The sequence below is a fragment of the Azospirillum largimobile genome, assembly GCF_977007025.2.
Genome location: NZ_CDRMUA020000003.1, coordinates 231,057 through 288,727, shown reverse-complemented (window position 1 = coordinate 288,727; position 57,671 = coordinate 231,057). Strand labels below are relative to the sequence as shown.

Genomic DNA, 57,671 nt, shown 5'->3' with positions numbered 1-57,671 from the left:
GCGTGGCGGTCAGCCGTCCGCCATGCAGCTCCACGATCGACCGGCTGATCGACAGGCCCATGCCCAACCCGTCCGGCTTGGTGGTGTACAGGGCCCGGAAGATGGCGTCGACATCGGCGTCCGCGATGCCCGTTCCACTGTCCTCGACGCGGACACTGATCCAGCCGTCCTCGCTGGCGGTGACGATGCGCAGGCGCCGCTCCGGCAGGTCCGGGTTCGCCATCGCCTCGACCGCGTTCATCACCAGATTGAGGACGAGCTGCTGCAACTGCACCCGGTCGCCATGGACCCACGGCGATCCGGCCTGCAGGTCGGTCTCCACCGCAATGCGGGCGCGGCGCAGTTCTCCCCGCACCAGAGCCAGCGTGTCGGCGATCAGCGCGCTCATATCCACCCATCCGGGATCGGCCGGGGTCCGGCGCGCCAGGGCATGGATGCTGCGAACCACGTCGCCGGCCCGCTGGGCGTCGCGCACGATCCGTTCCACCACGACGCGGGTCTTGGCCAAGTCGGGATGCGGCTGCGACAGGTGCTGGAGGCAGGTGCCGGCGTTGGTGATGATCGCCATCAGCGGCTGGTTGACCTCATGCGCCACGGCGGCGGCCAGTTCCCCCATCATGGTCATCCGGCCGATATGGGCGAGGTCGGCCTGGGCCTTGCGCAGTGCCTCCGCGATCTGGCGGCGCTGAGTCAGGTCGCTGAACACCAGGATGGAGCCGACCATGTCCCCGCGGTCGTCGATGATGGCGGAACAGCGCTCCTCCACCACGATCCCGGTCGGCACCACCACGCCGGCCGGAGCGGTCTCGCCGCGCGGCAGCAGCCGCGACAGCCGTTCCGGCGGAGCGAAGGCGCCGCTGCGCAGGACGACGGCGGAGAAATCCTCCAGCGGTTCGTGCGTCTCCTCGTCCACCGCGACGAAGACGGAGGCGAGCGGCTGCCCGGCCGCCTCCGCCGCCGTCCAGCCGGTCATCGTCTCGGCCACCCGGTTCATGAAATCGACGCGGCCCTGGGGATCGCACAGGATGACGCCGTCGCGGATGCTGGCGAGCGTGGCAGCATAGCGCCGCTCGCTCATCCGCAGCCGGGCGTCGCTGGCATGCTTGTAGAGCGCCATCTGGATGACCGTGCGCATCTGCGGCTCTTCGAAGGGCTTCAACAGATAGCCGAAGGGCTCCGTCAGGCTGGCGCGCTGCACCACCTCGTCATTGGCGTAAGCCGTGAGAAAGACGACGGGGATGCGCTGGGCATCGCGGATCAGGCGCGCCGCCTCGATCCCGTCCATCTCCCCTTCCAGGCGGATGTCCATCAGGACCAGATCGGGCTGATGGCTGCAGGCCAGCCGGACCGCCTCCTCGCCGCTGGCCGACATGCCGACCACGACATGCCCCATTCGGGAAAGTTGATGCTGAATATCGCGCGCAACGATGCGGTCGTCTTCGACGATCAGGATCCGTGCCGCGATCATTCACTTCCCCGGTTACGCCCCTTCAAAGGAAAGGTGACGATGAACTCCGTCCCTGTGCTGGAACTATATTTCAACGAGCCGTGCAATTGGCTGGTCAGGTCAGCAATCAGCTGAAAACCGACCGTGTCCATCCTATCGGGATCGTACCCTTCGGGCAAGCCCACGCCGTCATCACGGACGGATAGCCGGCAGTCCCGCCCGTCCGATGCCAGCCCCACGCCGAGCACCCCGCCCCGCCCGCCCGGAAAGGCGTGCTTCAGCGCGTTGGAGACCAGTTCGTTGACGATCAGGCCGCAGGGCACCGCCCGGTCGAGGTCGAGCTTCAGGTCGTCCATGTCGATGTCCAGCCGCACCGCGCCGGCTTGCCGGGAATAGGCGCGCAACAGATGGGCGCACACCGATTCCAGATGCTCGCGCATCGGCACGCGGGCGAAATTGCCGAGCCGGTAGAGGTTCTCATGCACCAGCGCCATCGACCGCACCCGGTCGCGGCTGTCGGCGAACAGGGCGGCGACCGCCTCGTCCTCGATGCGGCGGGCCTGGAGGTTGAGGAGGCTGGTGACCAGCTGAAGGTTGTTCTTCACCCGGTGGTGGATCTCCTTCAGCAGCGCCTCCTTCTCCTCCAGCGTCGCGGTCTCCAGAGACGCCGCCGCCTGGGCGCCGAGCAGCGTCAGGATGTTGACCCGCTGCGGGGTGAAGGCATGGGTCGCCAGTGCGTTCTCCAGATGCAGCAGCCCGACGACGCGGCGGCGGCGGACCAGCGGCATGCACAGGATGGAACGCGCCTCCGTCTCGCGCAGATAGGGATCGGCGGAAAAGGGGCCGGGGGCGCGGGTGTCGTCGACGATCACCGCCTCCTGGTCGCGGATCGCGCCGTGGAGGATGGCATGGGGCAGCGGGATGCGGTCGGCATCCTCCTGCACCAGCCGGACCGACACGCCATACAGCCCGGTTGTCGCCTCCGCCTCCACCCGCAGCCGTTCGCCGCGGGCCAGGATCAGCATGCCGCGGCTGGCGCCGGCATGTTCCAGCACCAGGGTCAGCAGCGTGGTGGTGAGCTGTTCCACGCTCGCCTGGTCGGAAACCGTGCGCAACGTGCCGAGAAGTGCGGCCAGATCGATGCCGTCGAAGCCGCGCGGCGCCTCCGGCACCGCCGGTTCCTCCGCATCCAGGCCAAGGGAGGGATAGCGGCGGGCGAGCTGCCCGACCTTGGCGGTGGCGCCCCAGTGCGCATAGCAGGCAGCCGCGTCGCGGATGCAGGCGAGTTCCAGCGTCGGCACGCCCAGCCGGCGATAGAGGCCGGCGGCGCATTCATGGGCCAGCGCCTCCACATGCGGCAGGGCGGTGCGCCGCGCCGCCTGGACCGCGCGGTCATAGCCGCGCATGGCATCCTCCGTCCGCGCTTGCGTCCGTGCCGCCTCCGCCTCGGCTAGGGCGAAGCGGGCGTCGAAACTGTCGGGGCTGTGGCCCGCCCAGTCGCGCAGCTGGTCGAGATGGCGGGCGAGTGCGGCGGCGTGGTGGGCGCGGTGGTCCGGCCGGACGTCGTCCATCGCCCCGGCCCGTGCCAATGCCGCATGGAAATGGAATTCCGCCATCTCCCAATGGCCGGACGTGGTCCACAGCAACCCTTCCGCCCGCTCCGCCGCCTCGACCGCCGCCGCCATCTCGCCGGCGATGCAGCGGAGCTGGAGGGTGCGGATCCAGTGCCAGCAGGTGGCGATGTCCAGGCTGGGATTGGCCAGCAGCCGGGCCTCGAAGGCGGCATTGTCGAAGCCCTGCCCGTCGAAGCAGCCGATGGCGTCGGTCTGTCCGCGCAGGGCGCGCAGCAGTTGCAGCTGGGTCGTCAGGATATCGGCGCAAAGCCCGAACTTCACCTGCCGGACATAGGCCAGCCGCGCCTCCGCCGTGCGCTGGACCGTCGCCAGCGGATCGCCCGAGGCCAGCATGCTGGTGACCAGGGTGACGCTGGTGAACCCGCCATAGGTGACGTCGCCGGCCTCCCGCGCCTCCTCGAAGGCGCGCAGCAGCAGGGCGCGCTCGCTGCGGATGTCGCGGGTCCAGGGGACGACGTGATAGGCGAAGGTCATCAGCACCCGCGCCCGGTAGCGCGTCGGCCCCTGCCGCTCCGCCAGATCGTAGCCGAGCCGGCCGAACTCGTAGCCGGCGGCGTAATCGCCGAAATAGGGGCCGGCCATCATGCCGAGATAGGCGAAGCCCAGGGCGGACGCGTCGCTGCGCCCGTTCCGCAGGGTCAGGTTGGCCATCCGGCACAGGATCAGGCAGACGAGGTTGCGGTCGCTGAAGAAGGCCGGCGGCAATGCCGCGGCCAGTACGTCCAGCGTCGCCCGGCTGTCGGGGTCGGCGACGGCCGACATCGATGCCAGCGACGCGATGGGCCGGTCGCCGATCGCCTCCCTCAGCCGGGCGTATTCCTCCTGTGCCAGCGCTGCCGGCGGATGGGCCGCCCAGTCGATGCCGACGCCCTTCAGATAGGCCAGACAGGCATCGATGGCGCGGTCGCTGCGGTCGATGGCGGTATAGACGGTGACGAGCAGCGCCGTGATGGCGGCGCGGTCCGCCGGGCATTCGGCCCGTCCGGCAAGGCCGATCAGGCGCCGCTCCGCCTGCTGCAGGTCGCCGCAGAGGAACTCGCATTCGGCCTGCAGATGCTCCAGCGCGAAGGCCAGCCGGTGCCGCCGCTCGATCCCACCGCCCTCCAGCAGGCGCAGGCCGCCCAGCGCATAGGCCAACGCCGAGCCATGGGCGCTGGCGGCCTTGGCCTGATGACCGGCGGCGAGATGGAGCGTCGCCACCTCCGCCCGCTCCGGCCCGTCCTGGATCAGGGGAAGGCAGCGGTCATACTGGCCGACCAGTGTGAACAGCCGCTCCCCCGTCATGTCGGCGGCAAAGCCGCGGCGCAGCGCGCGGGCGATGTCGTGGTGGAGCGTGCCGCGCGATTCCGCCGGCACCAGGGCATAGGCTCCTTCCTGCACGCGGTCGTGGAGGAAGCGGAAACCGTCCTCGCTGCGCAGGATCAGCCCCTCTGCCAACACCGGTTCCAGATGGCGCTCCGTCTCCTCCTCCGTCAGGCCGGCGGCGAATGCCAGGGTGGACAGCCGGACGGCGGCGCCGAGCGCGGCATGGCGGGACAGCAGGTCGCGCGCCTGCGCCGGGAAGCGGCCCAGCCGTTCCGTCATCAGCGTGGCGATGCCGGCGCCCGACGGCGCCTGCTCCACCGCCGCCAGATCCCAGTCCCAGCGCCTTGCCTCACGGTCGAACCACAGGCGGCCGGAGCGTTCCAGCGCGGTCAGCAGCTGCACCGCGAAGAAGGCGTTGCCGCCGGTGCGCTCCTGCAGCAGGGCGGCGAGCGCCGCCACCTCGTCCGGCTTGCGGTCGAGGCTGTCGGCGATCATGCGGCGCAGGTCGTCCGGGGACAGCGGTCCCAGCGCGATTTCCTCGCAATCGATCGCTTCACCGGCGATGCCGTCGCGCGCCGCCTGGAATCGGCGCATCAGCGCCTCCAGCGGATGGCCGGCATCGACCTCGTCGCTGCGGTAGGCGCCGACCAGCAGCAAATGGCCGATTCCGCCATCGGCGACCAGCCGATCGAGCAGGTCGAGAGTCGCGCGATCCAGCCATTGCAGATCGTCCAGGAACAGCACCAGCGGGTGGTCGGGACGGGCGAAGGTCTGCAGAACGCGCCGGAACAGCAGGTCGAAGCGGTTCTGCGCCTCCCGCGGCGGCAGGGGCGGGACGGCGGGCTGTTCGCCGATCAGCAGGGCCAGATTGGGGATCAAGGCGGTCATCAGCGCGCCGCCGTCGCCCACCGCCTCCGCAAGAGCGCGGCGCCACTGGTCGCGATGAAGGGCCGGCAGCGCCAGGATGCGGGTGACCAGCGCACGGAAGGCCTCCGCCAGGCTGGCATAGGGCAGGTCTCGCTTGCCCTGGTCGAACTTGCCGGCGGCGAACAGGCCATACGGCGGCACCAGCTGGTCCTCCAGCGACCGGACCACCGCCGACTTGCCGACGCCGGACCGTCCGGCGATCAGGACGACGCCCATCCGCCCGCGGGCGGCGACCCGCTCGAAGGCGGCCTGAAGGGCAGCGACCGGCTCGTCCCGCCCATAGAGGTCCGGCGGCGCGACCAGCCCCTCCGGCATGTCGCGCCGACCGACCGGAAAGGCGGAGATGCGGCCTTCGACGTCCCAGGACCGAAGGGCATGGGTGAGGTCGCGGAGGAGACCGTCGGCGGTCTGGTAGCGGTCCTCCGCCGTCTTGGCCAGCAGCCGCAGCAGGATGTCGGCGACGGCCGCCGGCAAATCGGGCGCATGGTGGACCGGCGGGATCGGCGCGCGCGCGATATGGCTGTGCACCCACTCCATCGCGTCGCGCGCGGCGAAGGGCAGCTCGCCGGTGAACAGCTCGTAGAGCGTGACGCCCAGGGCATAAAGGTCGCTGCGGCGGTCGACCGGACGGTTCATCCGCCCCGACTGCTCCGGCGCCATGTAGGGCAGCAGCGCGTCCGGCCGCTCGACGCCTGCATCTGGTGTGGGGACCGGCAAGGGGCTGGCCCGGCCGAAGCCGGTCAGGCGCACCGATCCGTCATCGCCGACCAGCAGGTTGAAGGGCCTCAGGTCGCCGTGCATCAGGCCGCGGCGATGCAGATGCGCCACCGCCCCGGCGATGCGGACCGCCAGCAAAAGCCGCTGGCGGAAGGGCATCGCCGGCACCGGCAGGACCGACAGCGGCTGTCCGCCGGGATCGGCGAGGGTCAGCACCGGGACCATGCCATGGTGCAGCAGGTCGAGCGGCTTGACCGCCCAGGCCGGGTCCAGCCGGCGGGACAGCTCATGCTCCCGACGCAGCCGGTCAAGCGCCGCATCGGACCGCCCGCCCGGATCATTCGCAAGCGTCAGCGCCATGCGGACCAGGATCGGGAAAGGCTGGCCCGGCCGCATCACCCGCAGCAGCCGGCTTTCCCCGTCGCTGCCCAGGACATGGCCGCCGGAACCGGTCGCCGTCAGATGGTCGAAACTGAGATCCATGTACCGGCCTCTCCCGCGCTTGCGCACCCATGGTAGCGGCATTTTGCCGCCGATGGGGACTCCACCTGCAGGCGCCGGGGAGCCGATCGGCTGACGGTCGCGGCTCGCCCGCTCTTACCCCGCCGCAATGGCGCTGTTGAGGGAGGCGATCAGGACGTGACCGTCGACCGGCTTGCCCAGCACGTCGCGGGCGCCGCCGCCCAGCGCCCTGACCCGCGTGCTGTCGTCGGCATAGGAGGTCATGAAGAGGATCGGCGGGTGCCCGCCGCCATCGGCGTTCAGCCGCTCCTGCAGATCCAGGCCGGACAGGCCGGGCATGCGCACGTCCAGGATGATGCAGGCGATGTCCGCCCGGTCCGCATGGGCCAGGAAATCCTCGGCGGAGACGAAGGGCCGGCAGCGGAAGCCGACGGACCGCAGCAGGTCGTCCAACGCCTCGCGGATCGCCTCGTCGTCGTCGACCACCGCTATCAGGGGTGCATTGGACACGTCGTGATGCCTCGACCGAATGAAGGGCGCCGGTCCCTGGCGCCATGTGCATCCTATCCGGACGGGGTGGAAGCGGGATACCACACCTAGGTCTAGAAGAACGCCGGGCGGGTCATTGCCGCCCGTCGAACGCGACGCGCCCCCGTCGCCCCGCGATCCTTTTGGGCTCAGCCGCGGTCGGCACGCGACAGGGCGTCCACGAAATGGCCCATCGCCAGCTTCATGTCGTTGAAGACCGTTCCCTGGGACACGCCGAGATGGGCGGCGATCTGCGGATAGGACATCCCCTCCACCCGGTTCAGCACCCAGACGCGGCGGGCGCGCTCCGGCAGAGCCTCCATCGCGCCCATGAACTGGGCAAGCCGCTCGCGGTGCAGAAGCCTGTCCTCCACCGACGGGGTGCCGCAGGCCACCTCCAGCGGATCGGCGGTGTCGGAAGCCGGCGCCTCGAACCGCTCCTGGGTGCGGCGGCGGCGGATCTGGTCGAGGGCGAGGTTATGGACGGTGCGGTGAAGGAAGGCGCCGATGTTGTCGATCGGGCCCTTCTGCACCGCGTTGCAGGCCCTGAGATAGCTTTCCTGGATCACGTCCTCTGCCGTCGGCACGTCGCGGACGATGCGCAGGGCCCGGCCGAGCAGGGACTGGCGGTGATCCAGATAGATGGCGGTCAGACTTGCGGGCATGGTCGGCCTATCCGTCGCACGGGGCGCTTCTCCGGGGGTCGTCAGAGATTGATAATGATTCGCAGTTGCTGCTGTCAAGCCGGGCCGCAGATCGCCGGCGGAATGGTTCGATGCTCCGGGCTTTGCCTCCGCGAATGGCATCGGGCGGTTCCCGCGTATATCCACCCGGTGCAATTTGTGCCGGTGCAATTTGTGGCCGTCCCGCGCTTCGAACGTCTAAGATGCGGGGGCATGCTGACAGAGGATGGGCAACGCGGGTGAGGCAGGACAGGTCCAGCGGAAAGAAGGCGGAACCCGGCTACCGCCATGCCGATCCGGTGACCGATGCGGCGCTCGACTGGTTCGTCCGGCTGCTCGACGCTCCGGCCGATCCGGCGACGCTGGCCGCCTATCGGGCGTGGCGGCAGAGCGACCCGCGCCATGCCCGGGCGTTCGACCGGCTGACCGAGGTCGGCGGCATGGCGGAACTGCACAGCGCCACCTTAGCTCATCTGCCGGCGGCGCATCTCCCGGCGAATCCGGTGCCCGTGCCGATCCGGCAGGCGCGGCATTCGCGCCGCGCCTGGATGGGCGCGATCGCGGCGACGGGGCTGCTGGCCGTGGTCGGGACGCATCTCTATCCCGATCTGAAGACCCGCTGGAGCGCCGACCACCGCACCGCCGTCGGCGAACGGCGGGAGGTGGCGCTGCCGGACGGATCCCGGCTGATCCTGGACAGCGACAGCGCGGTGGCGCTGGCCTTCGGCGGGGAGGAGCGCCGGGTGGCGCTGCTGCGCGGGCGGGCGTGGTTCGACGTGGTGCGGGACACCGCCCGCCCCTTCCGCGTCGTCGCCGGCTTCAGCACGGTCGAGGTGACGGGCACCGCCTTCAGCGTGCAGTCGGACGACCGCGGGGACTCCGTCTTCCTGGAACGCGGGCGGGTGGCAGTCAGCCGGCTGGACGACCCCGGCCGGCCGGTGACCCTCGCCCCCGGCGACCGGTTGACCGCGACGGCGCGCGGCCTGACCATGCAACCCCGCCCCGATCCGGCCGAGGCGGTGTCCTGGCGCGACGGCCGCTATGCCTTCCACAACGAGCGCTTCGACACCGTGGTGGAAACCCTGCGGCGCTACCACGCCGCGCCGATCCTGCTGCTGGACGACCGCATCGCCATGACGCGCGTCAGCGGCAACTACCGGCTGGACGATCCGGCCGGCGCGTTGACGGCGCTGGCCGGGATGGTCGGCGCCCGGATCACCAGCCTGCCGGGCGGTATCCTCGTCCTGCGCTGACGACAGACAAGCTTGAGAATCGCTCGCAACTTTTTTTGTGAGGGTCCGCGATCCCGTACGTCTGGCGAACAGGGGGTTAGGCTTGTCTGCCTGCGATTGAGCCCCCCGCGCCAGCTTGAGACGGGAGTTGCAGGACATGGTCCGCCGCACGGCATCGATAGTTAAAGTTGCAGATTTCAACCGTTCCCGGATCGCCGGGCATTTGTTTGCCGCATTGATGACCTCCACGGCGCTCGGCGCCACGCTGACGGCGCTTCCCGCCGCGGCACAGCAGACGGCGCCGGCCGATGCCGCCGCGACTTTCTCGCTGCCGGCGCAGCCGCTGCGCGGCGCGCTGGACGCCTTCAGCCGGCAGACCGGCTGGCAGATCGGCTATCCCGGCACGCTGACCGACGGCCGCACCTCCCGCCCGGTCAGCGGCTCCATGCCGCCGGCCAAGGCGCTCGAAACCCTGCTGGCCGGCACCGGGGTGACCTATCGCCTGACCGGCCCGGCCACCGCCACGCTGGCCCCGGCGCCCGTCGCCTCTTCCGGCGACACGATGGCGCTGGGCCCGGTTTCGGTCTCCGCCGCCGCCCCGGCGCCGGGCGGCCCGGCGCAGATCGTGATCGGCAAGGAGGAGCTCGACCGCAAGAACCCCAGCGACATCCGCGACGTCTTCGCCGGCGAGCCGGGCATCCGCGTCGGCAGTTCGGTGCCGATGTCGCAGAAGGTCTACGTCAACGGCGTGGAGGAGACCAACCTGTCCGTCAGCATCGACGGCAGCCGGCAGAACAACAAGGTCTTCCACCACAACGGCACCACCCTGATCGACCCGGTCTTCCTGAAGACCGCCCGCGTCGATGCCGGCGTGGCGCCCGCCGATGCCGGGCCGGGCGCGCTGGCCGGCTCCATCGCCTACGAGACCAAGGATGCCCGCGACTTCCTGAGCGGCGACGGCATCGGCGCCTTCGTCAAGTCCAGCTTCGGCACCAACGGCTCCGTCTTCACCAACAGCGCCGCCGGCTACGGCCGCCACAAGGGGCTGGAGGGGCTGGGCTATTTCACCTACGGCAAGGGCGCCCGCTTCGAGTCCGGCGACGGCCGCAAGGTCGAGGGGACCAAGACCGACCTGAGGAGCGGCCTCGGCAAGGTCGCCTACGAGACGGATGCCGGCCACCGTTTCCAAGTCAGCTACGAGCGGGTCTATGACGACGCCCCGCGTCCGTTCCGCGCCAATGTCGGTTCGATTTCCGGCCGCCCGGCGTGGGAGCCGCGGGTGCGCGACTATACGCTGGACCGCCAGAACCTCGTCTTCACCTACACCGACACCCTGCCGACCGACCTGTGGAACCCCAAGCTGGTGGTCGCCTATGGCCGCACCGACGTGGAGACCCCGATCTACACCCGTCCGGTGGGGAGCAGCACGGTCCCCGGCAGCTATCCCGGCACGGGTGCCACCAGCTCGCTGAACGGCAAGCTGGAGAACGTCTTCAACGTCGGCATGGGCACCATCACCGCCGGCAGCGATTTCTACGTCGACCGCGCCCACTATGAAGACCAAACGATGACGGCGCTCGAGAAGGCCCGCAACATCGGCGTCTATGGACAGGCCCGGCTGTCCCCGGTGGAACGGGTCCGCCTGTCCTTCGGCATGCGCGCCGACCGGCAATGGTTCGAAGGCACCACCGGCCAGGATTGGACGAACAGCGGAATCAGCCACAATGTTTCGGGCGAGGTCGACATCCTGCCCGAATATCTGACCGCCAAGGCCGGCTGGTCGCGCAGCTGGGGCGGCGTCCAGCTGGCCGAGAACTTCGTCATGAACCCGGTCTGGCGCTATGGTGCCGGTCCGCAGCCGGTGACCGCCCGCAACCTGACCGCCGGGCTGGTCGGCCGCTACCAGGGCTTCACCGCTGAGGGCCGAGTCTTCCGCACCGACCTGGACGACGTCCGCGCCCCGCGCTTCGCCGCCGGCAGCGGCACGCTGGTCCGCGACGTGCGGTCGAAGGGCTACGAACTCGGCGTCGGCTATGCCTGGGATACCGGCTTCGTCCGCGCCAAATACGCCGACATCGACGTGACCATCGACGGGCTGCCCGCCGATTCCGACACCGGCACCTACATCGCCACCCCGATGGGTCGCGTCTACACCATCGGCGGCGCCCACACGATCCCGAAATGGGAACTGACCTTGGGCGCCGATGTCGAAATCGTGCTGGACTACAACAAGGTCCAGGCCGGCCAGCGCCCGCTGAAGGGGTACGAGACCCTCAACCTCTTCGTCGAGCACAAGATCCCGCAATACTCCAACCTGACCCTGCGCGCCGACGTCCGCAACCTGTTCGACGAGACCTACGCCGACCGCGCCACCTACGGGCAGGAATTCGGCACCGTCACCCCGCTCTACCAGCCGGGCCGGACCTTCCTGCTGACCGCCTCGGCGACGTTCTGACCGTCTCCACCGCAACCGGGAGCCTCCCCGCATGCTGCATTCGACCGCCCATTTCGAGACGGAGCACGGCAAGCGCTACGCCACCCAGCTCTGCCGCCACTTCGCCCACAAGATCGAAACGGTGGAGACCGAAGAGGGCGGCGAGTGCCGCTTCTCGATCGGCATCGCCCGGCTGCGGGCGGCTCCCGACCGCCTGGTCATCGAGGCCAGCGCCCCCACCGCGGGGGAACTGGCCGAGCTTCAGTCGGTGATGGAGAGGCATCTGCTGCGCTTCGCCTTCCGCGAAGGCGACCGGCAGCTCGACTGGGCGGCGTGACGCCACCCGCTCCCGCCCACGCCTTGCCCGAAGCCCTTCAGGATCGGCAAACCATGCGTTCCACCCAACAGATCGCCGAGCACGCGACCTTCCAGAACTTCGCCAACTGCTATTGGCGGGAGATCGACGCCGGCCGGACCACCCGGCACGGCACGGAGGCCGAACCCGGTGTCGAGTGCGTCGAATGGCTGCTGCCGTCGCAGCGGACCGCGTTGCGGGCGGAGATCGTCTCGCGCTCTCTGTGCGGCCCCTGCGGTTTCGGGCGCATCTGGAAGCGCTCCCTGCCCGACACCGCTTGGCAGCAGACCGAGCCCTTCACCGCCCTTTGCTGTCTGGCCGGCGAGAGCTATCGCCGGATGGAAGGAAAAAGCTCCGGGGCCGACCTGCGCGGCAGCGAGCTGGAGCTGCTGCTGCGCGTCCTGCAAAGCTACCAGTCGGTCCAGCGCTACCTCGACGCCACCCCGGCAGCGGATCCGGCGGCGGACGGTGACGAGGACGAGTTCATCGCCGCCGAACAGTCGCTGGTCTTCGGCCATTGGCTGCACCCCACGCCCAAAAGCCTCCAGGGCATGACGCCGTGGCAGCAGCCGGTCTATGCGCCGGAACTGGGCGGGCGGTTCCGGCTGCGCTGGTTCGCAGCCCCGGCGGCGCGGGTCAGCCACCGTTCCGCCGTCCGCCAGTCGGCGCCGGAGATGATCGCCGCCATTCTGGGCAACTCCGCCTCCCGGCTCTCCACGCTAAAGGACGAACTGCTGATCCCGATGCATCCGCTCCAGGCCGAGGCGCTGGCGCTGGACCCGGCGGTGCAGGCGATGCTGGAGCGCGGCACGTTGCGGGCGCTGGGCGATGCCGGACCGGAGTTCACCGCGACCTCGTCGGTGCGGACGGTCTACAGCCCGGACAGCCCGTGGATGCTGAAATTCTCGCTGCCGGTGCGCATCACCAATTCGATCCGCGTCAACCGGCGCCACGAGCTGGACGCCGGCGTCATCATGGCCAAGCTGATCGGTGCGATTGGCCGCGATATGGGCCCGCGCTTCGGCTTCGTGCTCGATCCCGCCTACATCACGCTGGACTCGCCGGACGGCGGCGAGAGCGGGTTCGAGGTGATCCTGCGCGAGAATCCCTTCGCCGGAGGGCGCCAGCGCGGCGTCGCCACCATCGCGGCGCTGGCCGCCGATCCGCTTCCCGGCCGTCCATCCCGGCTGGAGCGGATCGTGCGCCGCGTCGCGATGGAACGGAACGGCGGCGTGACGGAGGCGGCGCGGCGCTGGTTCGACGCCTATCTCGATTGCGCGCTGGATCCGGTGCTGCGCCTGTACGACACGCATGGCGTGGCGCTGGAGGCGCACCAGCAGAACGGGCTGCTCGAACTGCGGGACGGGATGCCCACCCGCTTCCTCTACCGCGACAACCAGGGATTCTACCTGTCGGCCGCCTATCGCGACCGGCTGCGCCGGCTGATCCCGGAGGCCGACAACATCCGCTCCCTCTATTACGAGGAGGAGGAGATCAACCGCCGCTTCTCCTACTACGTGATCGTCAACCAAATCTTCTCGGTGATCGCCCGCATGGGCAAGGACCGGCTGGCGGCGGAGGAGGACCTGCTGCGCATCCTGCGCGCCCGGCTGGAGCGGCTGGCCCTGTCGCTCACCCAGGCCGGCCGGCGCTTCGCCGAAGGGGTGCTGGACAGCCCGACCATCGGGGCCAAGCTGAACCTGACGACCCGCCTGCTGAACATCGACGAGCTTCAGGCCGCCAACGAGGCCGATCTGTACGCCCAATGGCCCAACCCGCTGTGCCGGACCGGCGCCGCGACAGCCGAGCGGGGACGCCATGCCCTTTCCGCGTGACCTGACCGGCCGCCCGGAGGAACGGGTGGTGCGCCAGCTTGCCGCCGCCCTGCTGTTCGAGGGGATCGTCGAGCCGGCCGCAGCCGGGGTGGACGGAAGTGACCGCCGGCTCGTCTGGCGGTCCGGTGGACGGGAGTTCCGCTGCCTCGCCTCCGCCGGGCCGTTCGGCCGCCCGCGCATCCGGTCGGGATCGGTCGAGATGCGGAGCGACGACGGCACGTGGCGCGCCGCAACACTTGGCCGGATGGTCGCCGGGCTGGACGCCCCCGAGCCGCACCTGACCGGCCTGCTGGCCGAGCTGGAGCGCACGGTGTCTCTCTGCCGCTGGAACGCCGCCAACCTGCCAGCCACCCCGCGCCGCGGCCTGCCCTTCCCCGACCTGGAAGGCCGGCTGGAGGAGGGGCATCCCTATCATCCCTGCTTCAAGGCGCGGCTGGGCTTCGACGAGGCCGACCATGCCGCCTTCGGGCCGGAGGTCGGGCAGCGCTTCCAGCTGGTCTGGCTGCTGGTCGCCCGCTCCTGCCTGCATCGGGCGATCCCCGGCGAGGAGGAGGAATTCTGGCGCGCCGAACTCGACCCTGCCGCCTGGGAGGAGATCCAGCGGCGGCGGGAGGAGCTGAACCTGCCGGCGACCGACTATTGCCTGCTGCCGCTGCACCCCTGGCAATGGTGGGACCTGCGCGAGGGGGAGGGGGCGCCCTGGCTAAGGCCCTGGCTGGCGGACGGCCGCGCGGTCTGCCTGGGTCCGCTGGGCGACCATTACCGGGCCAGCCAGTCGCTGCGCACGGTGATGAACGCCGACGATCCGCGCAAGGCCGACGTCAAGCTGGCGCTGAACATCATCAACACCGCCTCCCGCCGCATCATCGATCCTCATTCGGTCTGCACCGGCCCAGCCATCTCCGAATGGCTGACGGCCGTGGTGGCGGGCGATGCCGACTTCCGCGACCGTTATCCGCTGACCCTGCTGCCGGAATATGCGGGGATTATCGCCGACCGCGACGGCCCGCTGGCCGGACAGATGGCGGCGCTGTGGCGGCGCAGCGTGCAGTCCACCCTGGGCGAGGGCGAATCTGCCATCCCCTTCAACATGCTGATGGTGACGGAGGCCGATGGTTCCTCCTTCGCCGCACCCTGGATCGAGCGGTACGGGCTGCTGCCCTGGCTGGACCGGCTGCTGGAGGTGGCGGTGCTGCCGGTCTGGCATCTGCTGGTCCGCCACGGCATCGCGGTGGAGGCGCACGGCCAGAACATGGTGCTGGTCCACCGCGACGGCTGGCCGGTGCGGCTGATCCTGCGCGACTTCCACGACAGCGTGGAATACGCACCGGACTTCGTGGCCGACCCGGCCCTGCTGCCCTATTTTCCCAGCCTGCACCCGGCCTACCGCGACGCGCCGCCCGATCGCTATTATTGGGCCGGCGGGGTCGACGCGCTGCGCGAACTGGCGATGGACACGCTGTTCGTCTTCAACCTGACCGACGTGTCCGACCTGCTGGCCCTGAAGTACGGGTTGCCCGAGCCGGAGTTCTGGCGCCGGGTCCACGATCTGTTGGAGGCCCACGCCCGCCACCACGGGCTGGAGGAGCGGCACCGCCGCGTCGGCCACGCCGCGCCCGAGATCCTCACCGAATCCCTGCTGCGCGGAAAGCTGCTGCGCGCGCGGGAGGAGATTCACCACACCGTTCCCAACATCTTCGCGCGCTTCGCGCCTGAGGGCTCCCGATGATCCGCATCGACGACCGATCCTATTCGCCGGCCGAGGTGGAGGCGCTGACCGCCGCCCATGCCGAGCGGGCCCGCCTGTCCGACCGGCCCGGCGCCCGCTTCGCCGTCTGCTTCACCGACACCATCGACTGGCTCGCCCTGTTCTTCGCCATCCGCGCGGCTGGCGGCAGCCTGCTGCCGCTGCACCCCTCCACCCCGCTGGAGGCGGCGCGGCGGCTGGCGCGCGAGGCCGGCTGCCATGCGCTCTACCACAACAGCCTGACGGCGGAGGAGATCGCCCCCCTGCCGGCGGAACCTGGGCCGGGCCAGCTTCTGCAGATGAGTTCCGGCACCACCGGCGCGCCCAAGCGCATCACGCGGAGCTGGGCGGAGATCGACCGCGAGATCGAGAGCTATGTCGGCTTCTTCACCGAGCCGGCCGGGATGACCCCGGTGATCGCCTGCCCGACCACCCACTCCTACGGGCTGATCTGCGGCCTGCTGGTCGGGCTTCGGCGCGGGGCGGAGCCGGTGATCCTCGACACCACCAACCCGAAATTCCTGCTGAAGGCGCTGCGGCAGATCGAGAAGCCGCTGCTCTACTCCTCCCCCGTCATCCTGCACACGCTGGCCCGGCTGCTGCCGGAGGGCGAGCGCATCCATGCGGCAATGACCTCCGGCACGCTGCTGCCGGAACCCTGGTTCGAGCGGATCCGCGGCAAGACCACCCATATGTTCCAGCAATATGGCTGCTCGGAAGCCGGCTGCATCGCAATCAACCCGGACATGGCGGGAAGCGCCGAGCTGGGCAGCGTGCTGCCCCACCACCACCTGTCCACCGGCACCGCCGACGCCCCGGCGGAGATCGTGCTGTCTGTTCCCGGTAACGAGGGTTTGGGCGGCGAGATCCGCACCCGCGACCTGGGCTATCTGCGCGACGACGGCATGCTGATGTTCGTGTCGCGGCTGGACGACACCATCAACGTCGCCGGCCTCAACGTCTATCCGCAGGAGGTGGAGGACGTGGCGATGGCGCTGCCCGGCGTCACCGACGCCGTCGCCTTCCGCCGCACCGACCGCTTCGCAGGCGAACGGGTCGCCCTGCTGTTCACCGCCGCCGCCGAGGTGACGGACCAGGCGTTGCGCGACTGGTGCCGGGAGAATCTGGCCGCCCACCAGCAGCCGGGCGAACTGATCCGCGCCGACGCCCTGCCACGCATGGCCAACGGCAAGATCAGCCGGCGCGAGGTCGCCGCCCGCTTCGCGGAGGCCGCGGAATGACGCCGGCCATGACCGAACGGGACATCGTCGAAGCCATCCGCACGGTCCTGCGCGACCATCTGCAGAACCGGCATCTCGACCGCTTCGGCCCCGACGCGCGGCTGAACGAGGATCTCTACCTAGACTCCGTTCTGATGATGGAGCTGTTCCTGCAGTTGGAGCTGTCCTTCGGGCTGGAGGCGCCGGACGAGCTGATCACCTCGCGCGATCTGACGACGGTGGCCGACGTGGCCAGCCTGTTCGCCGGCACCCGCCCGGCCGCCACGGCGGATGCGCTTCCCCCCGGCAGCGTCCATGGCGAGGAGTATCAGGACCTCAAGATCCATTGCTTCGTCAGCTGCGTCTGCGACGCGCTGAAGCGGGCGGGGATCGACCATCGGCCCTTCTATTTCGGGGTGTGGGACGCCGGGTTCGAGGTCGGGGCCGACCGGGTCCTGCGCTATCATGCGCCGACCGTCAGTCACGATTTCTTCCGCGACTGGTACCGCCGCCTCTACGGGGCGGAGGTGCGGCAATGGTACGACCATGGCCGCAGCAAGGAGGAGAACCTCGCCCTATTGGTCGATCTGGTGGAACGGCGGTCGGACAGCCTTTCCATCATGGCGATGGTCGATCTGTTCCACCTGCCGGAGCGGGAGAACAAGTTCAACCAGAACCCCTTCCCGCATTACCTGATGCTGGAGACCGGCAGCGACCCGGCGGCCTTCATGGTCCGCGACCCCGATTTTCGTTGGGAAGGCGAGATCGAGCGGGAGCGGATCGCCAACGCCTTCCTCCAGCCCAGCGTCGCCGGCGGCTATCTGTTCGACCGGCGCGAGCTGCGCGCCGCCCGGCCCGCCGACATCGCCGCCTATTTCGAGGCCTGCTTCCTGCCCGATGCCAACCCGCTGACCGCCGCGGTGCGCAGCATCCTGACGGCGCATCTGGACGGAACGGAGGGGCTGTCGCCGGCCGGTCTGTCGCATGCCCTGCGCGAACTGCCGGTGTTCGCGATCCGCAAATATGCCTATGAGCACGGATTCGCCTTCTTCTGGCGGGCGTTGCGCCTGCCCGACGACAGCTTCCTCGCCCGCTGCGACGACATCGAGGAGCTGTTCCAGGGCTTCAAGTCGCTGCATTACGCGATCCTCCGCCTCGCCCAGACCGGCGATGTGGGCCTCGCCCCCGACCTGTTCGCTCGGCTCGACCTGCTCGACCGGCAGGAGACGGCCTTGAAGGGGGAGCTTTCCGCCGTCTTCCGGCAATGGCACGCCGTAGCCGTTGCGGCCCCCAATTCCGCCCCCCTTTCCGCCGAGGTGGCATGATGAGACTGTCGCTCTGCACCATCAGCTTCCGGCACCATCTGGTGTCGCTGGAGGAACTGGCCGTCTGGGCCGCCGGCAACGGCTTCCAGGGGATCGAGCTGTGGGGTGCGCATGCCCGCAACATGGCGGCGGTGTCCGACCGCGGCGGCGACTGGCTGGCGGAGTTCGGCCTGTCCGTGCCGATGGTCAGCGACTATCTGCCGCTGGACGGCGATCCCGATGCGCTGGTGCGCAAGACGCTGGACCTCTGCCGGCTGGCGCAACGCTGGGGCGCGCCCAAGATCCGCAGCTTCGCCGGCAGCACCGGCAGCGCCGAGACCTCGCCGGAGCGCAGGATCTTCATCGCGGAGCGGCTGCGCACGCTGTGCGGGCTGGCCGCCGACCATGGGCTGTCGCTGCTGGTGGAGACCCACCCCGGCACGCTGGCCGACAGCCTCGCAGCCACCCGCGCGCTGATCGCCGCGGTCGGCCATCCGGCGCTGAAGGTCAATTTCGACGTGCTGCACGTCTGGGAGGGCGGCGACGATCCGGTGGCGGCCCGGCGGGTGCTGCGTCCGCACATCGGCCATTATCACCTGAAGAACATCCGGGCGCGCGAGGACCTGTCGGTGTTCGAGCCGGCCAACGTCTATGCCGCGGCCGGACGGCGCGACGGCATGGTGCCGCTGTTCGACGGGGTGGTGGACTATCGCCGCTTCCTTGCCGAGCTGGCGGACGATCCGGCGGCGGAAGGCTCGCTGGAGTGGTTCGGCGACGATTGCTACGCGGTGCTCCGCCGCGACCGCGACGACGTCGAGGCGGCCCTGGCCCAGATGGCGGGTACCCTGCCCCGCCGTGTCGCCGGAGCCCGGCACGGTACGGCGTAGCGCGCCGAATCGTCGCCATTACGGTGCGCAAGGCGGCACCCCGATCCACGCCCCGCCCCGACCCGGCGGCGGCTTTGTGACCGCGCCCATCCGTACGCACCCCACCCGACCGTTCCTTATCGGCAGGGGCCATTGACCGAACGGGGGATCGACAGACCGCTCCCCTTGCGGGTTCATTAGGGCACTGCGCCGTCCCGCCCGCGGGGCGGTGCCCATGAACGGCCAACGGCCCATAAGTCATCCGGGGAAGGAAAGCAGCCTTGCATACGGACACCACGTCGCTGACCCAGAGCTATGTCCACGGCGCCAGCCGCACCCCGCTGCTGGGCGAGACCATCGGCGCGCATCTCGACCGCATGGCGTCACTGTCGCCTGACCGGCCGGCGCTGGTCGTCCGGCACCAGAACGTCCGCTGGACCTATGCGGAGTTCAAGCGCACGGTCGACCGGGTGGCGGCGGGGCTGGTGGCGCTGGGGCTGAAGCCGGGTGAGCGCATCGGCGTCTGGTCGCAGAACAATGCCGAGTGGGTGGTGACCCAGTTCGCCACCGCCAAGGCCGGCCTGATCCTGGTCAACATCAACCCGGCCTACCGCCTGCACGAACTGGAATACGCCATCAACAAGGTCGGCTGCGCCGCGCTGATCCTGTCGCCGTCCTTCAAGTCCAGCGACTATCTCGGCATGATCGCCAAGCTGGCGCCGGAACTGGATCAGTCATCCGCCGACCGGCCCCTGTCCCTGCAACGGTTGCCCACCTTGCGCCACCTGATCCGCCTGGGGGCGGATAAGACGCCGGGCATGCTGAATTTCGACGATTTGCCGGCGCTGGCCCGTCCGGCCGACGTGGCGGAGCTCGGGCGGCTGGCCGGCATCCTGCAATTCGACGATCCCGTGAACATCCAGTTCACCAGCGGCACCACCGGCAGCCCGAAGGGCGCCACGCTGACCCACCACAACATCCTGAACAACGGCTTCTTCGTCGGCGAGGCGATGCGCCTGACCGAGCAGGACCGGCTGTGCATCCCGGTGCCCTTCTATCACTGCTTCGGCATGGTGCTGGGCAACCTCGCCTGCGTCACCCACCGCGCCTGCATGGTGATTCCGGGCGAGGGGTTCGACCCCGTCGCCGTGCTGTCTGCGGTGCAGGAGGAACGCTGCACCGGCCTGCACGGCGTGCCGACCATGTTCATCGCCCTGCTCGACCACCCCGACTTCGCCCGCTACGACCTGTCGAGCCTGCGCACCGGCATCATGGCCGGCTCGCCCTGCCCGATCGAGGTGATGAAGCGCGTGGTCTCGGAAATGAACCAGCGCGAGATCACCATCGCCTATGGCATGACGGAGACCAGCCCGGTCAGCTTCCAAAGCTCCACCGACGATCCGCTGGAACGGCGCGTGTCCACCGTTGGGCGCATCCAGCCGCATCTGGAGGTGAAGGTCGTCGATGCCGAGGGGCGCATCGTCCCGCCGGGGACTCCGGGGGAGCTGCTGACCCGCGGCTATTCGGTGATGCGCGGCTATTGGGGCGACGCGGAGCAGACCGCGCGGGCCATCGACGAGGCCGGCTGGATGCACACCGGCGACCTCGCCACCATCGATGCCGAGGGCTATTGCAACATCGTCGGCCGGCTGAAGGACATGGTGATCCGCGGCGGCGAGAACATCTATCCTCGCGAGGTCGAGGAGTTCCTCTATACCCACCCCGACATCGCCGACGTGCAGGTGTTCGGCGTGCCGGACCAGCAGTTCGGCGAACAGCTCTGCGCCTGGATCCGGCCGAAACCGGGGGCGGCGCTGACCGAACAGCAGGTAACCGCCTTCTGCCAGGGCGCCATCGCCCACTACAAGATCCCGAAATACATCCGCTTCGTCGACGAGTTCCCGATGACGGTGACCGGCAAGATCCAGAAGTTCGTGATGCGCCAGACGATGATCGAGGAACTCAACCTCTCCCAGGACAGGACGGCATAAGCGCGCGCCATCCCGTCGCCAAACCAGCAGAAAAGGCGCTGGGGGGAGCGGCATTCGTTCCCCCCTTGGCCCCCGGCTGGCCGGCCCCGCCACATCGCCTCGCTCTTCCGCTCCCCATGCGTCAGTGGCTGATCATCCACGGCCTTGCCGTGGGGAAGCCCTTCGCACCGTCGGCGGTGCGCAGCACCGATCGCCCGTTTCCGCCGCCGCCGCAACAGCCGCAACCGGGGCCGTGCTTGTGCTTCGGCCCGGTCTCCGACAGCAGTTTCGGCCGGTCGGCGCTGCGTTCGTTGGTGGCGTGCGCCGTCCGGGTCGCCGCCGAAACGGTGGAAAAGGCCGGCGCCATGCGGATCACCCGCGGCGACGGCGTCTCGCAATGGGGACAGAGCTGCGGCAGGCTGCTTTCCGCCATCGGCCGCATTTCCGTGAAGTCGCCGCAGGTCGGGCACTCATAGTCGTACATCGGCATGGCATGGCCTCCTTCCGCTGCCGGTTACACGCGGTCCGGCGCGATCGGCATGTCGACGTCGCCGCTGATGAACTTGGTCGGACCGTCGGCGTTCGGGGTGATGTCGAAGTCGAAGATCTGCGTCGGCAGGAACAGGGTGGCGCAGGCGTTGGGCACGTCGACGACGCCGCTGATATGCCCCTGCACCGGTGCGGTGCCGAGAATCGAATAGGCCTGGGCGCCGGAATAGCCGAACTTCTTCAGATATTCGATGGCGTTCAGGCAGGCCTGCCGATAGGCGACGTGGACGTCCAGGTAATGCTGCTCGCCCGCTTCGTCGACCGAGATGCCCTCGAAGATCAAATAGTCGTTGTAGGTCGGGACGATCGGGCTCGGCTTGAAGATCGGGTTCCTGATGCCGTACTTCGCCATGCCGTCCTTGATCAGGTTCACCTTCAGATGAGCCCAGCCGGCCATCTCGATGGCGCCGCAGAAGGTGATCTCGCCATCGCCCTGGCTGAAATGGAGGTCGCCCATCGACAGGCCGGCGCCCTTCACATAGACCGGGAAATAGATGCGCGATCCGCGCGACAGGTCCTTGATGTCGCAATTGCCGCCATGTTCGCGCGGCGGCACGGTGCGGGCGCCTTCCGCCGCCGCCTTGTCTCGGGCGTCGCCCTTCAGCCGGCCCATATGGGCGGTCGGCGCATAGGGCGGATTGGCGAGGCCGGGGACGCGGGTCGGGTTGGTGTCGATCAGCGCCTGCTCGCGCTTGTTCCACTTGGCCAGCAGGTCGTGCGACGGCAGGCAGCCGATCAAGCCGGGGTGGATCAGCCCGGCGAAGCGCACGCCGGGGATGTGGCGCGACTTGGTGAACATGCCCTCGAAATCCCAGATCGACTTCTGGGCCAGCGGAAAATGCTCGGTCAGGAAGCCGCCGCCATTCTGCTTGGAGAAGAAGCCGTTGAAACCCCATTGCTGCTGCGGGAAGGCGCCGATGTCGAGCAGGTCCACCACCAGCAAGTCGCCCGGCTCCGCCCCTTCGACGCCGACTGGACCGCTGAGGAAATGCACCTGGCTGAGATCGACGTCGCGCACGTCGGCGGCATCGTCGTCGTTTTTGATCTGGCCGCCGGTCCAGTCGTAGCATTCCAGGATGAAATCGTCGCCCGGCTTCACCGTCACCGCCATCGGGATGTCCGGGTGCCAGCGGTTGTGGATCATGTCGTTTTCATAAGGCGTCTGCGAAAGGTCGACCTTGATCAGGGTGTCAGCCATGGTTTGCTCTTCCTTCTTGTGGACTGATTTCAAGGGATGGTGGGTTTCGGCGCGTCACACCGACAGCAGCCGGGCGACCTTGGCCTCGTCGATGGCGTCGCGGCTGTCCTCGTGGACGATCTCGCCGTTCTCGATCACCAGCACGCGGTCGGCGATGTCGAGCGCGAAGCTCAGCACCTGTTCGGACACGATGATGCTGAGGCCCTTCTCGTCGCGGATGCGGCGCAGGGTGCGGGCCATCTCGCGGATGATCGAAGGCTGGATGCCTTCGGTCGGCTCGTCCAGCAGCAGAACCTTGGGCTTGGTCGCCAGCGCGCGGGCGATGGCGAGCTGCTGCTGCTGCCCGCCCGACAGGTTGCCGCCGCGCCGGCCCTTCATCTCCAGCAGCACCGGAAACAGTTCGTAGAGATCGCCGGGAACGCTGCGCCCGCCATGGACGCTCAGCCCCGTCTTGATGTTCTCCTGCACCGTCATGGTCGGGAAGATCATGCGGCCCTGGGGGACATAGGCGACGCCCTTCGCCACCCGCTCGTAGCTCTTCAGCCCGGTGATGTCGCTCTCGCCGATGCGGATGGCGCCGGAGCGCGCCGGTACGATGCCCATCAGCGACTTCATCAGCGTGGTCTTGCCCATGCCGTTGCGGCCCATGATGGCGACGATCTCGTTCGGCGCCACCGCGAAGTCCAGGCCGTGCAGAACCTCGCTCTCGCCGTAGGACACGCGGAGTTGATTGACGGACAGCATCTGTTGATCCCCCGCTCAATGGCCCAGATAAATCAATGGCCGAGATAGACTTCGACCACCTTGGGGTCGTTCTTCACCCGCTCCATGCTGCCTTCCGACAGGATCTTGCCCTGGTGCAGCACAGTGACGCGGTGGGCGATGTCCTCCACAAACTTCATGTCGTGCTCGATCACCAGCACCGACCGGTTCCGGATGATGCGGTTCAGCAGTTCGGCGGTCTTCTTGCGCTCGTTCACGCTCATGCCGGCGACCGGCTCGTCCAGCATCAGCAGTTCAGGGTCCTGGATCAGCAGCATGCCGATCTCCAGCCACTGCTTCTGCCCGTGGCTGAGATATTCGGCGCGCTGGTCGAGATGGTCGGCCAGGAAGATCATTTCGGCGATCTCCGCCACCCGCTCGCGCACCGCGGCGTCGCGTTTGAAGGCCAGCGCGCCGAACACAGTGCGGCCGCGGGGGTAGGAGATCTCCAGATTCTCGAACACCGTCAGGTCGTCGTAGATCGACGGGTTCTGGAACTTGCGTCCGACGCCGGCCTTGACGATCTGATGCTCCTTCATCGCCGTCAGTTCCCGGTTGCGGAACTTGATGGAGCCGCCGGACGCCTTGGTGCGCCCGCAGATCAGGTCGAGCACCGTGGTCTTGCCGGCGCCGTTCGGGCCGATGATGACGTGGATCTCGTTGCTGTCGACGTAGAAGGACAGGTCGTTGACCGCCTTGAACCCGTCGAAGGACACGGTCAGCCCTTCGACCGCCAGCAGGTAATCGGTGGGGTTCGCCATGGCTCTGCGCCCTCCTCAATCGGCGGCGGTGTGGGGCGGGATGATGGGGGCGCCGCTGCTCGCGGCATCCGACCGGCGGGTGGTCAGCCGGCGCAGCCGCGGGGCGATGAACTGCTGGTAGAGCCCGGCGAGGCCATTGGGGAACACCATCACCACGCCGATGAACAGCGCGCCCATGGCGAACAGCCACAGCTCCGGAAAGCTTTCCGACAGCATCGTCTTGGCCCAGTTGACCAGCAGCGTGCCGTAGACCGCGCCCAGCAGCGACAGACGCCCGCCGACCGCGCAGTAGATGACCATCTCGATCGACGGCACGATGCCGACGAAGGACGGCGACATGAAGCCGACCTGCAGCGTGAACATCGCCCCGCCCACCGCCGACAGCGCCGCCGCGAAGCAGAAGACGAAGATCTTGAAGTTGGCGACGTCGTAGCCGGAGAAGCGGACCCGGTCCTCCTTGTCGCGCAGCGCCACCAGGATGCGGCCGAGCTTGGAGCGGCGGACGTAGACGCACAGCAGGATGCAGCCGATCAGCAATGCGGCGTTGACGAAGTAGAGCACCAGCTTCGCCTCGTCGGTGCGGATGTCCCATCCCTTCAGCGTGCGAAGATCGGTGATACCGTTGATGCCGCCTGTGTAGCCCTGCTGGCCGACGATCAGGATGGTCAGGATGGCGGCGAAGGCCTGGGTGATGATGGCGAAATAGACGCCGCCGACCCGCCGCTTGAACATCGCCAGTCCGACGATGAGGGCCAGCAGCGCCGGAACCGCCACCACCGCGATGCTGGCAAAGGTCAGGCTGTGGAACGGCTCCCAGAACCAGGGCAGTTCCTTCAGCTGGTTCCAGTCCATGAAGTCCGGGATGCCGGGGGTGGACTGGATCTTGGTCGCCTCGGGGCTAGAAGCCTCCAGCTTCAGGAACATCGCCATGCAATAGCCGCCGATGCCGAAGAAGATGCCCTGCCCCAGCGACAGGATGCCGGCGCTGCCCCAGCACAGCACGAGGCCGAGCGCCACGAAGGCGTAGGTCAGGTATTTGCCGACCATGTTCAGCCGGAAGATGTCGAGCCCCAGCGGCAGGACGATGACCAGCAGAGCGGCCAGCAGCAGGATGCCTGCGATGTCGCCGTCCATACGCCCGAGAAGGCGGCTTTGAAGGGTGCGCGTCATGGTCAATGGCTCCTCAGCGGCGGACTTTGAGGACGAACAGGCCCTGCGGGCGCAGCATCAGGATCACGACGACGGTCAGCAGCGTCAGCACCTTGGCGGTCGAACCGCTGAGGAAGAACTCCAGCGTCGATTGCGCCTGGCTGATGGTGAAGGCGGACGCGATGGTGCCGATCAGGCTCTGGGCACCGCCGAATACCACCACCAGGAAGGTATCGACGATGTAGAGCTGGCCCGATGTCGGACCGGTGGACCCGACCATGGTGAAGGCGCTGCCCGCCACCCCGGCAATGCCGCAGCCGAGACCGAATGTGTAGCGGTCGACCTTCTCGGTGTTGATGCCGACGGCGCCGGCCATCACCCGGTTCTGCATCACCGCCCGCACGCCCTGCCCCCAGCGGGAGCGGAACATCACGGCATAGATCACGACCGTGATGGCGATGGTCAGGCCCATGACGAAGAGGCCGTTGATCGGCACCTCGATGGTGTCGGTGACGGCGACCGATCCCATCAGCCAGTCCGGCAGCACCACGCCGACCTCCCGCGCGCCGAAGACGGAGCGGAAGATCTGCTGCAGGATCAGGCTCAATCCCCAGGTCGCCAGCAGCGTGTCGAGCGGGCGGCGGTAGAGGAAGCGGATCATTCCCCATTCGACCAGCATCCCCAGCGCCCCGCTGGCGAAGAAGGCCAGGACCATGGCGACGAAGAAATAGGCCGGGAACAGCGCCGGCATGTAATTGGAAATGAAGGTGGAGCAGAGATAGGTCACATAGGCGCCGAGGATCATGAATTCCCCGTGCGCCATGTTGATGACGCCCATCTGCCCGAAGATGATGGCGAGGCCAAGCGCCATCAGCACGAAAACGGAAAACAGGATGAGCCCCGCGAATCCCTGCATCGCAAAGATCGACCCGAGCTCGGCCAGGCTGTAGCCCTCGAACATGATGGGAACTCCCGTCACACTTGCCCCCACCCCGACCCTCCCCCGCTCTCGCAGGGGAGGGGGACAGGAGCTTTGTCAACGCTCTAGCGGAGTTCCCTCCCCCGCCCAGCTCTCGCACAAAGCTTTGCTTTGTGCTGACGCGGCAGGCGGACCATAGGTCCGCTGAGAGCGGGGGAGGGTCAGGGTGGGGGTCTAACGCCACCCATCCTCACTCCCCCTTACTGGTAGCCCTTCGGGAACGGGTTCGGCTCGATCAGGTCCGCCGTTTCGTAGACCACGTCGAACTGGCCATCGGTGCGGGCGCGGCCGACGCGGGTCTTGCTCCACAAGTGATGGTTCTCATGGACGCGGACATAGCCTTCCGGTGCGCCGGTGAACTCGATGCCGGCCGACGCGGCGGCGATCTTGTCGACATCGAAGCTCTGGGCCTTCTCCGCCGTCAGCTTCCACAGCCAGGGGCCGAGATAGCCCGCCTGGGTCACGTCGCCGATGACGCTTTCGCCGCCCCACATCTTCTTGAAGGCGGCGACGAACTTCTCGTTGTTGGGGTTCTTCAGCGACTGTAAATACTTCATGCAGGCATAGGCGCCGGCGATGTTCTCGCCGCCGATGCCCAGCATCTCGTCCTCGGTGACGGAGATGGTCATCAGCGTCTGCTTGTTCAGGTCGATGCCGGCGGCCTTCATCTGCTTGTAGAAGGCGACGTTGGAACCGCCCACGACCGAGGCGTAGATCACGTCCGGCTTGGTCAGCTTGATCTTGTTGATGACCGAGTTGAACTGGGTGTGGCCGAGCGGGAAATACTCCTCGCCCACCACCTTCTGGCCCTTCATCTCGATGTGCTTGCGGGCGATCTTGTTGGAGGTGCGCGGCCAGATATAGTCGGAACCGATCAGGAAGAAGGTCTTGGCCCCCTTCTCCTTCGTCACCCAGTCGAGCCCGGCGAGGATCTGCTGCGTCGCTTCCTGGCCGGTGTAGATGACGTTCTTCGACTGCTCCAGCCCCTCGTAGAAGGTCGGGTAGTAGAGCATGCCGTTATACTGCTCGAACACCGGCAGCACCGCCTTGCGCGAGGCAGACGTCCAGCAGCCGAACACCGCCGCCACCTTGTCCTCGACCAGCAGCTTGCGCGCCTTCTCGGCGAAGGTCGGCCAATCGCTGGCGCCGTCCTCCTGGATCACCTCGATCTTGCGGCCCAGCACGCCGCCCATCTCGTTGATCTGGGCGATGGCGAGCTTCTCGGCCTGCACCGAGCCGGTTTCCGAAATCGCCATGGTGCCGGTGGTGGAGTGCAGGATGCCGACCTTCACCGTGCCGTCGGTGACCGCCAGCTTCGTCGTGTTAACTGCACTGGTGGGCAGCGCCTGGGCCAGCGCGCCGCGCGGCAGCAGTGCGACGGCCGGCAGCGCTGCCATGCCGAGGAGGAGCTTGCGGCGGAGCGGCGACGGAATGCCGCCGTTGAGCTTGTCCGCATCCATCTTGTCAGAGGACATGAAACCTCCTGATGTTTGGCCGTTATCGCCCTGCAAAAGGTCGCCGGCCAACGAGCGCGGCCCTTTTCGAAAGGCGGAATTTTTGGGGAGTTGGCGGAGCGATCCGCGACTGGACGGTCCGATGGTTGGCCGATCGGTGCAGCGCAGCAATACGTGGATTTGCGTATAGGGGTGCCGGCCGGCAAATGGTTATACACTGGCATCAGTCTGAAGACGGCCGGGCACTCGCAACCACCGAGAAGCGAGTGGCCTGCCCGTGTCTTCGCGCAGAAGACCAGCACTCTTTCGTCTTGTTGTTCTTCCGATTTGTTTTTGTCAGACTGCGTAATCTGGGGCATTTACTACAGATCAGGGCCGTAGCAGCAGAAAGAAATAATCAGTGTAGCAAACATTCTATCGGGAGGATGAATGGGGCCGATGGCGGGGCGCCAGAGGGTGGTCGCGGTCCGGCGGACCTACAACAGGTGGGTTGCCAACCAGACGCTCGAGGATTACGCGCTGCGCTTCACCGCGCGCAAGGCGCGGCGCTGGTCGCCGTCACGGGTCGCCAACACCGCGCTGGGCTCTATCTCATTCCTGGCGCTGGAGGCCATCGGCGGGTCGATCACGCTCGGCTACGGCTTCACCAACGCGGTGCTCGCCATCCTGGCCGGCGCCCTCCTGATCTTCGCCAGCGCGCTTCCCATCAGCTACTACGCCAGCAAATATGGCGTGGACATGGATCTGCTGACGCGCGGCGCCGGCTTCGGCTATATCGGCTCCACCATCACCTCGCTGATCTACGCCTCCTTCACCTTCATCTTCTTCGCCATCGAGGCGGCGATCATGGCGACCGCGCTGGAGATGGTGCTCGGCCTGCCGCTCGCCGCCGGCTATGTGGCCAGCTCGCTCGTGGTGATCCCGCTGGTCGCCTACGGCTTCACGGTCATCAGCCGCATCCAGCTGTGGACACAGCCGCTGTGGCTGGCGCTGCATGCCCTGCCCTTCCTGTTCATCGCCATCCAGGACGACGGCGCCTTCACCGCCTGGACCGGCTTCACCGGGCGGGCGGCGGAAACGGGCGGCGGCGGTTTCGACCTGATGCTGTTCGGTGCCGCGGCGTCGGTGGTGTTCTCGCTGCTGGCGCAGATCGGCGAACAGGTCGATTTCATCCGTTTCCTGCCCTATGACCCCGATGCCCGGGGACGCAGAAAACTGTACTGGTGGGCGGCGCTGGTGGCGGCCGGACCGGGCTGGATCGTCATCGGCACGATCAAGCTTCTGCTGGGATCCTTCCTGGTGGTGCTGGCGCTGCAGAACGCGGTGCCGCTGGAACTGGCGGCGGAGCCGACGCGGATGTACCTCGTCGCCTTCCAGTATGTGACGCCGTCGCCGCAGCTGGCGCTGGGCCTCACCGGCCTGTTCGTCGTGCTATCGCAGCTGAAGATCAACGTCACCAACACCTATGCCGGCTCCATCGCCTGGTCGAACTTCTTCTCGCGCCTGACCCACAGCCATCCCGGCCGGGTGGTGTGGGTGGTGTTCAACGTCGTCATCGGCCTGATGCTGATGGAACTGGGCATCTACAAGACGTTGGAACCGGTACTGGGGCTCTATTCCAACGTCGCAGCCTCGTGGATCGGCGCTCTGGTCGCCGATCTGGTGGTGAACAAGCCGCTGGGCCTCAGCCCGCGCCATGTCGAGTTCAAGCGCGCCCACCTCTACGACATCAACCCGGTCGGCGTCGGCGCCATGCTGCTGGCGACGATCCTGTCGATGCTGGCCTTCCTCGGTGCGTTGGGGCCGACGCTGAAGGTCTGCGCGCCCTTCCTCGCCTTCGCCACCGCCTTCATCGCCGCACCCGCCATCGCCTGGGCGACCCGCGGCGACTATTACATCGCGCGCCGTCCCTTCGACGACTGGAACGGGGAGGAGGCGATCCGCTGCCGCATCTGCCAGCACGCCTTCGAGCCGGACGACATGGCCTTCTGCCCGATCTATGCCGGGGCGATCTGCTCGCTCTGCTGTTCGCTGGACGCCCGCTGCGGCGACGGCTGCAAGCGCGACGCCCGGCTGGGCGTTCAGCTGCGCAACGCACTGGATGCCGTGCTGCCGGCGAGGGCCGCGACGGCGCTCAAGGCGCGGTTCGGCCATTATCTGGCGGTGCTGCTGATGCTGGGGCTGGCAGTCGGCGCCGTGCTGTCGCTGGTCTATGTCGAGGTCGCGTCCGTGAACGCGGAGGCGCAGGCGCTGATCCGCAGCACGCTGTGGAAGGTCTTCTTCATCCTGATGATCGTGGCCGGCGTCGCCACCTGGCTGTTCGTGCTGGCCCGCGAAAGCCGCAAGGTGGCGCAGGAGGAAACGCGCAGGCAGACAGACCTGCTGATGCAGGAGATCGAAGCGCACGAACGCACCGATGCCCAGCTGCAGAAGGCGAAAGAGGCTTCGGAGGCGGCGAACCTCGCCAAGAGCCGCTATCTTGTCGGCATCGGCCACGAATTCCGCACGCCCTTGAGCGCCATCTTCGGCTATTCGCAGATGCTGGAGCGCGATCCCGCCATGCCGCCGCATCGCGTCGACGCCGTCCGCGTCATCCGGCGCAGTGCGGAGCATCTGTCCGGCTTGCTCGACGGGCTGCTGGACGTATCGAAGATCGAAAGCGGCCGGCTGCAGTTGAACCGGGCGGAGGTCCGCTTCGGCGAACTGCTCGACCAGCTCGTCGGCATGTTTCGCCTTCAGGCGGAGGCCAAGGGCATCGCCTTCCGCTTCGAGGCGCCGGAGGAACTGCCGCCGGTCGTCTTCACCGACGAAGGCCGCATCCGCCAGATCCTGATCAACCTGCTGTCCAACGCCATCAAGTTCACCGATGCGGGCACGGTCTGCCTGCGCGTGCGCCACCGCAGCCAAATCGCCGAGTTCGAGGTGGAGGACACCGGCCCCGGCATCGTTCCCGAGGACCGCGAGCGCATCTTCCAGCCGTTCGAGCGCGGGTCGGCCGCCAACCCGATGGTGCCGGGCATGGGACTCGGGCTGACCATCACCAAGCTGCTGACCGAGGTGATGGGCGGCGAGATCACCGTGACCAGCACCCCTGGCAAGGGCAGCCTGTTCCGGGTGCGGCTGATGATGTCGGCGGCGATGCTGTCCACCGCCGCCGCCCAGCCCGACCATCCGATCCGCGGCTATCGCGGACCGCGCCTGAGCGTGCTGGTCACCGACGACGACCTCGCCCACCGCAACCTGCTGGCCGACCTGCTGGCCGAGCTGGGCTTCGCCGTGTTCAAGGCGACCGACGGTCCGAACTGCGTCGCCATGGCGGAACTGCACCGGCCGGACATCCTGCTGCTCGACATCTCCATGCCCGGCATGAACGGGCTGGACGTGGCCCGGCACCTGCGCGCCACCGGCCATGGCGACACCACCATCGTCCTGGTGTCGGCCGACACGCGGGAGGACCGTTCCGCCCCCGCTCCCGGCCAGCCGCATGACGGCTTCGTCGCCAAGCCGGTGTCCATCCCGAGGCTGCTGGCCTGCATCGGCCGGCTGCGCGGCATCGAGTGGGAGTATGAGACAACGGCCGGCACCGACGACGGCCCGCCGGTCTTCGCCGCGTCGGAGCTGCCGCCGCAGCACCACATTGCCGAGCTGATCCATCTCGGCCGCATCGGCTATGTCCGCGGCATGCAGGCCAAGCTCGCCGAGATCGCCGCCGCCCATCCGGAGCTGGACCGCTTCGTCGGTCGCATGCGCACGCTCGTCAACAACTACGACCTGAACCAGTATATGGCCGCGCTGGAGGCGGTTTACCGCGATGACAGCCATGACGAACCCAGCCATGACGATGAAATCCGCAACCAAACCGCGTGACGTCGTCCTCGTCGTCGACGATTCGCCGGAAGCCCTCAGTTTCCTGACCGACGCGCTGGAGGAGGCCGGCGTGACCGTGCTGGTGGCGCTGGACGGCCGCAAGGCGCTGGCGCTGCTGGAGCAGGTGACGCCCGACGTGATCCTGATGGACGCCATCATGCCGGGGCTGGATGGCTTCGAGACCTGCCGCCAGCTGAAGCGCAACAGCCAGGTCGCCCATGTCCCCGTCATCTTCATGACCGGCCTGACCGAAACCGAACATATCCTGAAGGGCTTCTCGGCCGGCGGCGTCGATTACGTCACCAAGCCCATCATCGCCGAGACGCTGATCGCCCGCATGTATGCCCATCTCGCCAATGCCCGCGTGGCGCAGAGCACGCGGGCGGCGCTGGACGTGACCGGCCGCACACTGTTGGCCGCCAACCTCAAGGGTGAGGTGCTGTGGTGCACACCGCAGACCACCCGCATGCTGGAGGCTGCCTTCGGGGCCGATACGGGAAGCGGAGTGTCCCTGCCGGAGGAGGCACGGCGCTGGCTGGCCGAGCGGCAGGCCGGCGGGTCGGGCAGCGGATCGGGACGCAAGGCGGACAGCGTGGTGATCGCCACCGGGACGGACGGCCGCAGCCTGCGCCTCAGCCCGGTCGGCCAGACCGGTCCCGACGAGATCCTGCTGCAGCTGGTGGAGGAGAGCGGCGCCGGCGATGACGCCCTGCTGAAGGACAAGCTGTCGCTGACCGCACGGGAGGCGGAGGTGCTGATGTGGATCGCCAACGGCAAGCCCAACCGCGACATCGCCGAGATCCTGGGCCTCAGCCCCCGCACGGTCGACAAGCATCTGGAACAGATCTATGCGAAGCTCGGCGTCGAGAACCGCGCCGCCGCCGCCGCGATGGCGGTGCGCACGCTGAACGGGCGGTAGGCGTGCCGCCTATGAGTCCTGCCGGGAAGCGGTTCGTTCCCGAACACGGTAACGGACGGGGCGTTCAATCCTCCGCCAGGTTGCCGTAGAGCTGTTGCAGGGTCGCGTTCAGCTTGCCGATCTGCGATTCCGACATCCCGTCGAAGCTGCGGGCGAACAGCCTTTCCGTCGCCTCCTGAATGCGTTCGACCAGCGCATGGCCGGCCGGCGTCATCGTCACTTCGGTGACGCGGCCGTCGTCGGCATTGGTGCCGGTGTCCACCAGCCCTTCCGCCTTCATGCGGTAGACGATGCGGGTCATCGTCGACAGCTTGACGATGGCGTGGGTCGAGATCTCCGAAATGCTCGACGTGCCGTGCGTCTTCAGGATGAACAGCACCCGCCAGGTCGGGATGTCGGTGCCGATCCGTTTCAGCGCCGTTTCCATCTTCTGCGTGTAGATGCCCTGGACACGGGCAAGCCAGTAGAAGGGGAATTCCTCGACCTTGAATTCGGGGTCCGACGGGATGTAGCGGCGAAGCTTTTTCGTAATGGCCATGATGCCCAATGTCTGTCCAGCGTTTGGCGAGGCCGGGGCCCTGTTGTACCAATCGCCGGTTGGCTTGCCAAACGCCTTGCGGCGGCGCGACCGCTCACCAGCCCGGCCCGCGTTCCGCCCGCATCTTGCGCACCATGGCGTCGAAGAACTTCACGGCGAAGCCGCTGTCGCGGATCAGCATGGCGGTCAGGTCGCTGCATTTCTGCCGGACCTCGGTCGACAGCTCCACGTCCTCGCCGCGCATGCTGTCGGCCAGCGTCTGGATCTCGGCGGCGCGCTGCACCGTCCACAGCAGGAAGAAGGTCTTGGCGATGCTGGACTCGCCCACCGCGATGCCGTGGTTGCGCAGCACCAGGACATGCTTGTCCCCAAGGCTCTCCAGCATGCGCGGCTTCTCGTCGGCGAACAGGGTGATGCCCTCGAAGGCATGGTAGCCGACGCGGCCGTACAGCTGGGCGCCGTAGAAGTCGTTGTGCGAGAAGGCCTGCTTCTTCTGCACGATGGCCGACACCTCGGTGGTGTGGGTGTGGATCACGCAATGGATGTCGGCCCGCGCCTCGTGGATGGCGCTGTGCAGGGCGAATCCGGCCGGATTGGCGTCATAGGGCGACGGCTCCAGCTTCTCGCCGTCCAGCCCGACCTTCAGCAGGTTGGCCGGCGTCACCTCGGTGTAGTTCAGCCCGAACGGGTTCACCAGATAATGATGCGCCGGCCCCGGCAGGCGGGCGGAGATGTGGTTGAAGATCGTCTCGGTCCAGCCCATGAACTCGACGAGGTGATAGCAGTCGGCCAGCTGGCAGCGCAGCGCCCACTCCTCCTCGCCGATGTGATCGGGCCGGACGACGCTGTTGTGGCCGAGCTTCGGCGCGGTGGCGGTCGCGGTCATCATGCTTTGCGGTCCTCTTCGGATGGAGGTTACAGGCCCATGGCGGCGCGCAACGCGCTGTCGCTCTTGAAGCGGGCGAGGATGGCGATGTTGCGGGTCAGCGGCATGGACAACCCCTGCAGTTCGGCCAGTTCGATGACGGCCTCGCAGATGGCGGAGAGTTCCAGCGGCAGCCCCTTCTCGAAGTCCTGGAGCATGGAGGTCTTCACCGGCCCCATCCCGGCCCCCATAGCCAGCAGGGACGCCGGGTCCAGCTCGATCCGCGCGCCATAGGCGGCGGCGGTCAGCAGCGCTTCCGACAGCATCAGGCGGGCGATCTGCGACAGCGACGGGTCGCCGTAGATGTCCTGCAGCGTCGCCCCCGACACCACTGACAGCGGGTTGGAGCTGAGATTGGCGATCACCTTGGTCCACAAGGGATCGCGCACCCGCTCGCTCGCCTGGGTGTGGATGCCGCAGGCGGTCAGCATGGCGGCGGTGCGGGCGAGGCGTTCGCTCGGGCGGTGGTCGATCTCGCCCAGGATCAGCTTCAGCGGGTTGAAGCTGCGGGCGACGCCGGGCGCCATCCGCTCCGCGGTGATGTAGGCGATGGCGCCGATCACGCGGTCAAGCGGCACCAGATCCTTCAGCGCGCCGTCGGGATCGACCGAGCGGACGGCGCGGCCCTGGTGGCGTCCGCCCTCCCCCTCGAAATACCACCAGGGGATGCCGTTCACCACCGGGACGACCAGCGTGTCCGGCCCGATCATCGGCCGGGCAGCACGCACCAGCGGCAGCAAATCCTGCGCCTTGGCGCAGAGGAACAGCAGGTCCGGCTGTCCGAGATCCTCCGCCGGCCCGGCCTCCACCCGCACATGATGCTCGCCCTCGCGGTCGGTCAGGTGCAGCCCGTCCTGCCGGATGACATCCAGCGTCGCCCCGCGGGCCAGCACGCCGACCCGGTGGCCGGCCCGGGCGATGCGCACCGCCAGAGTGGTGCCGATGGCTCCGGCTCCGGCGATCCCGACATGCCAGCGCCCGGCTTTTGAACCCTCTCGCCAGTCCGGCTCCGTCATGAGGCGAGCATCTCCTGATGCTTGCCGGCCATGCCGAGATAGGCCGCCACGACGCGCGGATCGTGCGCCAATTGCGACGCCGGTCCCTCCATGGCGATGCGCCCAAGTTCCAGCACATAGGCGTAATCGGCGACGCGCAGGGCGGCCCGCGCGTTCTGTTCGATCAGCAGGATCGACACGCCCTTGCTGCGCAGTTCCGCGATGATGCGGAAGACTTCGCGCACGATCAGCGGCGCCAGCCCCAGCGACGGCTCGTCCAGCATCAGCAGCTTCGGCCCGCCCATCAGGGCGCGGGCCAGCGCCAGCATCTGCCGCTCGCCGCCCGACAGGGTCGCCGCCATCTGGCCGCGCCGCTCCTTCAGCCGGGGGAACAGGACGTAGAGTTCCTCCATCGCCGCGTCCTGCTCCCGCTTCGACCGCGAATGGAAGCGGAAGCCGCCGAGCCGCAGATTGTCCTCCACGCTCATGCTGGCGAACAGCGCGCGTTTTTCCGGCACGAGGCTCATGCCGCGCGCCACCATGTCCTGAATGGCCGGCGATTGTCCGTCCTGGCCGAGAAAGCTGACCCGGCCGCGCGACGGCAGCACGCCCATGATGGCGGACAAGAGCGTCGTCTTGCCGGCGCCGTTCGGGCCGATCACGGTGACGATCTGTCCCTCGCCCACCCGCAGGCTGGCGTTGCTCAGCGCCTCGATCTTGCCGTAGGAGACGCAGAGGTCGGTGACCTCCAGCAGCGGCGCGCTCATTCGACACCTCCAAGATAGGCTTCGAGAACGGCCGGGTTGGTCTGGATCGTCTCGGGCGGCCCCTCGGCGATGCGCTCGCCGAACTCCATCACATAGACGCGGTCGACCAGCCCCATGACGAAGTCCATGTCATGCTCGACCAGCAGGATCGCCATGCCTTCCGACCGCAGCTTGACCAGCAGTTCGGCCAGCGCCTGCTTTTCGAGAAAGCGCAGGCCGGCGGCCGGCTCGTCCAGCAGCAGCAGGCAGGGATCGGCGCAGAGCGCGCGGGCGATCTCCAAGATGCGCTGCTGGCCGAGCGCCAGGCTGCCCGCCTCGGCGTGAAGATATTGACCGAGCCCGACGCGAACCAGCTGGCGGCGCGCCTCGTCCAGAAGCCGCGCCTCCTCGGCCCGGTCCAGCCGCAATGCTGCGGCGGCGACGCCCTTGGAGCCGCGCAGATGGGCGCCGATGGCGACATTCTCCAGCACGCTCATTGTGGGGAGCAGCTTGACATGCTGGAAGCTGCGGCTGAGGCCGGCGCCGGCCATGGCGCGGGCGGTGCGGCCGTCGATGCGCTCGCCGCGGAACAGAATCTCGCCGGAGGTCGGGTGGTCGACGCAGGAGAGCTGGTTGAACAGCGTGCTCTTGCCCGCCCCGTTCGGGCCGATCACCGCCAGGATCTCACCGGCCCGTACGGTGAAGCTGATGTCGCGGTTGGCGACCAGCCCGCCGAAGCGGCGCGTCACGCCCTTGGCCTCCAGCACCACCTCGCCCTTTTGCGGCATCGGCCGGCGGGGCAGCGGTTCGGCAATCGGCAGGTCAACGCCGTCCGCTACACCCGTTGGCCGGCGCCGCCGCTCGAACGCCTTGGCGATCCAGCCGGCGATGCCGCCGGGCAGGCGCTGCATCAACAGCACGATCAGCAGGCCGAAGACGATGGCTTCGAAATTGCCGGAGCGGCCCAGCAGGTGCGGCAGCAAATCCTGCAGCCATTGCTTGGCGAAGGTGACGGAAGCCGCGCCAATCACCGCGCCCCAGACCTGCCCCACCCCGCCGATCAGCGCCATGAACAGGAAGTCGATGCCCGCCTGGAGGCTGAAGGGGGCCGGGCTGACGAAGCGCTGGGTGTAGGCATAGAGCCAGCCCGCCAGCCCGGCATAGAGAGCGGCGACCAGGAAGGCCGTCATCTTGGCGCGGAAGCTGTCGACGCCCATCGATTCCGACATGCGCTGCCCGCCGCGCAGCGCGCGGATGGCGCGGCCGACGCGGGAGTCCAGCAGGTTCAGCGTCGCCACCACCGCCAGCAGCAGGATCGCCCAAATCAGGTAGAATAGCGCCTCCGCCTTATCGAAGGCGATGCCGAACAGGTTCAGCGCCGGGATGCCCGACAGGCCGGTGTGGCCGCCGAGGAATTCCAGATTGCCGAACAGGTAGAACAGCGACAGCCCCCAGGCGATGGTGCCGAGCGGCAGGTAATGCCCCGACAGCCGCAGCGTCACCGCCCCCAGCACCGTCGCGATGGCGAGCGTCAGCACCAGCCCCACCGCCAGCCCGGCCAGCGGCGACCCCGCCATCCAGGCGAGCGGCCCCGGCAGGTCGGCGGCGGACACGGTGGCGAGATAGGCGGTGGCATAGGCGCTGACGCCGATGAAGGCCGCCTGTCCGAAGCTGGTCATCCCGGCGACACCGGTCAGCAGGACGAGGCCCAGCGTCGCCAGTGCGAAGATGCCGATGTTGTTGGCCAGCGTGACCTGATATGTCGGCAGAACCAGCGGGGCGACCGCCAGCACCGGCAGCAGGGCCAGCAGGATCCAACCGGACGGCGACAGTCTGGGCATCGAAACGATTGGCCTCGCAGCGGGAGTTTTCGACAGCACGCCGGGCTTCATTCCTCGTCCTCCGCGCTGTGGTGGGAGAGGGAGCGCCAGACCAGCACCGGAAGGATCAGCGTGAAGACGATCACCTCCTTGTAGCTGCTGGCCCAGAAGGTGGAGAAGGATTCGGCCTGCCCGATCAGCAGGGCGCCCAGCGCGGCGACCGGGTAGCTCGCCAGCCCGCCGATGATGGCGCCGACGAAGCCCTTCAGGCTGATGATGAAGCCGCTGTCGTAGTAGATCGTGGTGATCGGGGCGATCAGGATGCCCGACAGGCTGCCGATCAGCGCCGCCAGCGCGAAGCTGGCCTTGCCCGCCAGTTCCGGCGAGATGCCGACCAGCTCGGCCCCAAGCCGGTTGACCGCGGCGGCGCGCAGCGCCTTGCCGTACAGGCTGCGCTCGAAGAACAGGTAGAGGCCAAGGATCAGGCCCAGCGATACCGCCACCACCCAGATGGTCTGGCTGTTCAGCATCACCATGCCCAGACGCAGGCCGCCGTCGGAGAAGGGCTCCGTCCGTGCGCCCTCCGGCCCGAACATCAGCAGGCCGACGCCGACCAGCACGACATGCACGGCGATGGAGACGATCAGCAGAACCAGCGGGTGCGCCGCGGCGATCGGCTGGTAGAAGACGCGATAGAGCGCCAGCCCCAGCGGCACGATCAGCGCCATGGTGACCAGCGCCTGCAGCGCGACGCCGGCATCGGCCAGCGGCAGCAGCGTCGTCAGCGCGGTCAGCCCCGCGGCATAGGCGAGACCCAGCGCCGGCCCGCGCCGCACGGCGATGCGGCCGTCGCGCCGCCATGCGGCGTGGCTGTCCATGACCAGCGCGGCGGCGGACAGCGCCAGCAGCAGCCAGCCAAGCCGGACCGGGGTTCCGCCCTGCATCGCCGCCATGGTCAGGGCGGCGAAGGCGACGAACTCGCCCTGGGGTATCAGAAGGATGCGGGTCACCGTGAAGACCAGCAGGATCGACAGCGCCAACAGTGCATAGATGGCGCCGTTGGTGATCCCGTCCTGGCCCAGCAGCATGACGATCTGGAGGTTCATGACCGGTATCCCTTCGCTCCGGCGGCGACCCGGGAGTCAGACTCTGGGCCGGGACCGCCGCCGGATCACTTCACGAGGTCATCTCACGGGCGGTGCGCCGCACGGCTCACTTCACCAGCGTCCACTTGCCGCCGGACACGGTGATCAGCTCCCGGCCGCGCTCGTCGAAGCCGCTGTGGTCGGCGGCGGTCAGGTTGTAGACGCCCTGGGTCGCAGGCAGCTCCTTCACCTGTTCCAGCGCGTCGCGAAGCGCGGTACGGAAGGCGGCCGCCCCCGGCTCCCCGCCCTTCAGGGCGACGGGGATGGCGCGCTCCAGCAGCAGCCCGGCGTCATAGACGTTGGCGCCGAAGGTGGCGGGCTTGGAGCCGTTCTGCTTCTCGTAGGCCGCGACATAATCGCCGGCGATCTTCTTCGACGGATGGCTGTCGGACACCTGGTCCAGCACCAGCATCAGGCTGGCGGCCAGGATCGTGCCCTCCACCTTCTTGCCGCCCAGCTTCAAGAAGTCGGGCAGCGCCGCACCATGCGTCTGGTAGATCTTGCCGCGATAGCCCTGGTCGTAGAGCGTCGTCTGCGGCAGGACCGAGGAGCTGCCGGGGGCGGCGATCAGCACCGCGTCGGGCGAGGCCGACAGGATCTTCAGCCCCTGCGCGGTCAGCGAGGTGTCCTGCCGCTGGAAGCGCTCGCTCGCCAGCAGCTTGATGCCGCGCTTGGCCGCACCCTCGCCGAACACCTTCTGCCAGTTGTCGCCATAGGGATCGGCGGTGCCGATGAAGCCGACCGACTTGATGCCGGCCTTTTCCATATGGGCCAGCAGCGCCTCGGCGATCAGGTCGTCGTTCTGGGTGGTCTTGAACACCCATTTCTTCTGCTCGGTCATCGGCAGAACCACGGCGGCGGTGCCGACCGGGGCCAGCATCGGCACGCCGGCCTCAGCGGCGAACTGGATCACGCCCATGGCGTTGGGCGAACCGGACGGGCCGATGATGGCGTCGACCTTCTCCTCGGTGATGAGCTTCTTGAAGGCGGCGACGGTGGCCGTCGGGTCGCTGCCGTCGTCGAGCGTGATGTACTGCACCGTCTGGCCGCCGACGCTGGCCGGCAGCAGAGGCACACTGTTCTTCTGCGGAATGCCGACCAGCGCGATGGGGCCGGTCGAGGAGGTCACCACGCCGACCTTCACCTGCGCATCGGCCGGCAGGGCGGCGCCCACCGCGAACGCCCCGAACAGCAGCGAAACCGCCAGCTTCTTTGCAATCACCACACCCTCCATTTCGTGTTGCCGCCATTTCGTGTAGCCGTCTGACCTGGTCCGACGGGCTTTTCGCCGCCGAACCCGCCGGGCCGGTGCGGCCGGCTCCAGAAGGAGCCCCCTGCCGCCCAACCTCTTGTTCTGTCGAAAGGAACAAAGCAAAGACCGCGCCAATGAAAACGGCGGCGCCGCCGCGTCAATCAGTCAATACAGCAACAATAGAAGATACAAACATTTATCAGATAACCCGCAGGAACGAAGATCGGAAGGACATGAGGAAACGAAGACGCTTCCGCATCACACCGGCCAATATTGCCCGGCAGCTTTGTTCTTTTGGGGGTTCGATGGCGTCGACACCACGCACCACCGGTGAAATCCTGTGGTGGTCACGTCCGGTGCCGGCCGCTCTTGTCGCCCATTAAGCCAGAGTTCCGTGAATCCGCAATCGAATTTTCAAGAAAAATTGCCCATTTTTTGGCACTCGAATGCATGCTTTGCAGGCGAACTCCCACCAAGCACGGCGATCAGGTACTTTGGAATGAGGCCTTATCCGAAAAGTACGAAGTTTTGAAAAACTCCTTTTCTATCAGCGTGATGAAGAAAGCCCCCCGTCGATCCCGTTCCGCTTGCCCGCCCGCGTCGCCGCCAAAGCACTGCTCGGATTTTGTGCTTTGCCGCCAAAAATTATTTTTCCAAAGTCAATTGACTATTCACGTTTCTCGCCGTTAGGCTTCGGTCATCCCATCCACCCTGAACGGCTCCGATCCCGACGGCGTATGACAAGCCCGGTGTCGTGTGAGTCCTCGGGGAATCCGGTTCGACCGGGGAAGGCATTGCCCATGACCATCTTCGTTCAATCGCTCGACCTCGCCGGCGACGCCACCAACCGCGACGCGGCGCCAACGGTCGCGATCAAGGACAGCATCGACATCGCCGGCACGCCGACGCGCGCCGGCAGCCGGTCGCTGGACGACGCTCCGCCGGCCGCGGAAAACGCCGAAATCGTGGACAATCTGCTCGCCGCCGGCTGGCGGATCACCGGCAAGACCACGATGCACGAACTGGCCTTCGGCACCACCGGCATCAACCGCTGGGCGGGCACGGCGCCGAACCCGAAATTCCCCGACTTCGTGCCCGGCGGGTCGTCCAGCGGTTCGGCAGCGGTGGTCGCCGCGGGCTTGGCGGATGCCGCGATCGGCACCGACACCGGCGGCTCCGTCCGCATTCCCGCCGCCTGCTGCGGCGTGTTCGGGCTGAAGCCGACCTTCGGACGGGTCAGCCGCCGAGGCGCGATGCCGGCCAGGAGCACGCTGGACTGCGTCGGCCCATTCGCCACGGACATGGACCGGCTGGTCGCCTGCATGGCGGCCATCGACCCGACCTTCGGACCGCTGCCGGCCATCGATGGCGTTATCATCGGCCTATTGGAAACGGACGCCGACGACGGGATCACCGCCACCGTGCGTGCCGCGGTCGAAGCCGCTAGCCTCCCGATGGAACCCGTCGCCCTGAACGGCATGCACGCCGCCTTCGAGGCCGGACTGTCGGTCATTAATGTCGAAACCTGGGCCGCCTGCGCCGCCCTGGTGGTAACCGGTCTGGTGGGCGAGGACGTGGCGTTCCGCCTGCGCAACGCCGCCCGCACCACGGCGGAGGATCTGGCCCGCGCCGAAACGGTCCGCACCGCCTTCACCGCGGAGGTCGATGCGCTGCTGGCGCGGGTGCCCATCATCGCGCTACCGACCATGGCCGGTCCGCCGCCGCTGGTGGCGGATGCCGGCGACACCAGCCGGCTGGTCCGCATGACCACGCTGGTCCGCCCCTTCAACCTGTCCGGCCACCCGGCCATCGTCATTCCGCTCGCCCCCGTCGGCGGCGCGCCGGCCAGCCTGCAGCTGGTCGCCGCCAAGGGCGCGGACGAGCTGCTGTGCGCGGTCGCGGCCCACATCGCCGAGCGATTGCCCGGTCCAACCTAGCCGCTTCAGGACCAACACCCCATTCCCCGACGCCATGGACGGAGCCGCGCTCCGAATGCGGACGCGCGCCCTCCCTCCATCCCTTGCCATGGAGATCCCGATGTTGGTGACTCTGCCCGCGCAGACACAGGACGGCGGCCGGAGCTTCGACGACGCTCTGCTTGCGGAGCTTCTGACCGAGATCCGCAGCCGACGCGCCGAATTCGAACAGCAGCAGTTCATCTCCCAGGACATCGTCGAGCGCTACCGCGCGCTCGGCGTCTACCGCGCCCTGGTCGCCCGGCGCTTCGGCGGCGACGAACGCTCACCGGCCGAATTCTGCCGGGTGGTGGAGCGCATCGCCGAGGCGGACGGGTCCGCCGGCTGGGTCGCCAGCTTCGGCATCGGCGCGGTCTATCTGTCGGCCCTGCCGCTCGACACGCTGCGCAGCCTCTATGCCCGCGGCCCCGACCTCGTCTTCGCGGGCGGCATCTTCCCGCCGCAACCGGCGGTCTTCGTCGATGGCGGCCTGAAGGTGAAGGGTCGGTGGAGCTGGGCCAGCGGCTGCATGGGCGCCGACATCGTCGGCGTCGGCATCGCGCCGAAGAACAGCGACGGCACCGGCGGCCTGCCGCGCATGGCGGTGATGCCGCGCAGCGCGGTGAAGATCGAACGCAACTGGGATGTCGTCGGCCTGCTCGGCACCGGCAGCCACGACCTCATCGTCGATGATGTGGTGGTGCCGGAGGAATGGACCTTCGTGCGCGGCGGCAAGTCGGCGCTGGACGAACCGCTCTACCGCTATCCGACGCTGGCCTTCGCGGCGCAGGTCCTGTCGGTCGTCTCGCTCGGCATCGCCCGCGCCGCCTTGGACGAGCTGCGCTCCATGGGCTCCCGAGCGTCGGTCACCGGCGCGCCCAAGCTGGGCGAGCGCGTCGCCTCCCAGCTTGAGACCGCGAAGCTGGAGGCCGAGCTGCGCGCCGCCCGCTCCTGGTTCTACGGCGCCATCGACGAGGTGTGGCAGTGCCTGCTTGCCGGCGACGATCCGGCGCCGGATCAGGTCAGCATGCTGCGCCTGTCCGCCACCCACGCAACCCGCACCGCCGCCGAGGTGACGCGCCGGGCGCAGATGCTGACCGGCATGGCCGGCGTCTATGAGCACTGCCCGATCGCGCGGCAGGTCCGCGACGTCCAGATGATCACCCAGCACGCCTTCCTCGGCGACGTCACCTACCAGAACGCCGGCGCCATGCTGTTCGGCCTGTCCCCCCTGCCCGGCTATCTCTGACCCCCACCCCGGAGACCTTCCATGAGCGACAAGAAGCCCCTGCGCGTTCTGTTCTGCATCGGCGTCAACCAGAACTTCTTCGACGCGACGGCGGAAGAGGCCAAGCAGGTCTGGGGCGCCTTCTCCAGCATGATGCGCGGCATCGGCGAACTGCCGGGTGTGACGGTTCTGGGCAACATGGACGACGACCAGATCATGGTCGGCCCGTCCACCAACTGGCCCTGGACCACCTATGTGCTGGCCGACGTGCCGGACATCGAGACGGTGACCGCCGCCTGCAACCTGTTCCGCGTCACCCCTGTCGGCGACGGCACCTTCAAGCTGTGGAAATACTGCCGCGTCGAGGCTCGCGTCGGCCGCGAGTTGGTGATCCCGCAATGACCGCCGCCCTCCCCGCCGAAGTCCTCGATCTGCAGGCACGCCTCGCCCGTTTCGAGGCGGAGGCCGCCGTCCGCGCTTGCATGACGCGCTACATGGCGCTGTGCGACGCGCTGACCCCGGCGACGCCGTTGGACGAGCTTGCCGGCCTGTTCACGCGCGACGCGGTGTGGGAGGGCATCGGTGAGAGATACGCCAAGACCTTCGGCCGGATCACCGGCCGCGCGGCCCTGCGGGAGATGTTCGCCAGATACATGGTCGAACCCTCCCACTTCGCGCTGAACGTGCATTTCCTGACCTCCGAGCTGATCCGGACCACCGGTCCGGAATCGGCGGCGGGCAGCTGGATCATGCTGCAGACCTCGACCTTCGCCGCCGGCGGATCGCACCTGAACGCCGCCCGGCTGACGGTGGATTTCCGCCTGGAGGAGGGTGCCTGGCGCATGAGCCATTTCCGCACCGAAAACCTGTTCAGTCGCCCGGTCGACGGCTGGAACCGCCCCGACCCGGTTCCGGTCCCGGAGTGATCCCCCTTCCTCTCCGCCCCCAAGACGGAAAGACCATAGCAATGGCCATTGACCTCAAAGCTCCGCCCGCCTCCCCTACGGCAGCGTCGCGCGACCTTGCCGAGCTCGTCCGCGCCGACCGCGCCCACACCTCTCTCTACACCGACCCGGCGATCTTCGAACAGGAGATGGACCGCATCTTCGCCAACTGCTGGGTCTGGGTCGCCCATGTCAGCGAGGTGAAGGAGGCCGGCGACTACAAGTCCACCTATGTCGGCCGCCAGCCGGTGGTGGTGGTGCGCGACCGCAAGCAGAAGATCCACGTCCTGCTGAACCGCTGCCGCCACCGCGCCGCCACGGTCTGCGAGGAGAAGAGGGGCCGGACCAACAGCTTCGTCTGCCCCTATCACGGCTGGAGCTACGGCCTGGACGGCAGTCTGCGCGGCGTGCCGCATCCGGAAAGCTACGGCCAGTGCCTCGACAAGGGCGAATATCCGCTGAAGAGCCTGCGGGTCGAGGAATATGCCGGCATGGTCTTCGCCACCTTCCGCGAAGACATCGAACCGCTCGCTGATTGGCTCGGCCCGGCGAAGAAGTGGATGGACCTGTTCATGAAGCAGGGCGGCGGCTATCCGATCAAGGTGGCCGGCGAGCACCGCTTCCGCTTCCCCGGCAACTGGAAGATCCAGCTGGAGAACACCACCGACGGCTATCACTTCCCGGTCGTCCACAAGTCCTTCCTGTCCTCGGTCGACGAACAGACCGAACGCATGCTGGACTTCGTCAACGGCCCTGGCTTCGTCGAGGATCTCGGCAACGGCCACAGCGTCATGGTGATGATCCCCGAGCTGGTGGATCTGGAGGAGAACCTCGACGCCCCCATCCCCGCCCGCTTCGAGGAGTTGGCCGAGGAACTGCGCAAGGAGGGGCATGACGAGGCCAAGGTGCGCCGCATCGTCCGCGCCGTCGGCGGGTCGGGCTTCAACCTGAACCTGTTCCCCAACATCGCCTGTTCGATGGCCTTCTTTCGCGTGCTGCGCCCGGTGTCGGTGAACGAGACCGAGATCCACCACGCCGTCATCACCATGGACGGCGGCCCCGCCGCCGCCAACCGCGCCCGCCTTCGCCTGCACGAGCACTTCCAGGGCCCGATGGGCTTCGGCACGCCCGATGACTCGGAAGCGTGGGAGCGTGTGCAGAAGGGCGCCCAGGCCGGCACCGACCTGTGGATCCTGCTGAACCGCGGCCTGCCCGGCGAGCGCATCACCGAAGACGGCCGCGCCGGCGACGTCAGCGCCGAGACCGGCATGCGCGCCGCCTACCAGCAGTGGAAGAAGCTGATGACGGAGTGAGGGGGTGGCAGTGATGCCCCCACCCTAACCCTCCCCCGCTTCGCAGGGGAGGGAACTGCCGCCACTTTCCCACATCAGCGCCTACTCCCTCCCCCGCATCGGACGGACCTTCGGTCCGCCGAGAGCGGGGGAGGGTCGGGGTGGGGGCAAGACTTCGCCACCCCCTGACACCCCCCGGAGACACACCCCATGAACACCCAACTCCTCACCGAGGTCAGCGCCTTCCTTTGGCAGGAGGCCGACATGCTCGACCACCGCGACTATCAGGACTGGCTGGCGCAATGGACCACCGACGGCCTCTACATCGTGCCGATCGATCCCGAGGCAACGGACCTCGCCGACCGGCTGAACTACGCCTATGACGACGCCGACATGCGCGCCAAGCGCGTCGCCCGCCTGACCAGCGGCGAGTCCGTCTCGACCCAGCCGGCCTCGCGCACGGTGCGCTCGCTGTCGCGCTTCCGCATCCTGGCCGACGACGGCGCCGCCATCACGGTGCGCGCCGCCCAGCATCTGCGCGAGTTCCGCAAGGAGACGCTGCGCGACTACACCGCCGACGTGACCTACGAACTCGCCCGCAGCGGTGACGGCTTCCGGCTGAAGAGCAAGATCGTCCGGCTGGTGAACTCCACCGACGCGCTGCACAGCATCGGCTACATCCTCTGACAGGAGTCCACGGGATGGCACAGGTCGCACTCGTCACCGGCGCGGCCCAGGGGCTGGGCCGGGTCATCGCCGAACAGTTCCTCGCCGCAGGCTACCGCGTCGCCCTGACCGACGTCGCGGAGGACGCGGTACGGGAGACGGCGGCAAGCCTGGATCCGTCAGGCGAGGCGGTGCTGCCGCTGGTGCTCGACGTCACCCGCAAGGCGGATTTCGCTGCGGCGCTCGACGCCGTGCTGGCCCGCTGGGACGCGCTGCATGTGGCGGTCAACAACGCGGCGATGACGCCGATGACCCCGGTCATGCAGATCACGCCGGAGGAATTCGACGCGGTGCTGACCGTCAACCTGCGCGGCACCTTCCTCGGCTGCCAGGTGTTCGGCGCCCATCTGGCGAAGGCCGGCTACGGCCGCATCGTCAACATCGCCTCGCTGGCCGGGCAGAATGGCGGCACGGCGTCGGGCGCGCATTACGCGTCCTCCAAGGCCGGCATCCTGACGCTGACCAAGATCTTCGCCCGCGAACTGGCGGCCGGCAACGTCACCGTCAACGCCATCGCCCCCGGCCCGATGGAGCTTCCCTCCGTCCGCGCCTCGGTTCCTCCGGAACGGCTGGAGACGCTGATCGGCATGATCCCGGTGAAGCGGCTGGGCAACCCCGCCTTCGTCGCCCGGATGGCGGTGGAGCTGGCATCGCCGGATGCGGATTTCACCACCGGTGCGGCCTGGGACATCAACGGCGGCATCTTCATGCGCTGAGGAAAGACGGTCATGACGACGCAAGACACGCTGACGCTGACGGTGGCCCGCCGCCGGGTCGAAGGGAACGGGGTCCTGCTGCTCGACCTCATCGACAGGACCGGCAACCCGCTGCCGCCCTTCGAGGCCGGGGCGCATGTCGATCTGCATCTGGCGCCGGGTCTGGTCCGGCAATATTCGCTGTGCGGCGATCCGACCGACCGCAGCCGCTACCGGCTGGGCATCCTGCGCGACCCCGCCTCCCGCGGCGGCTCGGTCGCGGCGCATGACCGCCTGCAGGAGGGGACGGAGGTCGCAGTCGGCCTGCCGCGCAACCTGTTCCCGCTGGCGGCGGAGGCGGCCCATTCCATCCTGATCGGCGGCGGCATCGGCATCACCCCGATGATCGCCATGGCCCACGCCCTGGCGGCGGCGGGCGGCAGTTTCGAGCTGCATTACTGCGGCCGCAGCCGCGACGCCTGCGCCTTCCTGGGCGAACTGGCCGAAGCGGCGTTCCGCGACCGCAGCGCGCTGCATCTCGACGACGGCCCGTCCGGCCAGCGCCTCGACCTGCCCACCCTGCTCGGCAGCGCGCCCGCCGGCACGCACCTCTATGTCTGCGGCCCGACCGGCTTCATGGACTGGGTGATCGGCGAGGCGACGCGCCTCAGCCTACCCGCCGAGCACATCCACCGCGAATATTTCCAGGCGGAGGTCGCCACCGGCGGCGGTGCCTTCGAGGTGGTGGCGAAGCGCAGCGGCAAGACCGTGCAGGTGGCGGAGGACGAAACCATCGTCCAGGCGCTCGGCCGCATCGGCATCAAGGTGCAGATGTCCTGTGAGCAGGGCGTCTGCGGCACCTGCCTGTGCACCGTGCTGGAGGGCACGCCCGACCACCGCGACGTCTTCCTGACCGACGAGGAGAAGGCCGACAACGACCAGATCCTGCTCTGCTGCTCGCGCGCCCGCACCGACACGCTCGTCCTCGACATCTGAGACTAAGGACTTCCCCCATGGTTGAGGTTTCCCGCTTCCGCAACGGCATGTCGATGCTGACCGGTGCCGTGAACATCATCACCACCGCCGGTCCCGGCGGCCGGGCCGGCTTCACCGCCACCGCAGTGTGCAGCGTGACCGACCAGCCGCCGACCCTGCTGGTCTGCCTGAACCAGTCGTCCTTCGTGCATCGGGCCTTCACGGAGAATGGCGTGCTGTGCGTCAACCCCCTCTGCGGCGGGCAGCAGTCCTTGTCGGAGGTCTTCTCCAACCGCAGCCTGTCGGCCGACGAGCGCTTCGCCCATGCCGACTGGACCAGCCTGGAAACCGGCAGCCCGGCGCTGGCCGGCGCACTGGTCAATTTCGACTGCCGCATCGTCGACACCCACAGCGTCGGCACCCACAGCGTCTTCTACTGTCAGGTCGTCGACATCCGCCAGCGCGACGCGGGCCCCGAAGACAGGCCCGACGGCGGCCTCGTCTACTTCAACCGCGCCTATCACCGGCTGGGCGACGCCTCGCGCGCGCTGCCCTGATCCTCACCACCCAGATCGGGGAGACCGACCCAGCATGGACGCCATCCGCATCATCAAGGACGAGCATTTCGCCATCGCCGCGGTGCTGCACGCCCTGCGCCACCAGATCCGCGCCATCCGCGGCGGGGCATCCCCCGACTTCCCCCTGCTGCGCGCCATCCTCGACTACATTGTCACATACCCTGACCACTGGCACCACCCGAAGGAGGATCGTTTCCTCTTCGCCGCGGTCCGCCGCCGCGCACCGGAAGCCGAAGCCCTGCTGGCCAAGCTGGAGCGCGAGCACGCGCTGGGCTATCCGATGATCGAGACGCTGAAACGACAGCTGGTCTGCTACGAGGCAGGCGACGACGGCGCCGCGGAGGATTTCTTCGCCACCGCCGAACGCTACGCCACCCTGGAATACGCCCATCTCCAGACCGAGGAGGAACAGCTTCTCCCCCTGGCCGAACGGGTCCTGACGGAGGAGGATTGGCGGGAGATCGACGCCGCCTTCCGCGCGAACGACAATCCCCTGTTCGGCATCAAGCCGAAGGAGGAGGCGGAGAGGCTCTACCAGCGTATTCTGGATCTGGCCCCGCCGCCGATAGGCTACGGGCGCCAATTCGCATAGGCCGGCATCCAATTTGAGAACATCATCCGGCGACCGATTGTGAGCAGGCGGAGGGTTGTCCGCGCGTCCGGCGTTCGCCGGCGATTTCGCGCAGGACCGTCTGCACCGTCGCCATGGCGGGGTTGGCGTTTCTCGGGCGCCAGACCGCGTGCAGTTCCACGATCGGATGCGCATCGCCCGCAAGCGGCCGCAGCACCACCCCCTGGAAACCCAGATTGAGCGCCGCGCGCGGCACCAGCGCCAGCCCGATGCCCGCCTTCACCAGCCCCAGGATCGTGTGGATCTGGCTGATGTGCTGCGCATAGCGCGGGCGGACCCCGGCGCTGGTGAAGAGGGTGGCGAGCAAATCGTAGAAGTAGCGCGCCTCGTACGGTGAATAGGCCACCATCGGCTGGTGGTCGAGGTCGGTGATCGAAACCTCCGGAAGCGTGGCCAGAGGATGGCCTTCCGGTGCGGCCAGCACCAGCGGTTCGCGCACCACGCACAGCGAGTCGAATTCACGGCGGTTGTAGGACGGACGGATCAGGCCGATGTCGATCCGCCCGGCCGTTAGCGATTCCAGCTGGTCGGCCGACACCATCTCCTTCAGATCCAGATCGATGCCCGGCGCCTTCTCCCGCAGCGTCTGGATCAGTCGCGGCAGGAATTCATATCCGGAGGCCGCGGTGAAGCCCAGCGTCACCGTGCCCTCCTCGCCGATCGCCGTCCGCCGGGCTGCCAGGGCGGCGCCCTCCGCCAGCCGAAGAAGCCGGCGCGCTTCCGGCAGGAAGTTGTGCCCCGCCCGCGTCAGGGTGACGGAACGGCTGGTGCGGTCCAGAAGCCGGACATCCAGCGCGTGCTCCAGCAGCTGTATCTGACGGCTGAGCGGCGATTGCGTGAGATTCAGGCGCGCGGCGGCGCGGCCGAAATGCAGTTCCTCGGCGACCGCAACGAAGCATCGGAGATGGCTGAGTTCGAACATCGATCCAAAAATGGCATCGATCGATGCGCAGAACAACTCATTAAGCAACGACAGTCCGTGTAACATACCATCAACGCTGCGAACAAAAATGTGCCGCCGACCACAGGCACGACACGCGCGAAACCGCCAAGTGGAGGAAATGCCGATGAAGTTTCGTCGACTGGGGGCGGCCGTCGCCGCCCTGGCGCTGTGCGGCGCCATCATTCCCACCCTCGTGCAGGCACAGTCGTTCGACCGCCCGGTGCGCATCGTCGTTCCCTTCGCGCCCGGCGGCACGTCCGACATTCTCGCCCGCCTTATCGGCCCCAAGCTGTCCGAAGCGGTCGGCCAGCCGGTGGTGGTGGAGAACAAGCCGGGTGCCGCCGGCAACATCGGCGCCGATGCCGTGGCGAAGGCCCGGCCGGACGGGCACACGCTCCTGCTGATGGACATCGGCTCGCTGGCGGTGGCCCCCAGCCTGTTCCCGGACCTGTCCTACGACGTGCAGAAGGATCTGGCGCCGGTCGGAATGGTGATGTTCGGCCCCTATGTGCTGGCGGTGCATCCGTCCGTGCCGGCCAAGACCGTTCCCGAACTGGTCGCCTACGCCAAGGCCAACCCCGGCAAGCTGGCGGTCGCCAATTCCGGCGTCGGCGCACTCAACCACATCACATCCGTGGCCCTGGCCCGCGATCTCGGCATCGACTGGAAGGCCGTGCCCTACAAGGGCGGCGCCGCGGCGTCGCGCGCGGTCGTGTCCGGCGAAAGCACGGTGATCATCAACGGCGCCACGGCGACGCTGCCCTTCGTGACGTCCAAGCAGCTCGTCGGGATCGCCGTGACCGGCGACGGCCGGCTGCCCACCCTGCCGGACGCACAGACCTTCAAGGAGGCCAAGCTCCCGCTGTCCGACGCCGGGACATGGCAGGCGATCCTGACCACAGGCAAGACCCCGCCGGAGGTGATCTCCAAGCTGAATGCCGAGCTTCAGAAGATCCTGGCGATGCCGGAGATCAAGGAGAAGGTCGCGGAACAGGGCGGCATGGTGCGCCCCGGCACGCCGGACGAGGTCAAGGCCTGGCTCGCCACCAACATCGTGTCCTGGGGCGGCATCGTCCGCGCCGCGGACATCAAGTCCAACTGACCAGCTTCACCGGACATTCGCCATGCCCCATTTCGATATGTCCCAGCTCCGGCCGCAGGGGCGGCGGCTCGACTGGCCCGACCTTCTGTTCGGCGTATTCCTGATCGCGGTGTCGGCGGGCGCATTCGCCGCAACGTCGAGGCTTTCCGGCGGCTCCGCGGCCGATATGGGGCCCGGCTACATGCCGCGCGCCATCGCGCTGATCCTGCTCGGCTTCGGCCTGTTCTTCGCCGGCCGCGGCCTGATGCGCGGACATGCCGGCATCGAACGGGTGCAGATGCGGCCGATGCTGGGGATCGCCGTCGCCGTGGGCGCCTTCGCGCTCCTGATCGAGGACGCCGGTCTGGTGGCGGCCTCCTTCTCGGCGGTCCTGCTGGCCGCCGCCGCCAGCCGCGAGAGCCGCCTTTTCGAAGTCATCCTGTTCGGCCTGTGCGTCACCGCCGGGGCGGTCCTTCTGTTCGTGAAGGCGCTCGCCCTGCCGGTCCCCATCTGGCCCTGGTAGGCGCCCCATGGAGCTGTTCGACAATCTCCTGCTCGGCCTGTCCACGGCCCTGCAATTCAACAACCTGCTCTATTGCCTGATCGGCGTTGTCATCGGCACGGCGATCGGCGTGCTGCCCGGCATCGGTCCCATCCCGACGGTGGCGCTGCTTCTGCCCTTCACCTTCGGGCTGCCGCCGGAATCGGCGCTGATCATGCTCGCCGGCATCTTCTACGGCGCGCAGTATGGCGGTTCCACCACGGCCATCCTGGTGAATGTGCCGGGCGAAACGTCCTCGGTCGTCACCTGCCTGGACGGTCACGCCATGGCCCGCCAGGGGCGGGCGGGTCCGGCGCTGGCCATCGCCGCCGTGTCGTCCTTCTTCGCGGGAACCGTCGCCACCATCGTCATCGCGCTGCTCAGCCTGCCGCTGGCCGCGCTGGCGCTGAAATTCACCGCGGTGGAGTATTTCAGCCTGCTGGTCCTCGGCCTGCTCGCCGCCGTCGTTCTGGCCCATGGTTCGGTGTCGAAGTCGCTGGCGATGGTGTTTCTCGGGCTGCTGCTCGGGACCATCGGGATCGACGTGAATTCCGGTGCCGCCCGCATGACCTTCGGCATCCCGGCCCTGTCCGACGGGCTCGATTTCGTCCCGGTGGCGATGGGCATGTTCGGGCTGGCCGAGATCATGGCGAACCTGGAACGCAACGAAGTCCGGCAGGTGGTCAGCCAGAAGCTGCGCGACCTCGTGCCGACGCGCGCCGACCTCAAGGCGGCCTTCCCCGCCATGCTGCGCGGCACTGCCATCGGCTCGGCGCTGGGCGTGCTGCCGGGCGGGGGTGCGGCGCTGCCGCCCTTCACCGCCTATGCGCTGGAGAAGAAGATCGCCCGCGATCCCCAGCGTTTCGGCAAGGGCGCCATCGAAGGCGTCGCCGGGCCGGAGGCGGCGAACAACGCCGGGGCGCAGACCAGCTTCATCCCGCTGCTGACCCTCGGCATTCCGGCCAACGCGCTGATGGCGCTGATGATCGGCGCGCTGATGATGCAGGGCATCCAGCCCGGTCCGCAGGTGATGACCGAACAGCCGGCGCTGGTCTGGGGCGTCATCGCCAGCATGTGGACCGGCAACCTGATGCTGCTGATCATCAACCTGCCGCTGGTCGGGCTTTGGGTCTCGATGCTGAAGATCCCCTACCGCCTGCTGTTCCCGGCCATCGTGCTGTTCTGCTGTATCGGCACCTACGGCATCTCCAACAGCGTCTTCAACGTCTGGCTCATGCTGGGCTGTGCGGCGGTCGGCTACTTCTTCATCAAGGTGGGCGTGGAGCCCGCGCCGCTGCTGCTCGGCCTCGTGCTCGGCCCGCAGCTGGAAGAGAATTTCCGCCGCGCCATGCAGCTGTCCGACGGCGACCCGTCGGTCTTCCTCACCCGCCCGATCAGCGCCGTCCTGCTCGCGGTCGTCGCGGTCCTGCTTCTCGCCATGCTGTCCCCCGCCGTTCTGCGCAAACGCACGGAAGCGCTGGCGGAATAGGCAGGCAAACCCGTCAACCCCCATCGAAAGGCACGCCGTCCCGTGGACCTCCGCACCAATTCCTTCAAGCGCGCCATCCAGGCCGGCCAAAAGCAGATCGGCTTCTGGAACAGCATGGCCAGCCCCACCGCGACCGAGATCCTGGCGGGTTCCGGCTTCGACTGGCTGCTGCTCGACGCCGAACATGCGCCCAACGACGTGCCGGGCATCCTGGCGCAGTTGCAGGCGATGATGGAGAACACGACGCATCCGGTCGTCCGTATTCCGGACAACGATCCGATCGTCATCAAGCGCCATCTCGACATCGGCGTGCAGTCCTTCCTGATCCCGATGATGGAGACGGTCGAGGAGGCCGAGGCCGCGGTCGCCGCCACGCGCTTTCCCCCCAACGGCATCCGCGGCTTCGCCGGGGCCAGCCGGGCCTCGCGCTTCGGCCGGGTGAAGGACTATCACCGCCGCGCCCACGAGGAGATCTGCATCCTCGTGCAGATCGAGACCCGCAAGGGCCTCGACAATCTGGAGGCCATCGCCGCGGTGCCGGGCATCGACGGGCTGTTCATCGGTCCGGGCGACCTGTCGTCCGACCTCGGCTATCTCGGCGACCAGGGCAACCCGGAGATCGTCGAGCTGATCGAGAAGACCATCGGCCGGATCGTCGCCGCCGGCAGCCGGGCCGGCATCCTCACCGCCGACGAGACGCTGGCGCGCCGCTACATGGCCGCCGGCTGCGTCTACACCGCAGTCGGCATCGACACCGGCCTGCTCGCCCGCACCACCGAGGCGATCGCCCGGAAGTTCAGGGACTGAGGAGCGCCCGTTCCCGAATGCCGGACATAACCGGCACGCCAAGGCGTTAGCTACCAAACAAAGCAGGCAGATACAGCCGAAAAAACAGGGAGGAATCATGAAGACCTTGCCGTTTCTGACCATGGCCGCGCTCGCCGCGGTGCTGTCCGTGCCGGCCTTTGCCGAATATCCGGACAAGGCGCTGACGATGATCGTGCCCTTCCCGCCGGGGGGCGCGTCGGACACCACGGCGCGGCTGATCGGACCGAAGCTCACCGAGGCGGTCGGCCAGCCGGTCGTCGTCGAGAACCGGCCCGGCGCCAACGGCTCCATCGGGGCGGCGCAGATCGCGCAGGCGAAGCCGGACGGCTATTCGCTGCTGGTCGCCTCGATCGGCGTCTACGCCATCAATCCGGTCCTCTACAAAGGGCTGAAATACGATCCCAGAAAGAACTTCGACCTGCTGACGGTGGCGGTGCGCACGCCGAACGCGCTGGTGGCGACGCCCAACCTTCCGGTCAACACCGTCGCGGACCTGATCGCCCATCTGAAGAAGAACCCGGAGAAGGTGACCTTCGCGTCCTCGGGCACCGGCTCCTCGGACCACCTCACCGCGGCGCTGTTCTGGCAACAGACCGGCACCACCGGCCTTCATGTGCCCTACAAGGGCGGCGGGCCGGCCATCACCGACCTGATCGGCGGGCATGCGGAGGTGTCGTTCCAGAATCTCGGCGCGGTCGCCGGACACATCAAGGCCGGCAAGCTGAAGCTGCTCGCCCTCACCAGCGACAAGCGCATCCCCTCCTTCCCCGATACGCCCACCATGGCGGAGGCCGGCGTCCCCGGCATCGAGGTCTATTCCTGGCAGGCCGTCGCCGCCCCCGCCGGTCTGCCGAAGGAGGTGAAGGCCAAGCTTGAATCCGGCCTTACCGGCGCGCTCGCCGCCCCCGACGTCAAGGGACGCTTCGAGGAGGCGGGCTTCGAGGTGGTCGGCACCGGCAGCGCCAAGTTCTCGCAGTTCCTCGACGCCGAACTGGCGCGCTGGAAGTCGGTGGTGGAGACCGGGAACATCACCCCGGACCAATAAGGCAAATCCGATGACGACCTGTTCGCGCAATCCCAAGGATCTCTACGCGGGCGTCATCTACATCGCCGTCGGGCTGGCGGCGGTGTGGATCGGCCGCGACTATGCCCCCGGGACCGGCAGCCGCATGGGACCCGGCTACTTCCCAACCGTGCTCGGCTGGCTGCTGGCCGTCTTCGGCGTGTTGTCCGTCCTCCGCTCCTTCATCCAGGACGGCGGGCCGATCGGCGCCGTCGCCTGGAAGGGGCTGGCGCTGGTGGCGGGAGCAACCGCGCTGTTCGGCCTGCTGCTGGAGCCGGCCGGGCTGATTCCGGCACTGCTGGCGCTGATTCTGGTCAGCGCCGCGGCCAGCCGGATGTTCCGCTTCGAGATCCGCGCCGCGGCGGGGCTTGTGGCCCTGCTGGCCTTCTGCGCGCTGGTCTTCGTCAGGGGGCTGGGCGTGCCGATGGCGCTGCTCGGCCCCTGGTTCACCGGATGAGCGGAGCACCCCCATGGACATCCTGGCAAATCTCGCGCTCGGCTTCCAGACCGCGCTGGGCCTCTCCAACCTCGCCTACTGCCTGCTCGGCGTGTTCCTGGGCACCGCCATCGGCGTGCTGCCGGGGCTGGGGCCAGTCGCCACCATCGCCATGCTGCTGCCCGTCACCATCGGGCTGCCGCCGGAATCCGCGCTGATCATGCTGGCCGGCATCTATTACGGTGCGCAATATGGCGGTTCGACCACCGCCATCCTGGTCAATCTGCCGGGCGAATCCTCCTCGGTGGTGACGGCGCTCGACGGCTATCAGATGGCACGCCAGGGCCGGGCGGGCACGGCGCTCGCCACCGCCGCCCTCGGCTCCTTCTTCGCCGGCACGGTGGCGACGGTGCTGCTGGCGCTGTTCGCGCCGCCGCTGGCCGATCTGGCGCTGAAGTTCGGTCCGGCCGAGTATTTCTCGCTGATGGTGCTGGGGCTGGTGGCGTCCATCGTGCTGGCGCAGGGCTCGCTGCTGCATGCCCTGGCGATGATCGTCATGGGCCTGCTGCTCGGCCTGATCGGCACCGACGTCAATTCCGGCACCGCGCGCTACACCTTCGACCTGCCGCAGCTGGCCGACGGCATCGGCTTCGTCATCGTCGCCATGGGCGTGTTCGGCATCGCCGAGATCGTCGCCAATCTGGAGAACGAGGCGACGCGGACCACCATGGTGAAGAGCGTCACCGGCCTGCTTCCCTCCAAGGGCGACCTGAAGCGCATCGTGGCGCCGGTCCTGCGCGGCACGGCGCTGGGATCGCTGCTCGGCATCCTGCCGGGCGGCGGGGCGATGCTGGCCTCCTTCGCGGCCTACTCCATGGAAAAGAAGGTTTCCAGCCATCCGGAAGAGTTCGGCAAGGGCGCCATCGAAGGCGTCGCCGCACCGGAGGCCGCCAACAATGCCGGGGCGCAGACCTCCTTCATCCCGATGCTGACGCTGGGCATTCCGTCGAACCCGGTGATGGCGCTGATGATCGGGGCGATGATCATCCAGGGCATCCAGCCCGGCCCGTCGGTGATGACCGAACAGCCGGCGCTGTTCTGGGGGATCATCGTCTCGATGTGGGTGGGCAACCTGTTCCTGCTGGTGCTCAACCTGCCGCTGATCGGGCTGTGGGTCCGGATGATCGCGGTTCCCTACCACCTGCTCTATCCGGCGATCCTGGTGTTCTGCGCCATCGGCGTGTTCAGCCTGAACAACTCGGTCTTCGACATCTTCCTGATGGCCGGGTTCGGCGTGCTTGGCTACGTCTTCCGCAAGCTCGACTGCGAACCGGCGCCGATGCTGCTCGGCTTCATCCTGGGACCGATGATGGAGGAGAATCTGCGGCGGGCGCTGCTGATCTCCAAGGGCGATCCGATGGTGTTCGCGACGCGCCCGATCAGCGCGGCCATGCTGGTGGTGGCGCTGGCTCTGCTGGTGACGGTCCTGGCGCCCGCGGTCCGGCGCAAGCGCGAGGAAGCCTTCCAGGAGTGATGCCCGTTTCCAAGGAGTGACCGTCATGTCGCTGAAGACCCTGTTCTCCCTGGGAGCCACCCTGTCAGCCCCCCTCGTGCTGCTTGTGACGGCCTGCCTGCCCGTCCAGGCCGCGGAGCGGGCCGGGCCGCCCCTGACCATCGTCGTTCCCTTCGCGGCCGGCGGCCCCACCGATGCGCTCGGCCGCGCGCTGGCGACGGCCATGGCCGACTCCCTGGACCGCAAGGTGCTCGTCCGCAATGTGGATGGGGCGGGCGGCACCGTGGGCGCCGAGCGGGTCGCGAAGGCCGGCCCCGACGGCAACACGCTGCTGCTGTCCAACATCGGGCATGCCACCAGCATGTGGCTCTACACGGCGTTGCGCTACCACCCGGTCGATGATTTCGCTCCCATCGGCATGGTGGCCGAGGTGCCGATGACGCTGGTCGCGAAGCCGGGCCTGAAGGCTGCCACGGTCGAGGAGTTCAAGGCGCTGGTCCGGACGGAGGGAAACCGGCTGTCCATCGCCAACGCTGGCGTCGGCTCCGCCTCCTACCTGTGCGGGCTGTTGCTGATGGACATGCTGAAGACCGAATTGACCAGCGTCCCCTATCGCGGAACCAAGCCGGCGGTGATGGACGTGATGAACGGACATGTCGATCTGCTCTGCGACCAGACGACCCACACCTTGCCGCTGATCAGGTCCGCCCGCCTGAAGGTGCTGGGCGTCAGCGCCAAGGCCCGGACAGCGGAGCTGCCGCAGGTGCCGACCCTCGACGAGGCGGGACTGGCCGGCTTCGACCTGACGGTCTGGCATGGCCTCTACGCACCGAAGGGCACGCCGCCGGAAACGGTCGCCGCGCTCGTGGCGGGACTGCGGGAAGCGCTGGCGAACCCGAGTCTGACGGCGGCGTTCGCCAGCCGCGGCGCCCGCCCGGCCTCACCCGGCGATGCACAGCCCGACGCCCTGCAGGCCCAACTCGCCAGCGAGGTGCAGCGCTGGGGGGAGATCCTCCGCAAGGCGGCCA

48 protein-coding genes (2 of these 48 cut by a window edge) are annotated in these 57,671 nt (G+C 68.1%); 29 read left to right on the top strand and 19 right to left on the bottom strand.

The features are described from left to right. The 4 genes from ACWPKK_RS18945 to ACWPKK_RS18930 form a co-directional block, all read right to left on the bottom strand. Positions 1 to 1,468: the 5' portion of a response regulator gene (locus ACWPKK_RS18945; protein ID WP_452007204.1), read on the bottom strand. It extends 62 nt beyond the left edge of the window; only the first 1,468 of its 1,530 coding nucleotides appear in the window; it begins with the start codon at positions 1,466 to 1,468; its stop codon lies beyond the left edge, outside the window. Continuing rightward, positions 1,465 to 6,513 carry an AAA family ATPase gene (locus ACWPKK_RS18940; RefSeq protein WP_452007203.1) on the bottom strand — a complete coding sequence of 1,683 codons (5,049 nt, stop codon included), beginning with the start codon at positions 6,511 to 6,513 and terminating at the stop codon, positions 1,465 to 1,467. The genes ACWPKK_RS18945 and ACWPKK_RS18940 overlap by 4 nt, the downstream gene beginning before the upstream one ends. A gap of 114 nt (positions 6,514 to 6,627) precedes the next feature. Beyond that, entirely contained in the window at positions 6,628 to 7,002 is a 375-nt protein-coding gene (locus ACWPKK_RS18935) for a response regulator transcription factor (RefSeq protein WP_452007201.1), read from the bottom strand. Between the two features lie 167 nt (positions 7,003 to 7,169). Continuing rightward, the gene (locus tag ACWPKK_RS18930; RefSeq protein ID WP_310116156.1) at positions 7,170 to 7,685 is read right to left on the bottom strand and encodes an RNA polymerase sigma factor; all 516 of its coding nucleotides are present in this window, start codon (positions 7,683 to 7,685) and stop codon (positions 7,170 to 7,172) included. Between the two features lie 257 nt (positions 7,686 to 7,942). Here ACWPKK_RS18930 and ACWPKK_RS18925 point away from each other — a divergent pair, with 257 nt between their 5' ends. The 9 genes from ACWPKK_RS18925 to ACWPKK_RS18885 all read left to right on the top strand — a co-directional run bounded on the left by ACWPKK_RS18925 (position 7,943) and on the right by ACWPKK_RS18885 (position 20,687). Beyond that, a complete protein-coding gene (locus ACWPKK_RS18925; protein ID WP_452007199.1) occupies positions 7,943 to 8,956 on the top strand; it encodes a FecR family protein in 1,014 nt (337 codons plus the stop codon). Between the two features lie 217 nt (positions 8,957 to 9,173). After that, complete coding sequence (locus tag ACWPKK_RS18920) at positions 9,174 to 11,390, top strand: TonB-dependent receptor domain-containing protein (protein ID WP_452007197.1); 2,217 nt, start codon at positions 9,174 to 9,176, stop codon at positions 11,388 to 11,390. Between the two features lie 31 nt (positions 11,391 to 11,421). Beyond that, positions 11,422 to 11,706 (top strand): DUF2218 domain-containing protein, encoded by a 285-nt coding sequence (locus tag ACWPKK_RS18915; RefSeq protein WP_452007195.1) that lies wholly within the window; start codon positions 11,422 to 11,424, stop codon positions 11,704 to 11,706. Between the two features lie 53 nt (positions 11,707 to 11,759). Beyond that, positions 11,760 to 13,559, top strand: a complete 1,800-nt coding sequence (locus ACWPKK_RS18910) for an IucA/IucC family protein (RefSeq protein WP_452007193.1) — start codon at positions 11,760 to 11,762, stop codon at positions 13,557 to 13,559. Next, positions 13,543 to 15,288: an IucA/IucC family protein gene (locus ACWPKK_RS18905; RefSeq protein WP_452007191.1), complete on the top strand. Its 1,746-nt coding sequence runs from the start codon at positions 13,543 to 13,545 to the stop codon at positions 15,286 to 15,288. The genes ACWPKK_RS18910 and ACWPKK_RS18905 overlap by 17 nt, the downstream gene beginning before the upstream one ends. Next, on the top strand, positions 15,285 to 16,547 hold the full coding sequence (locus ACWPKK_RS18900) for an AMP-binding protein (RefSeq protein ID WP_452007189.1): 1,263 nt from the start codon (positions 15,285 to 15,287) through the stop codon (positions 16,545 to 16,547). The genes ACWPKK_RS18905 and ACWPKK_RS18900 overlap by 4 nt, the downstream gene beginning before the upstream one ends. Further along, entirely contained in the window at positions 16,544 to 17,851 is a 1,308-nt protein-coding gene (locus ACWPKK_RS18895) for a DUF6005 family protein (protein WP_452007187.1), read from the top strand. The genes ACWPKK_RS18900 and ACWPKK_RS18895 overlap by 4 nt, the downstream gene beginning before the upstream one ends. Next, complete coding sequence (locus ACWPKK_RS18890; RefSeq protein WP_452008197.1) at positions 17,851 to 18,717, top strand: sugar phosphate isomerase/epimerase family protein; 867 nt, start codon at positions 17,851 to 17,853, stop codon at positions 18,715 to 18,717. Before ACWPKK_RS18895 ends, ACWPKK_RS18890 begins: the two co-directional genes overlap by 1 nt. Before the next feature lie 281 nt (positions 18,718 to 18,998). Beyond that, the gene (locus ACWPKK_RS18885) at positions 18,999 to 20,687 is read left to right on the top strand and encodes an AMP-binding protein (protein ID WP_452008194.1); all 1,689 of its coding nucleotides are present in this window, start codon (positions 18,999 to 19,001) and stop codon (positions 20,685 to 20,687) included. A gap of 121 nt (positions 20,688 to 20,808) precedes the next feature. Here ACWPKK_RS18885 and ACWPKK_RS18880 read toward each other — a convergent pair whose 3' ends face one another. From ACWPKK_RS18880 to urtA, 7 genes are all read right to left on the bottom strand, one after another. Further along, positions 20,809 to 21,156 (bottom strand): FmdB family zinc ribbon protein, encoded by a 348-nt coding sequence (locus ACWPKK_RS18880; protein WP_452007185.1) that lies wholly within the window; start codon positions 21,154 to 21,156, stop codon positions 20,809 to 20,811. A gap of 24 nt (positions 21,157 to 21,180) precedes the next feature. Further along, entirely contained in the window at positions 21,181 to 22,413 is a 1,233-nt protein-coding gene (gene fmdA, locus ACWPKK_RS18875) for a formamidase (protein ID WP_452007183.1), read from the bottom strand. A 54-nt stretch (positions 22,414 to 22,467) separates the two neighbouring features. Then, a complete protein-coding gene (gene urtE, locus ACWPKK_RS18870) occupies positions 22,468 to 23,157 on the bottom strand; it encodes an urea ABC transporter ATP-binding subunit UrtE (RefSeq protein ID WP_452007181.1) in 690 nt (229 codons plus the stop codon). A 32-nt stretch (positions 23,158 to 23,189) separates the two neighbouring features. After that, positions 23,190 to 23,936, bottom strand: a complete 747-nt coding sequence (urtD, locus tag ACWPKK_RS18865; protein WP_194914313.1) for an urea ABC transporter ATP-binding protein UrtD — start codon at positions 23,934 to 23,936, stop codon at positions 23,190 to 23,192. Positions 23,937 to 23,951: 15 nt separating this feature from the next. Beyond that, positions 23,952 to 25,070: an urea ABC transporter permease subunit UrtC gene (gene urtC / locus ACWPKK_RS18860; protein WP_452008192.1), complete on the bottom strand. Its 1,119-nt coding sequence runs from the start codon at positions 25,068 to 25,070 to the stop codon at positions 23,952 to 23,954. A 49-nt stretch (positions 25,071 to 25,119) separates the two neighbouring features. After that, entirely contained in the window at positions 25,120 to 26,046 is a 927-nt protein-coding gene (gene urtB, locus ACWPKK_RS18855; RefSeq protein ID WP_452007179.1) for an urea ABC transporter permease subunit UrtB, read from the bottom strand. 218 nt (positions 26,047 to 26,264) lie between these two features. Then, positions 26,265 to 27,539, bottom strand: coding sequence for an urea ABC transporter substrate-binding protein (urtA, locus tag ACWPKK_RS18850; protein ID WP_452007177.1), 1,275 nt, complete (start codon positions 27,537 to 27,539; stop codon positions 26,265 to 26,267). A 417-nt stretch (positions 27,540 to 27,956) separates the two neighbouring features. On the opposite strand from urtA, the gene ACWPKK_RS18845 reads away from it, so the two are divergent. Further along, a complete protein-coding gene (locus ACWPKK_RS18845) occupies positions 27,957 to 31,385 on the top strand; it encodes a hybrid sensor histidine kinase/response regulator (RefSeq protein WP_452007175.1) in 3,429 nt (1,142 codons plus the stop codon). Then, the gene (locus tag ACWPKK_RS18840) at positions 31,354 to 32,304 is read left to right on the top strand and encodes a response regulator transcription factor (protein WP_452007173.1); all 951 of its coding nucleotides are present in this window, start codon (positions 31,354 to 31,356) and stop codon (positions 32,302 to 32,304) included. The genes ACWPKK_RS18845 and ACWPKK_RS18840 overlap by 32 nt, the downstream gene beginning before the upstream one ends. Before the next feature lie 64 nt (positions 32,305 to 32,368). Here ACWPKK_RS18840 and ACWPKK_RS18835 read toward each other — a convergent pair whose 3' ends face one another. From ACWPKK_RS18835 to ACWPKK_RS18805, 7 genes are all read right to left on the bottom strand, one after another. Further along, a complete protein-coding gene (locus ACWPKK_RS18835; protein WP_149224079.1) occupies positions 32,369 to 32,842 on the bottom strand; it encodes a MarR family winged helix-turn-helix transcriptional regulator in 474 nt (157 codons plus the stop codon). 94 nt (positions 32,843 to 32,936) lie between these two features. After that, positions 32,937 to 33,731, bottom strand: a complete 795-nt coding sequence (locus ACWPKK_RS18830; RefSeq protein ID WP_452007171.1) for a class II aldolase/adducin family protein — start codon at positions 33,729 to 33,731, stop codon at positions 32,937 to 32,939. Between the two features lie 26 nt (positions 33,732 to 33,757). Further along, complete coding sequence (locus ACWPKK_RS18825) at positions 33,758 to 34,783, bottom strand: ketopantoate reductase family protein (protein ID WP_452007169.1); 1,026 nt, start codon at positions 34,781 to 34,783, stop codon at positions 33,758 to 33,760. Beyond that, positions 34,780 to 35,529: an ABC transporter ATP-binding protein gene (locus ACWPKK_RS18820; protein ID WP_324870678.1), complete on the bottom strand. Its 750-nt coding sequence runs from the start codon at positions 35,527 to 35,529 to the stop codon at positions 34,780 to 34,782. The genes ACWPKK_RS18825 and ACWPKK_RS18820 overlap by 4 nt, the downstream gene beginning before the upstream one ends. Continuing rightward, the gene (locus ACWPKK_RS18815) at positions 35,526 to 37,349 is read right to left on the bottom strand and encodes a branched-chain amino acid ABC transporter ATP-binding protein/permease (RefSeq protein ID WP_452007166.1); all 1,824 of its coding nucleotides are present in this window, start codon (positions 37,347 to 37,349) and stop codon (positions 35,526 to 35,528) included. The genes ACWPKK_RS18820 and ACWPKK_RS18815 overlap by 4 nt, the downstream gene beginning before the upstream one ends. 47 nt (positions 37,350 to 37,396) lie before the next feature. Continuing rightward, entirely contained in the window at positions 37,397 to 38,434 is a 1,038-nt protein-coding gene (locus tag ACWPKK_RS18810; protein WP_452007164.1) for a branched-chain amino acid ABC transporter permease, read from the bottom strand. Between the two features lie 106 nt (positions 38,435 to 38,540). Continuing rightward, a complete protein-coding gene (locus tag ACWPKK_RS18805) occupies positions 38,541 to 39,695 on the bottom strand; it encodes an ABC transporter substrate-binding protein (protein WP_452007162.1) in 1,155 nt (384 codons plus the stop codon). A gap of 830 nt (positions 39,696 to 40,525) precedes the next feature. Here ACWPKK_RS18805 and ACWPKK_RS18800 point away from each other — a divergent pair. The 10 genes from ACWPKK_RS18800 (at position 40,526) to ACWPKK_RS18755 (ending at position 48,710) form a co-directional block, all read left to right on the top strand. Then, positions 40,526 to 41,662: an amidase gene (locus ACWPKK_RS18800; RefSeq protein WP_452007160.1), complete on the top strand. Its 1,137-nt coding sequence runs from the start codon at positions 40,526 to 40,528 to the stop codon at positions 41,660 to 41,662. Between the two features lie 100 nt (positions 41,663 to 41,762). After that, positions 41,763 to 42,929, top strand: a complete 1,167-nt coding sequence (locus ACWPKK_RS18795) for an acyl-CoA dehydrogenase family protein (protein WP_452007158.1) — start codon at positions 41,763 to 41,765, stop codon at positions 42,927 to 42,929. Between the two features lie 21 nt (positions 42,930 to 42,950). Continuing rightward, positions 42,951 to 43,310, top strand: a complete 360-nt coding sequence (locus ACWPKK_RS18790; protein WP_324870672.1) for a hypothetical protein — start codon at positions 42,951 to 42,953, stop codon at positions 43,308 to 43,310. Then, positions 43,307 to 43,834, top strand: a complete 528-nt coding sequence (locus ACWPKK_RS18785) for a nuclear transport factor 2 family protein (RefSeq protein ID WP_452007155.1) — start codon at positions 43,307 to 43,309, stop codon at positions 43,832 to 43,834. The genes ACWPKK_RS18790 and ACWPKK_RS18785 overlap by 4 nt, the downstream gene beginning before the upstream one ends. A 41-nt stretch (positions 43,835 to 43,875) precedes the next feature. Beyond that, positions 43,876 to 45,165 (top strand): aromatic ring-hydroxylating oxygenase subunit alpha, encoded by a 1,290-nt coding sequence (locus ACWPKK_RS18780; RefSeq protein ID WP_452007153.1) that lies wholly within the window; start codon positions 43,876 to 43,878, stop codon positions 45,163 to 45,165. 189 nt (positions 45,166 to 45,354) lie between these two features. After that, positions 45,355 to 45,831 carry an aromatic-ring-hydroxylating dioxygenase subunit beta gene (locus ACWPKK_RS18775; protein ID WP_452007151.1) on the top strand — a complete coding sequence of 159 codons (477 nt, stop codon included), beginning with the start codon at positions 45,355 to 45,357 and terminating at the stop codon, positions 45,829 to 45,831. A gap of 14 nt (positions 45,832 to 45,845) precedes the next feature. Beyond that, a complete protein-coding gene (locus ACWPKK_RS18770) occupies positions 45,846 to 46,586 on the top strand; it encodes an SDR family NAD(P)-dependent oxidoreductase (RefSeq protein ID WP_452007149.1) in 741 nt (246 codons plus the stop codon). A gap of 12 nt (positions 46,587 to 46,598) precedes the next feature. Then, on the top strand, positions 46,599 to 47,561 hold the full coding sequence (locus tag ACWPKK_RS18765; RefSeq protein WP_452007147.1) for a PDR/VanB family oxidoreductase: 963 nt from the start codon (positions 46,599 to 46,601) through the stop codon (positions 47,559 to 47,561). A 17-nt stretch (positions 47,562 to 47,578) separates the two neighbouring features. Beyond that, positions 47,579 to 48,097 (top strand): flavin reductase, encoded by a 519-nt coding sequence (locus ACWPKK_RS18760; protein WP_452007145.1) that lies wholly within the window; start codon positions 47,579 to 47,581, stop codon positions 48,095 to 48,097. A gap of 34 nt (positions 48,098 to 48,131) precedes the next feature. Next, entirely contained in the window at positions 48,132 to 48,710 is a 579-nt protein-coding gene (locus tag ACWPKK_RS18755; protein WP_452007143.1) for a hemerythrin domain-containing protein, read from the top strand. A gap of 22 nt (positions 48,711 to 48,732) precedes the next feature. On the opposite strand, the gene ACWPKK_RS18750 is transcribed toward ACWPKK_RS18755, so the two are convergent. Continuing rightward, positions 48,733 to 49,671 carry a LysR substrate-binding domain-containing protein gene (locus ACWPKK_RS18750; protein WP_452007141.1) on the bottom strand — a complete coding sequence of 313 codons (939 nt, stop codon included), beginning with the start codon at positions 49,669 to 49,671 and terminating at the stop codon, positions 48,733 to 48,735. Between the two features lie 145 nt (positions 49,672 to 49,816). Between ACWPKK_RS18750 and ACWPKK_RS18745 the strand changes: the two genes are divergently transcribed. The 8 genes from ACWPKK_RS18745 to ACWPKK_RS18710 form a co-directional block, all read left to right on the top strand. Then, a complete protein-coding gene (locus ACWPKK_RS18745; RefSeq protein WP_452007139.1) occupies positions 49,817 to 50,794 on the top strand; it encodes a Bug family tripartite tricarboxylate transporter substrate binding protein in 978 nt (325 codons plus the stop codon). A 22-nt stretch (positions 50,795 to 50,816) separates the two neighbouring features. Beyond that, positions 50,817 to 51,296, top strand: coding sequence for a tripartite tricarboxylate transporter TctB family protein (locus ACWPKK_RS18740; RefSeq protein WP_452007137.1), 480 nt, complete (start codon positions 50,817 to 50,819; stop codon positions 51,294 to 51,296). 7 nt (positions 51,297 to 51,303) lie between these two features. Continuing rightward, a complete protein-coding gene (locus tag ACWPKK_RS18735) occupies positions 51,304 to 52,803 on the top strand; it encodes a tripartite tricarboxylate transporter permease (RefSeq protein ID WP_452007135.1) in 1,500 nt (499 codons plus the stop codon). 42 nt (positions 52,804 to 52,845) lie between these two features. Beyond that, a complete protein-coding gene (locus ACWPKK_RS18730) occupies positions 52,846 to 53,610 on the top strand; it encodes an aldolase/citrate lyase family protein (RefSeq protein WP_452007133.1) in 765 nt (254 codons plus the stop codon). 97 nt (positions 53,611 to 53,707) lie between these two features. After that, positions 53,708 to 54,676, top strand: a complete 969-nt coding sequence (locus ACWPKK_RS18725; RefSeq protein WP_452007131.1) for a Bug family tripartite tricarboxylate transporter substrate binding protein — start codon at positions 53,708 to 53,710, stop codon at positions 54,674 to 54,676. A gap of 10 nt (positions 54,677 to 54,686) precedes the next feature. Then, positions 54,687 to 55,151: a tripartite tricarboxylate transporter TctB family protein gene (locus ACWPKK_RS18720; protein ID WP_452007129.1), complete on the top strand. Its 465-nt coding sequence runs from the start codon at positions 54,687 to 54,689 to the stop codon at positions 55,149 to 55,151. A 13-nt stretch (positions 55,152 to 55,164) separates the two neighbouring features. Then, on the top strand, positions 55,165 to 56,664 hold the full coding sequence (locus ACWPKK_RS18715; RefSeq protein WP_324870657.1) for a tripartite tricarboxylate transporter permease: 1,500 nt from the start codon (positions 55,165 to 55,167) through the stop codon (positions 56,662 to 56,664). Between the two features lie 25 nt (positions 56,665 to 56,689). Continuing rightward, positions 56,690 to 57,671, top strand: the 5' portion of a protein-coding gene (locus ACWPKK_RS18710; RefSeq protein WP_452007127.1) for a tripartite tricarboxylate transporter substrate-binding protein. The gene runs 14 nt beyond the window's last position; 982 of the gene's 996 nt are visible here — the first part of the coding sequence; the start codon lies at positions 56,690 to 56,692; its stop codon lies beyond the right edge, outside the window.

Coding starts and splice junctions, on each gene's coding strand:
- ACWPKK_RS18940 (WP_452007203.1), bottom strand. CDS start 6,513: ATGGATCTCAGTTTCGACCATCTGACGGCGACCGGTTCCGGCGGCCAT.
- ACWPKK_RS18930 (WP_310116156.1), bottom strand. CDS start 7,685: ATGCCCGCAAGTCTGACCGCCATCTATCTGGATCACCGCCAGTCCCTG.
- ACWPKK_RS18920 (WP_452007197.1), top strand. CDS start 9,174: ATGACCTCCACGGCGCTCGGCGCCACGCTGACGGCGCTTCCCGCCGCG.
- ACWPKK_RS18915 (WP_452007195.1), top strand. CDS start 11,422: ATGCTGCATTCGACCGCCCATTTCGAGACGGAGCACGGCAAGCGCTAC.
- ACWPKK_RS18910 (WP_452007193.1), top strand. CDS start 11,760: ATGCGTTCCACCCAACAGATCGCCGAGCACGCGACCTTCCAGAACTTC.
- ACWPKK_RS18905 (WP_452007191.1), top strand. CDS start 13,543: ATGCCCTTTCCGCGTGACCTGACCGGCCGCCCGGAGGAACGGGTGGTG.
- ACWPKK_RS18900 (WP_452007189.1), top strand. CDS start 15,285: ATGATCCGCATCGACGACCGATCCTATTCGCCGGCCGAGGTGGAGGCG.
- ACWPKK_RS18895 (WP_452007187.1), top strand. CDS start 16,544: ATGACGCCGGCCATGACCGAACGGGACATCGTCGAAGCCATCCGCACG.
- ACWPKK_RS18890 (WP_452008197.1), top strand. CDS start 17,851: ATGAGACTGTCGCTCTGCACCATCAGCTTCCGGCACCATCTGGTGTCG.
- ACWPKK_RS18880 (WP_452007185.1), bottom strand. CDS start 21,156: ATGCCGATGTACGACTATGAGTGCCCGACCTGCGGCGACTTCACGGAA.
- fmdA (WP_452007183.1), bottom strand. CDS start 22,413: ATGGCTGACACCCTGATCAAGGTCGACCTTTCGCAGACGCCTTATGAA.
- urtE (WP_452007181.1), bottom strand. CDS start 23,157: ATGCTGTCCGTCAATCAACTCCGCGTGTCCTACGGCGAGAGCGAGGTT.
- urtD (WP_194914313.1), bottom strand. CDS start 23,936: ATGGCGAACCCCACCGATTACCTGCTGGCGGTCGAAGGGCTGACCGTG.
- urtC (WP_452008192.1), bottom strand. CDS start 25,070: ATGGACGGCGACATCGCAGGCATCCTGCTGCTGGCCGCTCTGCTGGTC.
- urtB (WP_452007179.1), bottom strand. CDS start 26,046: ATGTTCGAGGGCTACAGCCTGGCCGAGCTCGGGTCGATCTTTGCGATG.
- urtA (WP_452007177.1), bottom strand. CDS start 27,539: ATGTCCTCTGACAAGATGGATGCGGACAAGCTCAACGGCGGCATTCCG.
- ACWPKK_RS18845 (WP_452007175.1), top strand. CDS start 27,957: ATGGCGGGGCGCCAGAGGGTGGTCGCGGTCCGGCGGACCTACAACAGG.
- ACWPKK_RS18840 (WP_452007173.1), top strand. CDS start 31,354: ATGACGATGAAATCCGCAACCAAACCGCGTGACGTCGTCCTCGTCGTC.
- ACWPKK_RS18835 (WP_149224079.1), bottom strand. CDS start 32,842: ATGGCCATTACGAAAAAGCTTCGCCGCTACATCCCGTCGGACCCCGAA.
- ACWPKK_RS18830 (WP_452007171.1), bottom strand. CDS start 33,731: ATGATGACCGCGACCGCCACCGCGCCGAAGCTCGGCCACAACAGCGTC.
- ACWPKK_RS18825 (WP_452007169.1), bottom strand. CDS start 34,783: ATGACGGAGCCGGACTGGCGAGAGGGTTCAAAAGCCGGGCGCTGGCAT.
- ACWPKK_RS18820 (WP_324870678.1), bottom strand. CDS start 35,529: ATGAGCGCGCCGCTGCTGGAGGTCACCGACCTCTGCGTCTCCTACGGC.
- ACWPKK_RS18815 (WP_452007166.1), bottom strand. CDS start 37,349: ATGCCCAGACTGTCGCCGTCCGGTTGGATCCTGCTGGCCCTGCTGCCG.
- ACWPKK_RS18810 (WP_452007164.1), bottom strand. CDS start 38,434: ATGAACCTCCAGATCGTCATGCTGCTGGGCCAGGACGGGATCACCAAC.
- ACWPKK_RS18800 (WP_452007160.1), top strand. CDS start 40,526: ATGACCATCTTCGTTCAATCGCTCGACCTCGCCGGCGACGCCACCAAC.
- ACWPKK_RS18795 (WP_452007158.1), top strand. CDS start 41,763: ATGTTGGTGACTCTGCCCGCGCAGACACAGGACGGCGGCCGGAGCTTC.
- ACWPKK_RS18790 (WP_324870672.1), top strand. CDS start 42,951: ATGAGCGACAAGAAGCCCCTGCGCGTTCTGTTCTGCATCGGCGTCAAC.
- ACWPKK_RS18785 (WP_452007155.1), top strand. CDS start 43,307: ATGACCGCCGCCCTCCCCGCCGAAGTCCTCGATCTGCAGGCACGCCTC.
- ACWPKK_RS18780 (WP_452007153.1), top strand. CDS start 43,876: ATGGCCATTGACCTCAAAGCTCCGCCCGCCTCCCCTACGGCAGCGTCG.
- ACWPKK_RS18775 (WP_452007151.1), top strand. CDS start 45,355: ATGAACACCCAACTCCTCACCGAGGTCAGCGCCTTCCTTTGGCAGGAG.
- ACWPKK_RS18770 (WP_452007149.1), top strand. CDS start 45,846: ATGGCACAGGTCGCACTCGTCACCGGCGCGGCCCAGGGGCTGGGCCGG.
- ACWPKK_RS18765 (WP_452007147.1), top strand. CDS start 46,599: ATGACGACGCAAGACACGCTGACGCTGACGGTGGCCCGCCGCCGGGTC.
- ACWPKK_RS18760 (WP_452007145.1), top strand. CDS start 47,579: ATGGTTGAGGTTTCCCGCTTCCGCAACGGCATGTCGATGCTGACCGGT.
- ACWPKK_RS18755 (WP_452007143.1), top strand. CDS start 48,132: ATGGACGCCATCCGCATCATCAAGGACGAGCATTTCGCCATCGCCGCG.
- ACWPKK_RS18750 (WP_452007141.1), bottom strand. CDS start 49,671: ATGTTCGAACTCAGCCATCTCCGATGCTTCGTTGCGGTCGCCGAGGAA.
- ACWPKK_RS18745 (WP_452007139.1), top strand. CDS start 49,817: ATGAAGTTTCGTCGACTGGGGGCGGCCGTCGCCGCCCTGGCGCTGTGC.
- ACWPKK_RS18740 (WP_452007137.1), top strand. CDS start 50,817: ATGCCCCATTTCGATATGTCCCAGCTCCGGCCGCAGGGGCGGCGGCTC.
- ACWPKK_RS18735 (WP_452007135.1), top strand. CDS start 51,304: ATGGAGCTGTTCGACAATCTCCTGCTCGGCCTGTCCACGGCCCTGCAA.
- ACWPKK_RS18725 (WP_452007131.1), top strand. CDS start 53,708: ATGAAGACCTTGCCGTTTCTGACCATGGCCGCGCTCGCCGCGGTGCTG.
- ACWPKK_RS18720 (WP_452007129.1), top strand. CDS start 54,687: ATGACGACCTGTTCGCGCAATCCCAAGGATCTCTACGCGGGCGTCATC.
- ACWPKK_RS18715 (WP_324870657.1), top strand. CDS start 55,165: ATGGACATCCTGGCAAATCTCGCGCTCGGCTTCCAGACCGCGCTGGGC.